At 37.4% G+C, this 57,671-nt stretch carries 52 protein-coding genes and 2 other annotated features (1 of these 54 running past the window's edge); of the genes, 48 read left to right on the top strand and 4 right to left on the bottom strand.

Annotated elements, in window-relative coordinates; all coding sequences use genetic code 11:
• The 33 genes from LJD61_RS16070 to LJD61_RS15910 all read left to right on the top strand — a co-directional run.
• Positions 1-384 carry the 3' portion of a DUF6873 family GME fold protein gene (locus LJD61_RS16070; protein ID WP_255228562.1) on the top strand. It extends 369 nt beyond the left edge of the window, so the window shows 384 of its 753 coding nt (coding positions 370-753); its start codon lies beyond the left edge, outside the window; the stop codon is at positions 382-384.
• Positions 385-466: 82 nt separating this feature from the next.
• The gene (gene ytxC, locus LJD61_RS16065; protein ID WP_255228561.1) at positions 467-1,375 is read left to right on the top strand and encodes a putative sporulation protein YtxC; all 909 of its coding nucleotides are present in this window, start codon (positions 467-469) and stop codon (positions 1,373-1,375) included.
• A gap of 67 nt (positions 1,376-1,442) precedes the next feature.
• The gene (locus LJD61_RS16060; protein ID WP_255228560.1) at positions 1,443-2,045 is read left to right on the top strand and encodes a DUF445 domain-containing protein; all 603 of its coding nucleotides are present in this window, start codon (positions 1,443-1,445) and stop codon (positions 2,043-2,045) included.
• A 42-nt stretch (positions 2,046-2,087) separates the two neighbouring features.
• Positions 2,088-2,285, top strand: a binding site (T-box leader).
• A 54-nt stretch (positions 2,286-2,339) separates the two neighbouring features.
• The gene (thrS, locus tag LJD61_RS16055) at positions 2,340-4,250 is read left to right on the top strand and encodes a threonine--tRNA ligase (RefSeq protein ID WP_255228559.1); all 1,911 of its coding nucleotides are present in this window, start codon (positions 2,340-2,342) and stop codon (positions 4,248-4,250) included.
• 205 nt (positions 4,251-4,455) lie between these two features.
• Entirely contained in the window at positions 4,456-6,093 is a 1,638-nt protein-coding gene (locus LJD61_RS16050; protein WP_255228558.1) for an ABC transporter substrate-binding protein, read from the top strand.
• Between the two features lie 22 nt (positions 6,094-6,115).
• Positions 6,116-6,709, top strand: coding sequence for a DUF6305 family protein (locus LJD61_RS16045; RefSeq protein ID WP_255228557.1), 594 nt, complete (start codon positions 6,116-6,118; stop codon positions 6,707-6,709).
• A gap of 44 nt (positions 6,710-6,753) precedes the next feature.
• A complete protein-coding gene (locus tag LJD61_RS16040; RefSeq protein WP_255228556.1) occupies positions 6,754-8,163 on the top strand; it encodes a sensor histidine kinase in 1,410 nt (469 codons plus the stop codon).
• Between the two features lie 16 nt (positions 8,164-8,179).
• A complete protein-coding gene (locus LJD61_RS16035; RefSeq protein ID WP_255228555.1) occupies positions 8,180-8,815 on the top strand; it encodes a response regulator in 636 nt (211 codons plus the stop codon).
• Between the two features lie 345 nt (positions 8,816-9,160).
• Positions 9,161-10,342 carry a DUF3798 domain-containing protein gene (locus LJD61_RS16030; RefSeq protein WP_255228554.1) on the top strand — a complete coding sequence of 394 codons (1,182 nt, stop codon included), beginning with the start codon at positions 9,161-9,163 and terminating at the stop codon, positions 10,340-10,342.
• Positions 10,343-10,484: 142 nt separating this feature from the next.
• The gene (locus LJD61_RS16025; RefSeq protein ID WP_255228553.1) at positions 10,485-12,107 is read left to right on the top strand and encodes a sugar ABC transporter ATP-binding protein; all 1,623 of its coding nucleotides are present in this window, start codon (positions 10,485-10,487) and stop codon (positions 12,105-12,107) included.
• Positions 12,108-13,151, top strand: coding sequence for an ABC transporter permease subunit (locus LJD61_RS16020; RefSeq protein WP_255228552.1), 1,044 nt, complete (start codon positions 12,108-12,110; stop codon positions 13,149-13,151).
• A gap of 1 nt (position 13,152) precedes the next feature.
• Positions 13,153-14,262, top strand: a complete 1,110-nt coding sequence (locus tag LJD61_RS16015) for an ABC transporter permease subunit (RefSeq protein ID WP_255228551.1) — start codon at positions 13,153-13,155, stop codon at positions 14,260-14,262.
• Positions 14,263-14,498: 236 nt separating this feature from the next.
• A complete protein-coding gene (gene infC, locus LJD61_RS16010; RefSeq protein ID WP_255228606.1) occupies positions 14,499-15,014 on the top strand; it encodes a translation initiation factor IF-3 in 516 nt (171 codons plus the stop codon).
• Positions 15,015-15,035: 21 nt separating this feature from the next.
• Positions 15,036-15,233: a 50S ribosomal protein L35 gene (rpmI, locus tag LJD61_RS16005; RefSeq protein ID WP_255228550.1), complete on the top strand. Its 198-nt coding sequence runs from the start codon at positions 15,036-15,038 to the stop codon at positions 15,231-15,233.
• A gap of 23 nt (positions 15,234-15,256) precedes the next feature.
• Positions 15,257-15,616, top strand: a complete 360-nt coding sequence (gene rplT, locus LJD61_RS16000; RefSeq protein WP_255228549.1) for a 50S ribosomal protein L20 — start codon at positions 15,257-15,259, stop codon at positions 15,614-15,616.
• A 203-nt stretch (positions 15,617-15,819) separates the two neighbouring features.
• Entirely contained in the window at positions 15,820-17,166 is a 1,347-nt protein-coding gene (locus LJD61_RS15995; protein WP_303740800.1) for a TrkH family potassium uptake protein, read from the top strand.
• Positions 17,167-17,177: 11 nt separating this feature from the next.
• The gene (locus LJD61_RS15990) at positions 17,178-17,840 is read left to right on the top strand and encodes a potassium channel family protein (protein ID WP_303740799.1); all 663 of its coding nucleotides are present in this window, start codon (positions 17,178-17,180) and stop codon (positions 17,838-17,840) included.
• A 13-nt stretch (positions 17,841-17,853) separates the two neighbouring features.
• The gene (locus LJD61_RS15985; protein WP_255228548.1) at positions 17,854-18,657 is read left to right on the top strand and encodes a TrmH family RNA methyltransferase; all 804 of its coding nucleotides are present in this window, start codon (positions 17,854-17,856) and stop codon (positions 18,655-18,657) included.
• Between the two features lie 78 nt (positions 18,658-18,735).
• Positions 18,736-18,944, top strand: a binding site (T-box leader).
• A 54-nt stretch (positions 18,945-18,998) separates the two neighbouring features.
• Complete coding sequence (gene pheS / locus LJD61_RS15980; protein WP_255228547.1) at positions 18,999-20,018, top strand: phenylalanine--tRNA ligase subunit alpha; 1,020 nt, start codon at positions 18,999-19,001, stop codon at positions 20,016-20,018.
• Positions 20,019-20,033: 15 nt separating this feature from the next.
• Positions 20,034-22,427 carry a phenylalanine--tRNA ligase subunit beta gene (gene pheT / locus LJD61_RS15975; protein ID WP_255228546.1) on the top strand — a complete coding sequence of 798 codons (2,394 nt, stop codon included), beginning with the start codon at positions 20,034-20,036 and terminating at the stop codon, positions 22,425-22,427.
• Between the two features lie 65 nt (positions 22,428-22,492).
• The gene (locus tag LJD61_RS15970) at positions 22,493-23,458 is read left to right on the top strand and encodes an ABC transporter ATP-binding protein (protein ID WP_255228545.1); all 966 of its coding nucleotides are present in this window, start codon (positions 22,493-22,495) and stop codon (positions 23,456-23,458) included.
• Between the two features lie 22 nt (positions 23,459-23,480).
• Entirely contained in the window at positions 23,481-24,383 is a 903-nt protein-coding gene (locus tag LJD61_RS15965; protein WP_255228603.1) for an ABC transporter permease subunit, read from the top strand.
• A complete protein-coding gene (locus LJD61_RS15960) occupies positions 24,380-26,731 on the top strand; it encodes an ABC transporter permease subunit (protein WP_255228544.1) in 2,352 nt (783 codons plus the stop codon). The genes LJD61_RS15965 and LJD61_RS15960 overlap by 4 nt, the downstream gene beginning before the upstream one ends.
• On the top strand, positions 26,728-27,690 hold the full coding sequence (locus LJD61_RS15955) for an ABC transporter ATP-binding protein (RefSeq protein ID WP_255228543.1): 963 nt from the start codon (positions 26,728-26,730) through the stop codon (positions 27,688-27,690). Before LJD61_RS15960 ends, LJD61_RS15955 begins: the two co-directional genes overlap by 4 nt.
• A 30-nt stretch (positions 27,691-27,720) precedes the next feature.
• On the top strand, positions 27,721-29,025 hold the full coding sequence (locus LJD61_RS15950; protein ID WP_255228542.1) for an efflux RND transporter periplasmic adaptor subunit: 1,305 nt from the start codon (positions 27,721-27,723) through the stop codon (positions 29,023-29,025).
• Positions 29,022-29,660, top strand: coding sequence for an ATP-binding cassette domain-containing protein (locus LJD61_RS15945; protein ID WP_255228541.1), 639 nt, complete (start codon positions 29,022-29,024; stop codon positions 29,658-29,660). The genes LJD61_RS15950 and LJD61_RS15945 overlap by 4 nt, the downstream gene beginning before the upstream one ends.
• A 71-nt stretch (positions 29,661-29,731) precedes the next feature.
• Positions 29,732-30,868: an ABC transporter permease gene (locus LJD61_RS15940; RefSeq protein WP_255228540.1), complete on the top strand. Its 1,137-nt coding sequence runs from the start codon at positions 29,732-29,734 to the stop codon at positions 30,866-30,868.
• A gap of 86 nt (positions 30,869-30,954) precedes the next feature.
• The gene (gene zapA, locus LJD61_RS15935; RefSeq protein ID WP_255228539.1) at positions 30,955-31,527 is read left to right on the top strand and encodes a cell division protein ZapA; all 573 of its coding nucleotides are present in this window, start codon (positions 30,955-30,957) and stop codon (positions 31,525-31,527) included.
• A gap of 32 nt (positions 31,528-31,559) precedes the next feature.
• Positions 31,560-33,953, top strand: a complete 2,394-nt coding sequence (locus tag LJD61_RS15930; RefSeq protein WP_255228538.1) for a DUF3656 domain-containing U32 family peptidase — start codon at positions 31,560-31,562, stop codon at positions 33,951-33,953.
• 15 nt (positions 33,954-33,968) lie between these two features.
• Positions 33,969-34,655, top strand: a complete 687-nt coding sequence (locus LJD61_RS15925; protein WP_255228537.1) for a response regulator transcription factor — start codon at positions 33,969-33,971, stop codon at positions 34,653-34,655.
• The gene (locus LJD61_RS15920; RefSeq protein ID WP_255228536.1) at positions 34,652-36,118 is read left to right on the top strand and encodes a sensor histidine kinase; all 1,467 of its coding nucleotides are present in this window, start codon (positions 34,652-34,654) and stop codon (positions 36,116-36,118) included. The genes LJD61_RS15925 and LJD61_RS15920 overlap by 4 nt, the downstream gene beginning before the upstream one ends.
• Before the next feature lie 22 nt (positions 36,119-36,140).
• On the top strand, positions 36,141-38,513 hold the full coding sequence (locus LJD61_RS15915; RefSeq protein WP_255228535.1) for an endonuclease MutS2: 2,373 nt from the start codon (positions 36,141-36,143) through the stop codon (positions 38,511-38,513).
• The gene (locus tag LJD61_RS15910) at positions 38,510-38,944 is read left to right on the top strand and encodes a DUF523 domain-containing protein (protein WP_255228534.1); all 435 of its coding nucleotides are present in this window, start codon (positions 38,510-38,512) and stop codon (positions 38,942-38,944) included. The genes LJD61_RS15915 and LJD61_RS15910 overlap by 4 nt, the downstream gene beginning before the upstream one ends.
• 40 nt (positions 38,945-38,984) lie before the next feature.
• On the opposite strand, the gene LJD61_RS15905 is transcribed toward LJD61_RS15910, so the two are convergent.
• Positions 38,985-39,890 carry a selenium metabolism-associated LysR family transcriptional regulator gene (locus LJD61_RS15905; protein WP_255228533.1) on the bottom strand — a complete coding sequence of 302 codons (906 nt, stop codon included), beginning with the start codon at positions 39,888-39,890 and terminating at the stop codon, positions 38,985-38,987.
• A 174-nt stretch (positions 39,891-40,064) separates the two neighbouring features.
• Here LJD61_RS15905 and LJD61_RS15900 point away from each other — a divergent pair, with 174 nt between their 5' ends.
• The 10 genes from LJD61_RS15900 to tmk all read left to right on the top strand — a co-directional run bounded on the left by LJD61_RS15900 (position 40,065) and on the right by tmk (position 49,176).
• Positions 40,065-40,331 (top strand): DUF3343 domain-containing protein, encoded by a 267-nt coding sequence (locus tag LJD61_RS15900; RefSeq protein ID WP_255228532.1) that lies wholly within the window; start codon positions 40,065-40,067, stop codon positions 40,329-40,331.
• 38 nt (positions 40,332-40,369) lie between these two features.
• Positions 40,370-41,257: an LCP family protein gene (locus tag LJD61_RS15895; protein ID WP_255228531.1), complete on the top strand. Its 888-nt coding sequence runs from the start codon at positions 40,370-40,372 to the stop codon at positions 41,255-41,257.
• Between the two features lie 115 nt (positions 41,258-41,372).
• Complete coding sequence (locus LJD61_RS15890) at positions 41,373-41,984, top strand: lactate utilization protein (RefSeq protein ID WP_255228530.1); 612 nt, start codon at positions 41,373-41,375, stop codon at positions 41,982-41,984.
• Between the two features lie 25 nt (positions 41,985-42,009).
• A complete protein-coding gene (locus LJD61_RS15885) occupies positions 42,010-42,915 on the top strand; it encodes a bifunctional enoyl-CoA hydratase/phosphate acetyltransferase (protein ID WP_255228529.1) in 906 nt (301 codons plus the stop codon).
• Positions 42,916-42,932: 17 nt separating this feature from the next.
• The gene (gene iorA / locus LJD61_RS15880; RefSeq protein WP_255228528.1) at positions 42,933-44,681 is read left to right on the top strand and encodes an indolepyruvate ferredoxin oxidoreductase subunit alpha; all 1,749 of its coding nucleotides are present in this window, start codon (positions 42,933-42,935) and stop codon (positions 44,679-44,681) included.
• 1 nt (position 44,682) lies between these two features.
• Entirely contained in the window at positions 44,683-45,255 is a 573-nt protein-coding gene (locus LJD61_RS15875) for an indolepyruvate oxidoreductase subunit beta (RefSeq protein WP_255228602.1), read from the top strand.
• 50 nt (positions 45,256-45,305) lie between these two features.
• Entirely contained in the window at positions 45,306-47,354 is a 2,049-nt protein-coding gene (locus LJD61_RS15870) for an ATP-dependent helicase (RefSeq protein WP_255228527.1), read from the top strand.
• 30 nt (positions 47,355-47,384) lie between these two features.
• Positions 47,385-47,639 carry a hypothetical protein gene (locus tag LJD61_RS15865; RefSeq protein ID WP_255228526.1) on the top strand — a complete coding sequence of 85 codons (255 nt, stop codon included), beginning with the start codon at positions 47,385-47,387 and terminating at the stop codon, positions 47,637-47,639.
• Positions 47,640-47,783: 144 nt separating this feature from the next.
• Positions 47,784-48,539 carry an S-methyl-5'-thioadenosine phosphorylase gene (locus LJD61_RS15860; protein WP_255228525.1) on the top strand — a complete coding sequence of 252 codons (756 nt, stop codon included), beginning with the start codon at positions 47,784-47,786 and terminating at the stop codon, positions 48,537-48,539.
• Positions 48,540-48,561: 22 nt separating this feature from the next.
• A complete protein-coding gene (gene tmk, locus LJD61_RS15855) occupies positions 48,562-49,176 on the top strand; it encodes a dTMP kinase (RefSeq protein WP_255228524.1) in 615 nt (204 codons plus the stop codon).
• A gap of 21 nt (positions 49,177-49,197) precedes the next feature.
• Here the strand turns inward: tmk and LJD61_RS15850 are convergent, their stop codons facing one another.
• On the bottom strand, positions 49,198-50,685 hold the full coding sequence (locus LJD61_RS15850) for an aminotransferase class I/II-fold pyridoxal phosphate-dependent enzyme (protein ID WP_255228523.1): 1,488 nt from the start codon (positions 50,683-50,685) through the stop codon (positions 49,198-49,200).
• Between the two features lie 194 nt (positions 50,686-50,879).
• A complete protein-coding gene (locus LJD61_RS20595; protein ID WP_255228522.1) occupies positions 50,880-51,986 on the bottom strand; it encodes an MGDG synthase family glycosyltransferase in 1,107 nt (368 codons plus the stop codon).
• A gap of 225 nt (positions 51,987-52,211) precedes the next feature.
• Between LJD61_RS20595 and spoIIAA the strand changes: the two genes are divergently transcribed.
• The 4 genes from spoIIAA (at position 52,212) to LJD61_RS15825 (ending at position 54,248) form a co-directional block, all read left to right on the top strand.
• Entirely contained in the window at positions 52,212-52,547 is a 336-nt protein-coding gene (gene spoIIAA, locus LJD61_RS15840; RefSeq protein WP_255228521.1) for an anti-sigma F factor antagonist, read from the top strand.
• A gap of 14 nt (positions 52,548-52,561) precedes the next feature.
• Positions 52,562-52,990, top strand: coding sequence for an anti-sigma F factor (gene spoIIAB / locus LJD61_RS15835; protein WP_255228520.1), 429 nt, complete (start codon positions 52,562-52,564; stop codon positions 52,988-52,990).
• Positions 52,991-53,001: 11 nt separating this feature from the next.
• Complete coding sequence (gene sigF, locus LJD61_RS15830; RefSeq protein ID WP_255228519.1) at positions 53,002-53,739, top strand: RNA polymerase sporulation sigma factor SigF; 738 nt, start codon at positions 53,002-53,004, stop codon at positions 53,737-53,739.
• Positions 53,740-54,122: 383 nt separating this feature from the next.
• Positions 54,123-54,248: a hypothetical protein gene (locus LJD61_RS15825; protein WP_255228518.1), complete on the top strand. Its 126-nt coding sequence runs from the start codon at positions 54,123-54,125 to the stop codon at positions 54,246-54,248.
• Positions 54,249-54,319: 71 nt separating this feature from the next.
• Here the strand turns inward: LJD61_RS15825 and LJD61_RS15820 are convergent, their stop codons facing one another.
• The gene (locus LJD61_RS15820) at positions 54,320-56,665 is read right to left on the bottom strand and encodes a transglycosylase domain-containing protein (RefSeq protein WP_255228517.1); all 2,346 of its coding nucleotides are present in this window, start codon (positions 56,663-56,665) and stop codon (positions 54,320-54,322) included.
• A 224-nt stretch (positions 56,666-56,889) separates the two neighbouring features.
• Between LJD61_RS15820 and yunB the strand changes: the two genes are divergently transcribed.
• Entirely contained in the window at positions 56,890-57,585 is a 696-nt protein-coding gene (gene yunB / locus LJD61_RS15815) for a sporulation protein YunB (RefSeq protein WP_255228516.1), read from the top strand.
• The last annotated feature ends 86 nt before the right edge of the window (positions 57,586-57,671 follow it).

Raw genomic sequence — 57,671 nt, 5'->3', positions numbered from 1 at the left:
GTGCAAATAAGAAATCTTTATGAAAAATTGGATATAAAGTTAGTTCATGTGAAGCAAGGATATACAAAATGCTCGGTGTGTGTTATCGATGAATTTTCTGCAATTACACATGATCTTGGAGTTGCACGAGTTATGGAGAACTACGGGATCGATGTTTTGGTTATAAATCCCGGAGATATTGATATTATCGGGCTTGACTATGGATTTATAGGCGGTGCGTCAGGCCTCATATCAAAAAAATGCATTGCGGTTTCCGGAACGATAAAAGAATTAAAAGACTTTGATAAAATTATGGAGTTTATAGCTTTAAAAGGCATTGATATCAAAATACTCAGCAGCAAGAAAATCATGGACATTGGCTCTATAATGCCTATAAGCTATTGATTTTTAAGGGTTTTAAGCCTATATGATAATTGAATAATTGTTACTGTAACACAAATAATACTTACAGGAAGGAGTTGAGCAGATGTACTTAACAACAATTGCCGTTAAAAATAATGATGAAAAGATAAAAAATCATATATATTCAGAGCTGGAATCCATTAGGAAAGAAGATATGAATATAACGCATGAAGAATATATAGCCGGAGATACGGTCTTCATAAGATGCGGATTGAAAGAAGGATTTATGGCAAAGCTTAAAGAGCCCAGGTCCTGTGAAGACCTTAAGTATTCGCTGGCTGAAATTTTATGTGATGTTATTATAAATAATTACGAATCAAAGATATTAAAAAAGATTATAAAGGAATATTATCTATATCTGAGTGAATATGAAAGAAATCAAATATATGAATCTTCCATCAAGATTCTTGAGGCCGAAGACAGGTATAAAGAAGGATTTTATGGACAAACGAGGCGAACAAGAATTATAAGAAAGATATTAAATTATCTTAATGCAGAGAATATAATAATAATTGATGGATTTGTCAATTTCAGATTAAATGATTATATTAAAGATTTAAGCAGTATTGTGGAGAAAGCGGTAGAGAGTTATATTACTGAGAGAGAGTATAATGAATTTATAAAGCTGCTCAGATATTTTGTAGAAATACAAGAATGCAAGATCAGCACGGTTCATGTAATGCCTTCAGAAAACAGAGGTTATATTCTTATGGATAGCGAAAAAAAACTCATTGATTATGACTGCTTTGAAGAACTGAGCTTAGAGCTCAGCGACAGCGACATAAGTGTTGATGATCTGCTCATCAGCACCCTTATAACAATTGCACCCAACAGAGTAGTTATTCATAATTGCGAGGGCTTTAAAAACAAGGAGCTGTTCAGGACAATAAGCAATGTATTTTATGATAGAATAGACAGCTGTAAAGGATGCGACTTGTGCAGTATGTTTAAAACAAACAAAGAATTAAATTAATGCATTATGTAACCTGTTTATGTTATAATCAATAGTATTAAACTATTGATGTAAACGGGTGAAGAAAATGATCTATAAAATCTTATTTTCTGTGTTTATTGGCGGCGCTATCGGTTGGGTAACCAATGTATTAGCAATAAAGATGTTGTTCAGACCTTTAAACCCTATAAATATACCGATATTAGGCATAGAAATACAAGGCTTGCTGCCTAAGCGCAGGTCTGAGATGGCGGCTAGCATAGGGCAGACGGTGGAACTGGAACTGATAAACTTTAAGGAAATATTTGAGAAGCTTGTAAATGATAATAATACCGATAGGATTATTACAATAGTAAAGGATAAAATTTCTAGAAACATTTATGAAAAGATGCCTTCTTTAGTTCCTCAAATAATAAAAAATGCAGTTCTTCAATATATAGAAGAACAGATAGATCGAGAAGCTCCAAATATTATGGCGGGTTTAATCAATGAAATATATGAAAAGACTTCTAATGAAATTAAAATTGGCGAAATGATCGAGGAAAAAATAAATGCATTCGATCTGATAAAGATTGAAGAGATTACATTAAAAATTGCTCAAAGAGAGTTGAAGCATATTGAAGTATTAGGAGGAGTTTTAGGAGCAATAATAGGTTTATTGCAGGGAATATTATTATTTATATTTATTTAGTATTGACATATTAAAACAATGGCATTAAAATTATATCAATAATTAAATGCATTGAAGAGGACAAGTAAAACAATTGCTGCCATTAGAGAAGAAATGTCATAGGCTGAAAGCATTTCTTGGCAAGAATGTTTGAATACCACCTTGGAGCAGAGAGCTGAAATCAGTAAGCTTATCCGATGATCACGTTATAATCTGTGAGTTACAATTAGGGTGGAACCGCGGTTTTCTCTCGCCCCTTAGGGGACGGGAGTTTTTGTTTTTTTGTAAATCAATAGTAAAACAGGAGGGAAAATTATGATAAAAATTACTTTAAAGGATGGTTCTGTAAAAGAATATGAAAAGGGAGTAAGGATTGAGGAGATCATAGCCTCAATAGGAAGCGGATTGTTAAAAGCTGCTTTAGCAGCTAAGGTTAATGGCAGGATTTATGAGCTAGACAAGGCCATTGAAGAGGATTGCAAGCTTGAAGTATTGACTTTCGATGATGAAGATGGAAAGCTGCCTTTCAGACATACTTCTTCTCACATATTGGCTCAAGCAGTAAAAAGATTATATCCCGAGATAAAGCTCGCGATAGGACCTGCTATAGATAATGGCTTCTATTATGATTTTGATTCTGAAAAAACCTTTACTGAAGCCGATCTGGAACTCATAGAGAAAGAAATGGCAAATATAGTCAAGGAGGATTATAAGCTTGAGAGATTTGAACTTCCGAGAGAAGAAGCCATAAGATTAATGGAAGAAAAAGGTGAAAGCTACAAGGTAGAGCTGATCAGGGATTTGCCGAAAGATGAAGTTATTTCGTTCTATAAGCAAGGTGAATTTGTAGATTTATGCGCCGGACCCCATGTGCCATCTACAGGCAAAATTAAAGCCTTTAAGCTTTTGAGTGTTGCGGGAGCATATTGGCGTGGGAATGAAAAGAATAAAATGCTGCAAAGAATTTATGGTACCTCATTTGCTAAGAAGAGTCAATTGGATGAACATTTAAATATGCTTGAAGAAGCTAAAAAGAGGGACCACAGAAAGCTGGGAAAAGAATTAGAGCTATTTGAACTGATGGATGAAGGACCGGGCTTTCCGTTTTTCTTGCCCAAAGGTATGGAATTAAAGAACCAGCTTCTTAAATACTGGAGAGAAATACACAAAAAAGCAGGATATGTGGAAGTGGAAACTCCTATAATATTGAACAGGCAACTGTGGGAGACTTCAGGGCATTGGTTCAACTATAAAGAAAACATGTATACAGTACAAATTGATGAAGAAGATTATGCCATAAAACCAATGAATTGCCCGGGGGGAATGCTTGTATACAGCACTAAGCTGCATTCGTACAGAGATTTTCCCATGAGAGTTGCAGAATTGGGAAGGGTCCATAGACACGAGCTGTCAGGGGCACTGCATGGTTTGATGAGGGTCAGGGCTTTCACACAAGATGATGCACATATATTCATGCTGCCTGAGCAAATCAAAGATGAGATCAAAGGGGTAGCCACACTTATAGACGAAGTATACAAAACATTTGGATTCAGCTATCATGTAGAACTATCAACGAGGCCTGAAAAGTTTATAGGAGAGATAGAGGTATGGGATCAAGCTGAAGAAGCTCTTAAAGGAGCATTGGAAGAATTGGGGCTGCCCTATAAGTTAAATGAAGGGGATGGGGCATTTTATGGACCTAAGATAGACTTCCATCTAAGAGATTGCATAGGAAGGACATGGCAGTGCGGTACAATACAGCTTGACTACCAGATGCCGCTCAGATTTGATTTGACTTATATAGCTAAGGACGGTCAAAAACATAGACCTGTTATGATTCACAGGGTACTATTCGGCAGCATAGAAAGATTCATTGCCATATTGACTGAGAATTTTGCAGGAGCATTCCCCGTCTGGATAGCACCTACTCAAGTGACCGTGATACCTGTATCTGAAAGGCAGTATGATTATGCAAAGGAAATTGCAGGAAGATTAAATGAACTGGATATAAGGGTTGAATCAGACCTTAGGAGTGAGAAGGTGGGATATAAGATCAGAGAAGCTCAGCTTAAAAAGGTGCCTTATATGCTGATTGTAGGAGATAAGGAAGTAGAAGGCGGCAGTGTTTCCGTGAGGGATAGGAAAGAAGGAGACAAAGGTGCGATGAAGCTTCAAGATTTCATATCTCATATACAAAATGAAATAGCTGATAAGATAAACAAATAGATATTAGTTAAAATTTTTAGCTGCATTTATAAGCAAGTAGGACATGAAAATGTTTTACTTGCTTATTTTATGTCGAAGCAGTAATAATATAAAGAATATTTTGATTTTTACATACTTTTAGGCTAAAATCATATTACAGACATTTCTAAGGAGCTAATAATTTATTGAAGGATAACAGGTAAGATTTTTTACGGGGGGTGAAGATTTGGATAGAGATAACAACTCATCTCTAATGCTTCCTGCATCTATTGCTATTATTATAGCTGTCATATTTGCATTATTTAATTATGCACCCGTAAAAAAAGCTCCGATTGTGAATACAGCAGGCAGTACAAATAATACAAATCAAAGGTTGATCATTGGACGTGCCAATGATTCAGTGACCTTGGATCCTGCAAGCACAACAGAAATGAATTCCTTTAAGGTAACAGTAAATATATTTGAGACTTTGGTAAAATATGAAAAGAATGAAGGCAGGATCATACCATGTCTCGCTGAGAGCTGGAATTCCAGTGAAGATGGATTGACCTGGGTATTTAAGCTGCGCGAGGGGATCCGTTTTCACGATGGAACTGATTTCAATGCCAGTGCTGTTTGCTTTAACTTTCATAGATGGATGGATAAAGATAATCCCTATCATAACGGTAAATTCAGTTATTGGAATACAGTTTTTGGGGGTTTCCCCGGATTTGTAGATAGTGTAAAAGCACTTTCAAATCATTCGTTAGAAATAAAGCTTAACAAACCATATGCACCATTTTTAAATGCATTGGCCATGCCGGCATTTGGAATAGCCAGCCCTGAAGCTATAAAGGAGCATAATGAGGATTTATTCAAACATCCGGTTGGTACAGGCCCCTTCCTTTTAAAAAGCTGGGAGCACAATAAGAGTATCATTCTTGAAAGAAATGATAAGTACTGGAACGGAAGGGCTAAAGTTAAAGAAATAGAGTTCAGGGTTATTCCGGGAAACAAAGACAGATTGGAGGAATTGAAGCAGGGTTCAATCCACATTGCGGATTATCTGAGCCCGGTTGATATCGCAGAAGTCAAATATGATCCAAATTTGCATTTGTATTTGAGGCCCAGCTTCAATGTAGGCTATATAGCGATGAACAATGAAAGATTTCCTTTTAATAAGCGAGATGTAAGAGTTGCCATCAATCATGCAATAGACAAGGAAAAGCTTGTTAACGATGTATTTGATAATTTTGCTAAACCGGCAGCAACCTATATTCCACCGTCTCTTTGGGGCTACAATAACAATTTGAAGACTTACGAATATGACCCGGATAAATCCCGAAAGCTTATGCAGGAGGCAGGGTTTCCTAACGGTTTCAAAACCACATTATGGGTGATGGATGCGGCCCGTGACTACTTCCCAAAGCCTTTGCAAGTGGCAGAGTTTGTAAAGGAGAGTTTGAAGCAAGTCGGTATCTACGCAGAAATAAAGGTGTTTAACTGGGATGAATACTTGACAAGGATACGCAACGGAGAACATGAAATTGCACTTATCGGTTGGACAGGCGATTATGCTGATCCGGATAATTTCTTATATACTATGTTTGCATCGGAGAATGCAAAGCCGGGATTTGCCGCTAATTACTCTTTATATAAAAGCAAAGAAGCTGATCAATTGTTAATACAGGCAAGAGAAACCACAAATATGGTTTTTCGAAGGAGCCTATATAGAAGCTTACAGGAAATAGTGAATTATGAAGCTCCTTCAGTTCCTTTGGTACACACTATGCCGGTGATGGCATCACGATTGTCGGTTAGGGGATATGTACCCAGCATGACAGGTATAGAGTCATTAGAGAATGTCGAGCTTGCTTCAGAATAGTGAAAAGGTTGGAGTTTAGGAAATGAAAAGAAAGTTTCTTCGGGTTGTGTTATTCGCAGCACTTTTTGCATCAATAATCATAAATATGCCATTCAAAGATAAAAATAATACAAAAATATTCACACTTCCAGGTCTGCCTCGTCCGATAGCAAAGACTCCCATTGCTATTATTTCTGCAGGACAAAGCACGGACTCATACATAATTCACGACATATCAAATCAATTAATGCTTCGAAGCTTTTTTATGCCTCAGGCTAGAGACACAGATTTAAAAGAGGTTAATACGATAGTATTTGTTATAGGATATAGCTCGTTAGGCATGAAGCTTCAGAATATAAGCTATGAAGAAGAAATAGAGCGTATTGATAAACTTTTGGAGAAGGCCAAAAATGATGATTTAAAGGTTCTTACCATAGTAATGGGCGGAGAGCAGCTCGACAACAGAACTGAACAGATGATAAGGCTTATAGGTCCCGGAACAGATTATTTCATAGGCTTGCGCAAGTCAAGCAAGGAGAGCATTTTGATTGAGCTTACAAAAGATGAAGATATCCCGTTGACTCTGGTTGACAAGGTAAATGATATCATCGAACCCTTTGCTTCTGCTTTCCGGTAATCAACAATTATTCCCTATAAAAAGCGAATGGAAGTGGTAGTATTATGATAAATAGCGGAATAAAGGTCAGTGAGATTAAGCATGCCAGGCTATTTCTGACTGCGGGTTTTTTACTTATTTGCCTCGGCTTACTTTTCCCTGTCTATACAGAGCAAATCTGGTTTAATATAATCATAAAGATACGGGATGCCATCAATACAGGAGACAGCGGTCATCTCATTCTTGGATCGGCTAAAGCTAATTTTCTGAATGCAATCCAAAGCACATTTATTTTTATGGGAATCATGCTGGTAATATTTCATTCAAAACTCAGGTACTGCTTAACCGCTTTTGATAAATTTCTTGTATCTTCGATTGCCGTTATTGTTTTACATTGGATGGATTCTCTAATATTCAAAATATCCTGGGAACCTGTGTCAACAATAATGGCGCTTTTTATAATATTAATGCTTTTTGAGAAATTATTTGGAGAAACAAATAGTTTCATTCAGGTTTTTATAGTTTCTATACAGTTTTTTTTTGCTTTCAACTGGTTAAATATTATGCCTTTTTTTTCAATATATCTTTTTGGGCAAAGCGATATTCCTTATAGCATCAAGATAACAGGCATATACCTAAATGCTGCTGCAGTTTTGAATTTTTCCGGATTTGCATTTTTTCTGCCCTTTATCATATCCGCTTTTATAACTGCTACTCTCTTTATGATCAGCTCAAAGAATATACGCATTATGAGAGAAAATTACGAAAAAGAAAGCGAAATTAGAAATATGAGAGCAAAGGCTTTGGAAAACCGGGTATATAAAGAGGTGAAGTCTTTAGTGCATGATTTAAAGACGCCATTGGTAACGATCAGAGGCTTGAACTCTCTAATACTCTCGAAAAGCAGTAACGTAAAGCTGAAAGAGTACAGCGAGCGCATTGAAAGTTCGGTAACAAAGATGAGTGAAATGATATCAAGTTTTCTTTATGAGGATTCCCGCCAGAGATTGAAGACTGAAGAACTGATAAGCTATATAAGGGCACAGCTGCCTCTAGAGGATGAAGAAATAAGATTTAAAATCAGTGTTGACGATGAGCTTTCAGATGTATATATAAATAAGATTTTGATTGCCAGAGCAGTTATTAATATACTGGAGAATGCAATTTTCGTACCATGCAAGCATCCCTATAAAATAATAAACATGGACGTAAAGCAAGCAGAGGAAGGAATTAATATAATGATTCAAGACAACGGTATAGGCATAAAGGAGTCAGAGCTTGATCGGGTATGGGAGATAGGCTACTCGACAAACGATACTTCAGGCTTGGGCCTCCCGTTTGCCAAAAGTATCTTTGAGGACAATGGGGGAAGAATAGAAATTCATAGTCAGGTGGACATAGGAACAACAGTTGCTATCTTCCTGCCTTCCTTTGAATTTTACGAAAAGTCGCTATACAAGCCTATGAATATTTAGAATTGAGGTGATTCTGTTGAAAAGAGAAAATGTGCCTAGAATCTTAATAATAGACGATGAAGCTGATATTCTTTATACTCTAAAAGAAATATGTATATATGGGGGGTGGGACGCTGTCACGGCATCAGGCGGCAGGAAAGGATATAAACTGTATAAGATATATAAGCCTAATCTGGTTATAGTGGATTATCATATGGCAGACTGGGATGGATTGACTACGGTAAAGAAAATCCGTGAAACGGACAATGCAGTATCAATCCTGGTGCTGACTGTTGATGAAAATCAGGAGACATCAGAAAGATTAATTGCTGCAGGTGCAACTGATTTTGCCATAAAACCGATTAAATCTCCAGATTTGATTTCACGGATAAAAGTAAACCTTAGAATTAATGAAATACAAAAACAACTTACTAAAGAAGTGCATCAAATATATGTTGATAAAGGAATAAGCCCTGCTACCTTAAATATTATATATGATTACTTCAGGGAGCAAGATAAAGGGCTTACAATTGATGATATAACCAGCGGCCTTAATCTGGCATATCAGACTGTACACAGATATATATCATATATGATTGAGGAAAAAAAGATTGAGATTGTTCCTATCTATGGACAAATAGGCAGACCTAAGAATAAATACAAGTTACTATAAATTCAATTATGGAGCTGCTGCAAGATATGTGTTAAGAATGCGTCTTCCAGCAGTTCTATTCTGACTTTTTGCATCTATCAATAAGATACTCTTCTTCAAATTTCCATTTTGTTGAAAGCATATATTTTTTATTTCCAAAAACTTCAGAGAAATATGTTATAAAAATAGGAATAGTCTGATAATTAACGAAATTACAAATATATATTAATAAACAATTTTTCTTCCATATTTTTGTTCAGAGGAGATAGCGTTTTATATGATTCATGAGCATATATTTATAATGATTAGCATCTGAAAAGCAGTGTTTTTCAGACTAATAAAAATGTTTAAATGGAGGGGAATCTATTGAAAAAGGTATTAGCTTTAGTACTGACCATTGTAATGGTACTCAGTATTGTCGGATGCGCCAAGCCGGCAGAACCGGCAAACGGTGGAGCAGAACAACCAGCGAGCTCAGGGGAAACTGCTGCAGCACCGAAATACAAAATTGCTATTTACACAGGAACAGTGTCTCAAAACGAAGAAGAGTTCAGATCCATGGAAGCTGCAGCTAAAAAATACCCGGGTATGATTGTTTCACAGACTTATCCAGATTCATTTACAACAGAGCAGGAGACACTTATTTCTAATGCAGTTGGTTTAGTATCAGATCCCGATGTCAAGGTCCTGATCATGAATCAAGCGGTTCAAGGCGCAGCGGCGGCATTTGAAAAGGTTAGAGAGGCCAGGCCGGATGTTTTGATTTTAGCTTATCAGCCCGGTGAAACGGATATCATTGCCGCTAAAGCCGATGTCATTATTAATGGAGATGAAGTAGCACAGGGGTATAAAATTGTTGAACAAGCAAAGAAGCTTGGAGCAAAGACATTTATACATTACTCTTTTCCAAGACATATGTCTTATCCGCTTATCGTACAGAGGAGAGAGATAATAGTATCCGAGTGCGAAAGACTGGGAATAAAGTTTGTTGACGCCACAGCTCCAGACCCGGCAGGTGATGCTAGCATTACAGGAGCACAGCAATTTATACTGGAAGATGTTCCGAGAAAGGTTGCCGAATACGGTAAGGATACCAATTTCTTCAGCACAAACTGCGGCATGCAGGAGCCTTTAATAAAGTCATGTGTTGAACAAGGAGCCATAAATGCTCAGCAATGCTGCCCCAGCCCATTCCACGGCTATCCTGGTGCGTTAGGCATATCAGTTGAAGGGCATAGCGGAGACTCCGAATACATGGTTGAACAGATTAAAGCAAAGCTGGCTGAAGCCGGTGTTTCGGGAAGGTTCTCATCATATGCTTTCCCGCTTGCAATGGTTTCTACCGCAGCTTTTGTTGAATATGGCAGAATGTATTGTGAAGGACAATTGAAAGATAGAAATGATCCGGAGGCATTGCATAAATGCTTTGATGAGGTATCAGAGGGCTATAAGATTTACTTTGATAACTACAAAACAGCAGATAAAGATAATAAAACAGTAGTTCAAGAAAATTTCTATCTAGTGCTTGCTGATTATATAACATTCTAAAAAATTCTAAATCCTATAGGTAGTATGAATTCAGCTTAATATCATATAAGGTTGCCGTTTAAACGGCAGCCTTATATGATATCCATTTATACATATTTATTAAGATATTGATCATTGCTGATTTGAAGGGAGGAGGAAATAAATGGAGGATACAAATAAATCACAGTATGTTCTTGAACTAAGAAATATAGAAAAAGAGTATTTTGGGAACAGTGTTCTAAAAGGTATAAATTTGAAAGTAAAAGCTGGGGAGATACATGCCATTGTAGGTGAAAACGGTGCCGGGAAGTCTACTCTTATGAATATTATTTTCGGTATGCCTGTAATAAAGAATACAGGCGGCTATAAGGGCAAGGTCTTACTGGATGGAAAAGAAATTGACATTAAATCACCTAATGATGCTATAGAATTAGGTATAGGCATGGTGCACCAAGAGTTCATGCTGATGCCGGGCTTCACGATCACGGAGAATATTAAGCTAAACCGTGAGATACTTAAGGCGAATCCTGTAAGCAAACTTATCAGCCCTATGTTGAAAACATTGGATGTAGAAGCTATGAGAAAAGATGCACGGAAAGCATTGAAAGAGTTAGGAATGACTGTAGATGATTGGCTGCCCATTGCAGGACTGCCGGTAGGCTATATGCAGTTTGTAGAAATTGCAAGGGAGATTGACAAAGAGAATATTAAGCTGCTGGTATTTGACGAACCTACGGCTGTACTGGCGGAAAGCGAAGCGGAGAAGCTTCTGGAAGCTATGAAAAGGCTTGCGGCAAAAGGCATTGGCATATTATTTATTACTCATAGGCTTGACGAGGTCATTGCGGTTTCAGACACTATTTCAATCCTTCGCGATGGTGAGCAGGTAGCTTCAATGGCCAAGAAAGATACGACTATGGAAAAGATTGCTCAGCTAATGGTTGGCCGAAAGATAGAAAGAATTGAGAGAACAAATAACAGAGCCTCAAGTGACAGTGAAGATGCTATCATGTCCATAAAGGATCTTTATGTATATATGCCCGGAGAAAGCGTAAGAGGAGTAAGCCTTGATATAAGAAGAGGTGAGATACTGGGAATCGGCGGATTGGCAGGGCAGGGGAAAATAGGCCTGGCCAACGGAATTATGGGATTATACAGGTCAACAGGAGAAGTTTATAAAAATGGACAGCTTATTGAACTTAACAATCCCAGAAAATCTATAGAAAATAAGCTTGCTTTTGTTTCGGAGGATAGAAGGGGTGTTGGATTGCTTCTGGATACTTCTATAGAAATGAATATTGTAATGACAAGCATGCAGATAAAGGATGGCTTTTTGAAGCCATTATTAGGAATAAAAGCATTCAAGATGATGGATGAAAAGAAGATAAGAAAACACGCAAACAAGTATATTAAGGAGCTTGATATAAGATGTACAGGACCTACGCAATATACAAGACGCTTGAGCGGTGGGAACCAGCAAAAGGTCTGCATTGCAAGGGCTTTGACGTTAGAACCTGAGATATTGTTTGTATCGGAGCCTACAAGAGGTATAGATATCGGTGCAAAGAAGCTGGTTTTGGATTTATTGATTAAGTTGAATGAAGAGCAGGGGATGACAATAGTAATGACTTCAAGTGAATTGGGCGAATTAAGATCGATATGCGATAGGATAGCATTGATATATGATGGAAAACTGCAAGGTATATTAGATCCTCAGGACTCAGATGTGGATTTCGGCCTCATGATGGCAGGCAAGCCTGGCGCACATGCAAAGGAGGTAATCTAGATGAAGAATTTATGGAAGAATTCTATCGAAAGATTTGGACATCCTAAAGTCTATTGTACGCTTTTTTTAATGCTTCTTTTGATAACAGCGTTTTTTTTGAAGCAAGATATATTTGGGTTGATTTGTACTGCATTGATAAGGATTGGGCAGAATAGCATATTGGTGTTGGCAATGGTGCCGTGTATTGTGTCCGGAACCGGACCGAATTTTGCATTGTCCATAGGAATGATTTGCGGTGCATTAGCGGGCTGTATATCAATAGAATTAAATATGACAGGTATGTCCGCTTTTATGACTGCAATACTCATTGCGATTCCAATCTCAGTTATTGCTGGATTGATTTATTCAATAATCCTAAATAGGGTAAAGGGTGACGAAATGACTGTAGGCACTTATATGGGATACTCTGTTGTATCTCTTATGTGTATAGGCTGGTTGATCATACCTTTTAAAAACCCTGAAATGATATGGGCCATAGGAGGAAAAGGCCTCAGATCTACTATTTCTCTTACAAACAGATATGGTAAAGTATTGGATGAGCTTGGCAACATAAAAATAATGGGCCAAGTTATACCGTTAGGAACCTTTGTGTTCTTTGGACTATGTTGCTGTCTCATGTGGTTATTCTTAAGATCTAAGACAGGAGCAGCCATGGTGGCGGCAGGAGATAATCCGAAATTTGCCGAAGCTTCCGGTATTAATGTGGATAGACAGAGAACTATCGGTACAGTATTATCTATGGTTTTAGGAGCCGTAGGCATACTGGTATACGGTCAGAGCTATGGATTTATCCAATTATATACTGCTCCGTTGAATATGCCGTTTTTGGCTATTTCTGCTATACTAATAGGCGGTGCAAGCATTAAAAAGGCAAGCATAGGAAATGTTATATCAGGAGTCATCATTTTTCAGTCATTATTGGCCATATCGCTGCCGGTTATTAACGGTTTACTGCCTGTAGGCAGCTTGTCTGAGGTAGTAAGAATTATTGTTCAAAATGGAGTTATACTATATGCTCTAACGAAAGCAGGAGGTGGCGAATAGAATGAATACTGAATTAAAAATTGACAGCAAAAAAGCAAATAAGTTCAGTATACTGGCAGCTATGTCCAAGTACTCAGTTCCGCTATTATTTGCAGTAGTATGCATTGCGGGTGCTGTTTTGTCTAAACTGTCTTTGAAATATATTATTTCGGATGTAATTCTAAGATTAAATAGAAATCTATTCCTGGTTATTGCACTGATAATTCCCGTGCTGGCCGGGATGGGCCTTAACTTTGCTATAGTGGTTGGTGCAATCGCCGGACAGATAGGGCTTATTTTTATTATAATAATGAACATTGGTGGTGTACCGGGGCTTCTTGCCGCGGTTGCGTTTGCCACTCCTTTTGCCGTTCTTTTCGGTTACGGAGTAGGTAAGATCTTGAACAAAACCAAAGGCCGTGAAATGATCACAGGAATAATTATGGGATTTTTCTCTAACGGTTTATATCAATTGGTATTCTTACTATTTATGGGTACTATCATACCGGTAAAAAATCCTCAAATAATACTTCCGGGGGGTATTGGATTAAAGAATGCTTTGGAGCTAGATCTTATTCAGAATTCTTTGGATAACATAATCAATATTCCTATCATGGGTGTCAAGATACCGGTCTTTACATTTATACTTATTGCATTGTTATGTGTTTTTAATCAGTTTATTCTTAAAACAAAGCTGGGTCAGAACTTTAGAGCATTGGGTCAAGACATCCATATCGCAGATGTGGCAGGAATCAATGTTGATAAAACAAGAATTGTTGCCATGGTTATGTCTACAGTGCTGGCTGCATGGGGACAGATTATCTTCCTTCAAAATATAGGAACATTGCAAACCTACACAGCTCATGAGCAGGTCGGAAGGTTTGCCGTGGCTGCTTTGGTTATCGGAGGTGCTACTGTTACAAAAGCCACAATAGGTCAAGCTATATTAGGTACAATATTGTTCCATACTTTGTTTTCCGTGTCGCCGGCAGCAGGCAAGAACTTGTTCGGAGATGCACAAATGGGTGAATACTTCAGGTCATTTATAGCCTATGGAGTAATTGCATTATCACTGGTACTTCATGCCTGGCAGAAGTATATGAATGCCCGGGACAAAGAAAAAAAGCTCTAGTAAAAACTTTAAATTATATATTGACAATCTTAATGCATAATGCTATCCTATATTAGTCAATATATAAAAAGATTTAATAAATTATTATAAGCTTTTGCATTTGATTTGCATTTAAGTAGAAGGTCCGCTTCTCACCTTACGGCGATGCTGATAAGGTAAAATAGTCCATGTGTATTGATTATTATGGGCAGGTGGATTTTTCTACCTGCCCAATTATATTATGGAGGTGATCAACTATAAGTAACAATAAGGATGTTCAAATCAACGAAGATATAAGAGATAAAGAGGTAAGAGTAGTTGATGTTAATGGAGAACAGCTTGGGATAATGTCTTCCAGGCAAGCTCTTGAAATTGCCGCGGAAAGAGAATTAGACCTTGTTAAGATAGCTCCGCAGGCTAAGCCGCCGGTATGCAAGATAATGGACTATGGCAAATTTACTTTTGAACAGAGCAAGAGAGAAAAAGAAGCTCGCAAAAACCAAAAAGTTGTTAACATCAAAGAAATCAGATTTTCTCCAAAGATAGAGGAACATGATCTTAATGTAAAAGCAAAAAATGCTCAAAAGTTTTTACATGATGGTGACAAGGTTAAAGTGACCATAAGATTCAGAGGCAGAGAAATAGACCATGTGGCATACGGTGAAAAAGCCCTGGAACGTTTTTATGAAATTTTGAAGGATTATTGTGTTATTGAAAAACCGGCGAAACTGGAAGGTAAAAATCTTTCTTTAACTTTAGCGCCTAAACAATAGTAGAAAAGGGAGGACTTTGTAATGCCAAAAATGAAAACCCACAGAGCTTCGGCAAAAAGATTCAGCTTTACTAAATCAGGAAAAGTAAAAAGAGCTAAGGCTTTTAAACAGCATATTTTGACTAAGAAAACTTCAAAAAGAAGAAGGAATCTTAGAAAAACAGGTTATGCCAGCGCAGCTGAGGCAAAAATTATTAGAAAATTAGTACCATATAAATAATTCCATAAGGAGGCAGCATTAACATGGCAAGAGTAAAAAGAGCGGTAAATGCCCATAAAAAACGTAGAAAAACATTGAAGCTGGCTAAGGGTTATGTAGGCGCCAGAAGTAAAAAATATAGAATAGCCAATGAAACAGTGATCAGGGCATTAAGATTTGCTTATATAGGAAGAAAGCTCAGAAAGAGAGATTTCAGAAAGCTATGGATAGCAAGAATAAATGCAGCAGCTAGAAACAATGGATTATCCTACAGTAAATTCATAAATGGACTTAAGCTTTCAGGCATTGAGATAAACAGAAAGATGCTTGCTGAAATGGCTATTAATGATGAAGCAGGCTTTGCCAAATTGATCGATATAGCTAAAGAAAAAATAAATGCATAAAAGACCGAAAGGTCTTTTTCATTTTTAAGATTTTTATCCGATTTTGGCATATCGGATCAAGATTGAAATGTTTAGTGGAAAAGTTTAGAATATATATAATTATTAACAAACTGAGGACATAGGAATATTTATTACGATTATTATGAATTATATTATTACAGAGCATAAAAGATCATCTGTAAGAGGTGAAAGATATTATAAAATTGAGCTTTCTTAAAAAGTCAATTAATGCATCACCGTCACAAATTTTAGTCATAGGTTTTGCTGCTATAATATTGTCCGGGGCTATCCTTTTAAATCTGCCGATAGCTTCGAAAGACGGAAATAGTGCTGGCTTCATAAATGCTCTTTTTACAGCCACATCTGCTGTTTGCGTAACGGGTCTGGTTGTCGTAGATACTGCTACACATTGGACCCCTTTTGGTCAGGTGATTATAATTGCATTAATACAAATTGGCGGGCTGGGCTTCATGACCATGTCAACTTTATTATCGCTGCTTGTTGGGAGGAGAATAACACTAAGGGAAAGAATTATGATGCAGGAAGCATTAAACCTAGATGAGCTTGAAGGCTTGGTCAGGCTGACTAAAAGCATTATTATAGCTACCTTTACAATTGAAGCTGCAGGAGCCGTGATATATTCTACAGTTTTTGTTCCTGAGTTCGGAATGAAGAAGGGTATAGCCATGGGGCTGTTTCATTCTATTTCAGCTTTCTGCAATGCCGGCTTTGATTTGATAGGCGGATTTAGGAGTTTCAGCCCATATGTAAATAATGTTGTCATCAACTTTACCACAATGCTGTTGATCATAATCGGCGGATTAGGATTTACCGTTTGGATGGACATATATAACAACAGGAGCTTTGGAAGATTATCTCTTCACAGCAAGGTGGTTTTGAGCGTAACCGGATTTTTAATCACTATCGGAGCATTATTCTTGTTTATGATTGAATATAATAACCCTGCCACGATGGGGGGCTTACCTTTGTCAGGAAAGATTCTTTCTTCTCTGTTTCACTCTGTGTCTCCAAGAACTGCAGGCTTTAATACAATTGATAATGCGGCCTTTACTTCATCATCTAAATTTTTAACCATAATATTGATGTTTATCGGAGGTTCTCCATGCTCAACGGCCGGAGGTATTAAAACTACTACGGCGGGAATCCTCTTCCTCACTGTAGTATCTGTCATCACAGGGCGCGAAGATGCGGAGGTTTTTGAAAAAAGGATTTCCAAAACCATTGTGTATAGGGCTCTTGCTGTTACTGCTGCAGGCTTGCTTATTGTCACAGGCGTAACTATGATTCTATCCATCAGTGAGAATGCAGATTTTCTTACTCTTATGTATGAATCTGCCTCTGCTTTTGGAACCGTTGGATTAAGCTTAAATTATAGCCCGAATCTTTCCTTTATTGGCAAGCTAATAGTATCTGCAACGATGTTCTCAGGAAGAGTAGGTCCTCTGACTCTAGTAGTGGCACTGGCTCAAAGAGCATCCAGGCATAAAAGCAATCTGAAGTACCCTGAAGATAAAATATTGGTGGGCTAAGGAGGTTAATAATGAAACAATTTGTTGTTATTGGAATAGGACGTTTTGGCGGTGCTCTTGCAAAACGATTATATGATATAGGACATGAGGTGTTAGCTGTTGATATAGATGAAGAATTGATCCAAAGGATATCGGATAAGGTCACTCACGCTATTGCTGCCGATGCCACAGACGAAAATGTACTGCGCTCCCTGGGAGTCAGAAATTTTGATGTTGGCGTTGTTGCAATTGGCGATGATATTCAATCAAGCATAATAACTACCTTGATGCTTAAAGAAATGGGCTTGAAATACATTGTGGCAAAAGCTCAAAATGAGGTACATGCCAAGGTGTTGAAAAAGCTTGGCGCCGATAGGGTCGTCTTTCCTGAAAGAGATATGGGCATAAGGGTAGCTCACAATCTTATTGCAACAAATATACTCGATATAATCGAGTTGTCGCCGGATTATAGCCTTCTTGAATTCGAAGTATTTCCCTCATGGATTGGAGAAAATCTGAAAGACCTGAACCTGAGAGCAAAGTATGGCATTAACGTTTTAGCGATTAAAAATAATAATGACAACGGGAGCATAAATGTTTCTCCAAAAGCCCAGGAAACTATCAAGGCAGGGGATATACTCGTTGTTGTAGGAAGCAACGAAGATTTGCTGAAATTAGAGAAAAAAATTGATTAAAGGTGAAATCGCAGTGAAAATTATAACCAGCAGTCAGAATAAAGTGATTAAGCATGCTAAATCTTTACAATTTAAAAAATATAGGGATGCAGCCGGAGAGTATTTACTGGAAGGTATTAAGCTCTTGCAGGAAGCTATAAAATATGACGCGGATATTAGCCACATCTTTTATCATGATGAAGTTTTGGGCAATCCGGATATACAAGATATTATTGATACTTGTATCGAAAGAAAAATTCCGGTTTATGAGATGGAAGAAAAGTTATTTTTAGATATAAGTGAAACAAAAACCTCTCAAGGGGTAATAGCCATAGGAAAAAAGAGAGATTATGACATGACCTCACTCATCAAGCAGAAATGTTTCAATATTGTAATGCTGGAAGAAGTGCAAGACCCGGGCAATGTAGGCACTATAATCAGGACTGCAGATGCCTGCGGCTTTGATATGGCTATTTTGTCAAAAGGCTGCGCGGACATATATTCTGGTAAAACTATAAGGTCAACTATGGGCTCTTTATTTCATATGCCCATCATTCCTGATATGGATTTTGAACATATGCTGGGAATCTTAGAAAGCGTGGGAGCCCTGACGTTAGCTGCAGCTCCTCATGACGGTATGCCTTGCTATGATATCAGATATAAAGACAAAAACGCGATAATTGTAGGAAATGAATCCAAGGGGCTGACTGGTGCTGTTATGGATAAAGCAAGCTTAAAGGTAAACATACCTATGATAGGCAGGGCGGAATCTTTAAATGCAGGTGTGGCTGCATCCATATTGATGTATGAAATTATGAGGCACAGGCTTGCAAGGTGATTAAAAAAAATTTACCATTATTGTAATAAAGAATATCATATGTTATAATTCTGAATAAGCTGAATACAAAACTAGATACGAAAGTCAATGAAGGGAAAAGTAGGTTATATCAAGGTACAAGAGATATGGTACCATGGCTGGGAGTACCGTTTACCATATATATCTGAAGTTCGTTCCGGAGATTCAGAGCTGAAATTCAGTAGGCTCTGACGGTGTTAACCGTTAATTTGTGAGTGGCCTGTACGTAAGGCAATTAGGGTGGTACCGCGGAAACCTCCGTCCCTTTGGGGTTGAGGTTTTTTTTGTTTTTGTTGAATGATCTATTGAAAGGAGTTTTATATATGAAAGATAAGCTGGAGAAGATTAAAAGTGAATCCATTGTCGAAATTGATAATGTGGAAAATGCGCAGCAGCTTGAAGAAATCAGAATCAAATATCTTGGGAAAAAAGGAGAATTGACCCAACTGCTTCGCGGCATGGGGCAATTGAGCCCTGAGGAAAGGCCCCTCATAGGCCAGCTGGCAAATGAGGTCAGAGATCAGATCAATGACAAGATTGAGGAAACAGCATATTGTTTAAAGCGAAAAGATCTGGAAAAGAGGTTGCGCAGCGAATTTATAGATGTTACTATGCCCGGCAAAAAGAAGCAGCTGGGGAACAGGCATCCGATGACCAAGGTATTAAATGAAATTGAGGATATTTTTATTGGAATGGGCTTTACCGTGGTTGAAGGGCCGGAAATTGAGAAGGCTTACTATAATTTTGATGCTCTTAATCACAGCAAATATCACCCTGCCAGAGATATGCAGGATACATTTTATATAACTGAAGAATTATTATTGAGGACTCAAACTTCTCCCAACCAAGTTAGGACTATGGAGAAGCAAAAACCGCCTATTAGAGTTATTGTACCCGGCAGGGTATACAGAGCAGATGAGATCGATGCTACACACTCACCGATGTTTCATCAAATAGAAGGTCTGGTCGTTGACAAAGGAATAACTATGGCGAATCTTAAAGGTACTTTAGATATATTTGCTAAGAAATTATACGGTGAAAAGACTCAAACCAAATTTAGGCCCCACCATTTTCCTTTTACTGAGCCCAGTGCTGAGATGGATTGCACTTGCTCTGCCTGCGGAGGAACCGGCTGCCGCATATGCAAATACACCGGTTGGATTGAAATATTGGGCGCAGGCATGGTTCACCCCAATGTGCTTGCAAATTGCGGCATAGACACTGAAGTATATTCCGGATTTGCGTTTGGTATGGGATTGGATAGGATCACAATGTTGAAATATGATATTTCCGATTTAAGACTTATGTTTGAAAACGATAAGAGATTCTTAGATCAGTTTTAGGAGGGAGGAATATAGATGCTTGTACCAATAAAATGGCTTAAAGATTATGTTGATATAGATATGGATATAAAAGAATTTGCAGACGGAATGACCATGTCTGGCTCCATGGTTGAAGGTGTGGAAGATATAGGTCAGAATATAGAAAAGGTTGTTGTCGGCAAGATACTTGAAATCAGCACCCATCCTGATGCAGATAAACTATTGGTGACAAAGGTCGATGTAGGCGGCGAAATTGTTCAAATAATCACCGGCGCAACAAATATAAGGGAAAATGACTATGTGCCTGTTGCACTTCATGGCTCCAGCTTGCCTAACGGTACAAAAATTAAGAGAGGCAAATTAAGGGGCCTTGAATCAAACGGCATGCTATGCTCGCCGGATGAGCTTGGACTGGACGCAGAAAGCCTTCCAAGCGGTGTTGATATGGTTGACGGCATATATATACTGGACCGGGCATACCCTCTTGGCAAAGATATTAAAGAAGTGCTGGGCCTGGATGATAAAATAATCGAATTTGAGATTACCAATAATAGACCGGATTGCCTTAGTATATTGGGCATAGCCAGGGAAGCTGCCGCAACCTTTGGGCTGAAAATGAAATACCCCAGCGAGGAAGTATCTGGAAAGGATGGAGAAGCATCCGATTATATATCTGCCAGCGTGAAGGATGCTGATTTATGCCTTAGATTTGCAATACGGGTGATAAAAGATGTAAAGATAAAAAACTCTCCTTCATGGATGCAGGAAAGACTTTTAAAGGCTGGAGTAAGGCCAATAAATAACATAGTCGATATAACCAATTACGTAATGCTGGAAACAGGGCAGCCGATGCATGCCTATGATCTTGATATGCTTGAAAACAAAGAAATAGTTGTAAGAAGAGCGGAAAAGGATGAGAAGGTCACCACTCTTGATGAAAATGAAAGAAATTTGGATGATTCAATCCTGGTTATAGCAGACGGGAAAAAGGCAATAGGCATTGCAGGAATTATGGGCGGCTATAACAGCGAGATTAAAGAGGATACTAGAACTATCGCTTTCGAATGTGCTAATTTTGATGCGGTTAATATAAGATTATCATCGAAAAAATTGGGCTTGAGGACAGAGGCTTCTTCAAGGTTTGAAAAGGGCTTGGATATGGAGATCGTATCCCTTGCAATGAACAGAGCCTGCCATCTTGTTGAAATGCTGGATGTCGGAGAGGTTGTAGGCGGTACAATAGATATTTACCCTGCTAAAAAAGAAAAAAGGATGGTCACATTAAGGAGCGACAGGGTAAAGTGGCTTTTAGGCGTAGACATACCTATTGCCAGGGTCAAACGAATGTTGGAGTCTTTGGAATTTGAGGTTGCTGGTGAAGAAGTATTAGAAATAAAAGTTCCGACTTTTAGAGATGATGTGACTATGGAAGCTGATTTGATTGAAGAGATAGCCAGATTATATGGATATAATAATATCCCATCTAAGCTTATGGATACAACTTTTACCCAAGGCGGAAGGGATGCTAAGCAGCAAATCAGAAATATTGTCAGAGATAATATGGAAGCTCAGGGCTTATATGAAGCTTACACATATTCCTTTGTGAGTCCGGCCGTATTCAACCAGATAAACCTGAAGGCAGAGAATCCCTTGAGAAAGGCGATAAAAATATTAAATCCTCTTGGAGAAGAACAAAGCATAATGAGAACTACAATGATTCCGAACATCCTTGAGGTTATAAGCAGGAACTATAATAGAAAGATAGTAGAAGGAATGTTTTATGAATTATCCAAGGTATATCTGTCAGAAGATTTGCCCTTGAAGGATTTAGCTTATGAGCGAGATACTTTGACCATAGGAATTTATGGCAATGTAGATTTTTATGATTTGAAGGGTATTATTGAGAACATGTTGTCCATTTTAAATATCAGCAAGTACAGAGTGCTTCCCTCCAATCATGAAAGCTTTCATCCGGGCAGGACTGCTGAGCTGCTGATAAATAATAAGAGGATAGGATATTTGGGAGAAATACATCCGGATGTGCTGGATAACTATGATATTCCATCCAGGGTATATATCGCTGAACTGGATTTTGAGGAAATTTTCCGTCAGATTGACCTGACCATAAAATATAAACCCCTTCCCAAATATCCCTCCATTGAGAGAGATATAGCAGTAGTAGTTGCAGAGGAAGTTACTGCAGGCCAAATTGAAGAAATAATAAGAAATAAGGGCGGAAGGCTTGTTGATGAGGTAAAGCTGTTTGACATATATAGAGGCTCACAGATAGAAGAGGGCTATAAGAGCATGGCCTATAGCATAGTTTACCGCTCTGATGAAAAAACACTTACCGAAGAAGATATTACAAAGGTTCATAATAAAATATTGAATTCTCTGACCAATCAGGTTGGAGCAGTGCTAAGGAGCTAGTATTATTAAGGTGGCATGGATGAGCAGCATCTATGTCACCTGCTTATGGTGAGAGGTGAAGTGCTTTGCAGGAAATAGTGAGAGTAGTTGATCTAAAAAAATATTATGAGATTTATGATGCCAAGGCTCGGCAAAGCAAGTTTGTGAAAGCCGTAGATGGCATATCATTTTCCATCCATCAGGGTGAAACCTTGGGCTTGGTAGGCGAAAGCGGTTCCGGCAAAACGACCACGGGAAAGCTCATATTAAACCTTATAAAACCCACCTCAGGCGAAATTTTTCTGGAAGGTAAAAGCTTGAGCAGCCTAAATCATAAAGAGATGAGAGAATTAAGAAAAAGCATTCAAGTCGTATTTCAAAATCCATATGCAGCATTAGATCCGAAAATGACAATAAGAGATATTTTGACTGAGCCGCTGAGCATACATAAGATCGTATCCAAATATGATTACAATAATGAAGTCAAGAGGCTTCTTAATATGGTGGGGCTGAGCGAAAGCGATATGGACAAGTTCCCTCACGAATTCAGCGGCGGTCAAAGGCAGAGGATTGGCATAGCAAAAGCCATAGCCGTAAAACCCAAATTTATTATTTGTGATGAGCCGGTTTCTGCTTTGGACGTATCAGTTCAATCCCAAATACTAAATTTGCTTTGTGAGCTCCAAAGAGAAATAAAGGTATCCTATTTATTTATTGCTCACGGCTTAAACGTAATAAGGCACGTTTCTGATAAGGTTGCCGTGATGTACTTAGGCAATATTGTCGAATACGGAGATGTAAAGACGGTGTTTGATGAATGCAAACATCCCTACACAAAGGCATTAATTTCTTCGGCTCCCATTCCTGATCCTAACAGAAGAAATAATACCATTGCGCTAAAGGATGAGATACCGAGCCCGATCAATGTACCCGATGGATGCCCTTTTCACCCAAGATGCTACGAAGCTTCAGATATATGTAAAAACAAAAAACCTTTTTTGATGAATGTTTCATCAAGCCATGCAGTGGCATGTCATCTTACTTACAGTTAAAGGTGGTTTTACATTGAATAGAGTGAGACATATTATTAAAAAAATGTTTTATGGGATGATTATCCTAATAGCTTTCACTTACATAAGTATTTTTATCTTTTCTATTCCGACCAGCTATAAATGGGAAATTAAAAGCGGCAGGATTGTTTCTAATTATCCTGTCAGTATGATTCTCAAAAGGAGCAATTCTATATTTGTTTCTCTTTTGGAATTTAATATTGGAGAGAATATTAAGGGGAAGTCATTAGTGGAGCTGCTGTATAGAGCTTCCGGGAAAACTGCTTTACTTCTTTCTGCCTCTATAACCATAGCATTGATTTTTGGAATATTAAAAGGAATAATAGACAGCAATAAAGGCAAAAAAAGCAGTTCTTCATTAAAAATCCTTACCTCCATATTGCCCATATCTCTTCCCGATGTTTTGATAGCTGCAATCATGCAGGGCTTTGCGATTTGGTTAAATCAAAAAGGCATACATATATTCAAGGTTGCTGGATCAAAAACAATAAGCCATTCTTTTCTGCCCATAATTGTATTGTCAATACTACCTGCTTTTTATATTGCAAGAATCACTGCGCTGGCAGTGGAGGAATGCTTTAAAAAACATTATATACTTGCTGCAAGAGGCAAAGGGTGCTCTTCGCACAGAATTCTATGGAACCATGTCATGAGAAATGCAATAAGAACTATTGTCGAGGGATTGCCGAACACATCATCATTAATAATAAGCAACACTTTGATTGTAGAATATGTTTTTTCTTACCCCGGATTAACTACTGCTCTTATGAATCATATCACCATGCGCGATGCCAGAAGCTCTGCAATTATTATTATTTTAATCGGTTTTATTTACTTTGCCTTAAACGGATTATTCGGTTTAATAAATATGATTATAAAGAGATCCTATAGGGGGGAAGCGGTATGAGAAGAATAAATGTATCCCTTTTTATTGGTGCAGCAATTTTGTTATTCTTTCTTTCAATGTGTTTTTACCCGGAGTATTTCTCCGATGCAGATCCCTATGGGAGAGAAAGGCTTCAGTATTCAAATGAAAACGGCAAGGGCACAATAACCGTGCCTCCTATTCCGCCCAACGAAGAATATCCTTTTGGAACGGATCACAGAGGCAGAGATGTGAAAAGCTTAATAGTATATGGGAGCAGATTGACTATATTCTCGGCATTGAGCATAGCCGCAATAAGGCTGATGATAGCTTTGCCCTTATCAATAGCAGCAGCATATAAGGTAAGATTCGCCAATAACTTTATAAGCTTCTTCAACACCATGTTCAGCGCCTTTCCGCTGATAATTGTAATCATTGTTTTATCGCGGATCAGTTTATTTCAAGAGATATTCAAAAGCACCAGCTATACAAATATGGTTTTGCTTTCGGTGCTGGGCTGGAGCAAGTTAGCTCATATGCTCAGGGCGAGGATTGATGAAATACTCCATCAGGACTTTATCGAAGGAGAAATTGCCATTGGAAAGAATAAATTAGAGATTGCATTGCAAAATATTTTGCCTCATTTAATACCCTCAATGCTTGTATTATTTTTCCTTGAAACTGCTTTAGTATTGCTGACTCTATGCCAATTAGGCGTTTTTGGATTGGCATTCAGCGGGGGCTATGAAAATTCAGAAGGGGAATTAAGAGTTCCTTTAGAGTTTGATTGGACTTCTATGCTGGCTTTTTCAAAATATTTCTACAGGGGAGAAAACAGCTACCTTGTATTATTTCCGTCTATAGCCTTTGCATTGAGTATAATTGGCTTTAATATGACAGGAGAAGGTTTAAAAATAGAGTTTGAAAAAGAAAACTCAAAAGTGATCACATTTATCAGAGCAATTCCTTCTTTTTTATCACCTATAAGGCTGGTCCATGAAATAAGAAATTTCGATAAATATAGAAAAAGTGTTATACGAAAGCTCGCTTTTTACTGTTTTGTTTTTTTAATAGTGTTTTTTCCCCAGTTTAAGAGCCCGTATAAATTTGATGATAACAATGTGATGAGGATTATGTCTGAGCTTACTTCAGAGAAGTACGAAGGCCGCTTGACAGGCTTCAGCAATAAAGACAGCCATGTTTCCGGTTATATTACCGGTAAGCTTCAAGAATATGGCTTAGAAGCTTTTGACGGGGAATATGTACATGAGAATGCGGTTGAAGAAGTATTTAATATAAAGAATGCAGAGTTCAGATTGATAGATGATGATAGGCCTGAAGAATTATTATTTAAATTCAGAGAGGATTATATGGTGACTTCCAGTAATTCCTATGATGGCATATTAGATATTGAATTGTTTGAAATGAGGAGGTTTGAGGTCAGAGAAATAGAACTTAATGCTGAGCGTTACAAGGGAAAGGCTCTTATTATAGATGCAAGATATATGGATCCAAGAATGTTTACTTCCTTAAATGATGCCCTATCCTTTTATGCAAAGCCCGGTGCTATAATATATATTGATGACTGGACAAGCAGGGATACAAAATATAAAAGCGATATCATCAACAAAACCTTTAATGATGTATTAACATTGTCTTTGTCTTCGGAGGCGGGAGATCGATTGATGAGGATGGGTAAATGCAAGGTGCGAATTACTGTTAATATTGAGAAAAAACAAAATGTAGCCGCAAGAAGCGTCATTGGATATATTCCCGGTGCAGATAAAAGCAAGAATAATGAGTTTGTTGTTATCGGGAGCAATCTGGATGGAGTGGGCTACGACCAGGATGTTAAATATCCTGCCGCCGGAAGAGCAGCAGGAGCTGCAGTATCTCTGGAGATAGCCAGAGCAATTTCAGAGAGCGGGGTTAAGCCGGATCGGAGCATAGTTTTTGCTTTTTGGGATGGCAATATGACCCATGATAGAGGATCTAAACACTTTTTTTATAAATATATAATCAATAAAAATAAAAGGATACTTTATATAGATTTAATGAATTTGGGCTACAAAGGTACAAACAAATTGCTTGTGGATAACTCGAAAATTTTTCCCAATAACAAGCAAGAGCAAAAATTTGTTAAGATGTTGAAAGAAAACGCCAAAAAAAATGAGGTGAAGCTTTTATTCGGAGGGTTATATAGCCCTGCAGCGATTGATTTCACCAGCAGAGAAAGCCAGCCAATGATATTGGACAGTTATATATCAGATGAGATTGCAATGACACAGCAAGACAGCATTGATGAAATAGATTCTGTAAAGCTCAGGCAGACGGGTCAGATGCTGTTGGATACCATCATATATTCTTTCACGGGAGGAAATAAACAATGAAGCCTCTATTAGAAATAAAAGATCTGCAGGTTTCTTTCTTAATGAAGGATAAATTAATAAATGCTGTTGACGGTGTCAGCTTTGATATACCAAGGAAGAAAATAGTCGCCTTAGTTGGTGAATCCGGAAGCGGAAAGAGTGTGACAGCATTGTCGGTAATGGGCTTGATTGGCTATGAAAGCGGAAGGGTGATGAACGGGGAGATCATATTTGATGGACAGGATATTTTGAATATGAAGGAAAAAAAACTATCTAAAATAAGAGGCAAGGATATCTCAATGATCTATCAAGATCCGATGAGCACTCTAAATCCTGCCATTTCAGTAGGAGAGCAGATCAGAGAGAGTTTGTTGATACATAAGATGGCTTCACGCAAGGATAGTAAAGAAATTTCTATTAAGCTTATGGAGGAAGTAGGCATTCCTGATTCGCCTCAAAGGTATAGAGATTTGCCGGGATCTTTCAGTGGGGGTATGCGCCAAAGAATAATGATTGCGATGGCTTTAAGCTGCAAACCCAAGCTCCTTATTGCGGATGAGCCGACTACTGCATTGGATGTGTCCATACAAGCTGAAATCATGAATACGCTGCAAGATATGAAAAATAGAATTGGAATGTCTGTTTTGCTCATAACCCATGATTTGGGATTGGTTGCCCAATATGCCGAGAGGGCCATCGTGATGTATTGCGGCAAGGTTATGGAAGAATCATCAGTGCAATCCTTATTTGAAGAGCCTCTTCATCCTTATACGATTGGGCTGATGAATTGCATTCCAAGAATTGATATATCGAGGGATGAGCTTTCTTCCATACCCGGCTATGTGCCAAGCATTGCTAACTATCCTTCAGGCTGCAGATTCCATGACAGATGCTCTGAAGCAAAGCCCGTTTGCAGAGACAAAATGCCGGATTTGATACAGATAAATGAAGACAGAAGAGTAAGATGCTGGTTGTATTGATTTAAATAAATGCTGTAGGGGGTAAATCATATGAAGTTTAAAAGTTATATTAAATTTGTACTGGCAGTGGCCCTGATTTTGTTTATCACTTCGGTAGTATATATAATTGAACCTGCTATGAGATTAGAAAAGACCAGTGTTTCCTATGCAGCGAAAAGAGATCTGGTGCAATCCATAGTGGTAAGCGGGACTGTTGAGGCCAAAGCCAGAGAAGATATAACCGTGGCCGGAGGTCAACTCATAAAAAAGCTATACATAGAAAAAAACAGCATTGTTAATAAAGGAGAAACCCTATTCGAAATAGATGACAACAGCCTTGAAATGAATATAAAAAGCAAAGAAATTGAGTTGAAAAAGGCCGAATTGGAACTCCAGACTGCCAGAACTGCAAGCCTGCAAAAAGATAATGCCCAAAATATGTTAGCTTTAGAAGAATCAGAGTTAAACATTATGAAGCTCAGGGCCAATATAGAGGAGATAAAAGAGAATTTGGATGTAAGCCGGTCGATGTATGAAAAAGGCTATCTTTCAAAAAAAGATTTGGAAGCTGAGGAGTATAACTATAAAAAAGCTTCTGCTGAGCTTGAGCTTATGGAGAAAGAATTCGAGCTGGACAAAGAAAAAAATGAAGAATTTGTATTGAATTATGATAAGAATAAAAGGAACGATGAAGAAAGCCTGTCAAATAATATGGAACTGATAAAGCTGCAGCTTCGCGAATTATATAATAAAGCAAAGGAGACAAATACTGCATCCATCGATGGTAAAGTCATTAATCTGGAATTAAAAGAAGGTGAAAAGGTCAATTCAAATGGACCACATATATCAATCTATGATTTGTCAGAGCTTTATATAGATATCATGGTAAATCAAAGATATGCATCATATATTAAGCTGGGCGACATTGCTGAAATTACAATGCCGGGCGTAGAAAAGAACAAGCTATACGGCAGTGTTTACAGCATTGATGAGGTTGCAAGCACAGACCCTTCTTCAGGAAGAGAGACAGGCTTGAAAGTGAAGGTGCAGATTAATAATCCTGACCCTGTTGCCAAAGTAGGTTATAAGGCTAGTGTTAAGCTGATATTCAACAGTAAAGAAAATGCTGTAACGGTTGATTATAGGGCTATAGTTAAAGATAGAGATGATAATGAGTTCATATATATTTTAAAAGACGGCATAGCTAACAAAACTTATGTAGAAACTGGGATTAAGACCGATTTTGATGTTGAGATCACTAAAGGCGTCATAAGCGGAGATCAATATATTGTAAATCCTTCTGAAAGGATGAGAGAAAAGAATTCCTTCAGATTGTGGAGGTATGAGATTAGATGATTACTCAAATAAAAGACATGGTTATTTGGGCTGATAATCTTACAATAAATGACAGCTTAAAGGATATCAATCTGATTGTAGAAAAGGGAGATTTGATCTGCATAACAGGACTTAGCACGGAAGATAAAAGAGATTTTATAAGAGTGCTTGGCTGCTTTGAAAGGCCAAGCAAGGGTAAATATGTATATGATTATGAAAATGTAAATTTAGCGGAATATGGCAGGCTGGATGCTATCAGAGCCGGCAAAATAGGCTATGTGTTTAGCAAGCCCATACTTTTTGAAGATTTGAATGTGATCCAAAACGTGACATTCTGGATGAAGAATATTTGCTCTCATGAGAAAGTCCAAGAATTAGGGCATAACATATTGAAAGAATTGGAAATGGAAGAAAAATGTATGCTTAGCATAGAGAAATTAAACAAATTTGAGAAGGTGATTGTATCTTTTGCAAGAGCTGCTATAAATAATCCGCTATTGCTGATTGTCGACAATATTTTTTCTTGGTTGGGTCCTGTTGATTACGGCAAAGCAGCAGAATTGATATCGAAATTCACTGAAAAGGGCATAACCGTTATAGTTTTTACAGATTTTACGGAGTATTTGCCTGAGGTTAAAAAAGTTATTCATTATTAATTTTACTGCAATAACTTTAATTTAACTTGTTTTGCTGACTGCTGAAAGAATCATTATTAAGGGGTATGTATATGAGAAGAGCTTTATTTAAGTTTATTCATGACAATACTATATTCATGTTTTTCCCCGCAATAGGAATAATTGCGGCACTGGTCTTGCTTACTGCAAGTTTTTCCATATACCGGGGAGGAACTGAAAATGCAACAGCCTGCTATAAGAAATATGATAAAAGCATTTTATCGGCAGGGCTTAAGGATAAAGATAACTTGGCATTATCAAAGAATGTACTGAACTGGGAAGATGGAGATAAGTTCAAAGAAAAGCTCAATAACGTTGAGGAATTGATATTTGCTTGTGAAGGCTCCGGCTCTCTGTCTTCTGATGTTAAGGATATTCAAATAAAAGCTGTGGGGATAAATCATTCTTATTGGAATATTGAGAACAAAAAAATATTATATGGGCGCTTGATAAATGATGAGGATGCGTCTTCGCTCAAATCTGTTGTTGTAATCAATGAAAAGGCCTCATTAGACTTATTTGATACCAAAAACACTGTAGGCAATAATGTAGATATAAATATCGGAGGAAACACAAAAAGCCTGTCGGTGATAGGCATTCTGAAAGATCCGTATTTTTATGATGAATCTGTATGCTATATACCCTACGATTTATTTTCTTCAGACAGTTATGATAATAATTGGATATCGGTAGTGGTTCCAAAAGCTGAAAAAGATCATAGTGGGGACAAACTCTCTAAAATATTGTATGATAGATATGGATCAGACATATATGAAGCCCGTGAATATAAACAGCTGTTGTTTATAGAGGCTTGGCTGAAAGATAACCTGAACTCAGCATGCTTATTGATCATAATGTGTACGTTGATCGGTATAACCACATATGCTTTTGGCATAGGCAATTATTTGAAAACTGAAAAAGAAAAAATATACATGCTGAAAACCTTCGGCGTAAGCGATGATAAAATAAGAATCAAGCTGTTTAATAAGCTTTCGCTGCATGGATTTTTGATATTGCTGGTCAGCATAGCCTTGGGCTACATTGTAGCTTTTATCATAGGGAGCTTGATTTTTATAAAGCCTGGATTTTCTATAATACATATATTCATCATCCTAAGCTACGGTTATTTTTGTTTAGCATTGGCAATATTGATTCCTGTGATCAGGTTTAAAATCAATGATATTTTTTAATTCTATTTATTTTGAAGGAAATACATGATTTATAAAGAATATATATTAAAATTGCAATAACTCTTAAAAGATAGGAGTTGTATTATATGAATACCAGAAAAAAGGTTGTAGTAAATATTTTTGGCAGCGAATACACAATAATTGGAGAAAGCTCTGAAGATCATATAAACTATATAGCGGCAAAGGTCGATGAAACAATGAGAGATATTGGCAGCAGAAACAGCAAATACAGCACTACGATGATAGCTGTTCTTGCTGCTTTGAATATGGCGGATTTTCTTTATAAGGCTCAGGAAGAAGCCAGTGTATTATCTGATGAAAATAAAACGTTAAAAGATGAAATAGCTGTTCCACTTGAAGAACTGGAAAATATCCGTAAAGAGATGGACGCTCTTAAACAGCAATACCTGATCACTCAGGAGGAACTTACCAAAAACCAGATTGAATTAGGCGTAATAAGTAAGGAGCATAAGAATTTATTAAAAGAGAACAAAGACTTGAAGGTTGAACTTGATGTTTCCAGATCTGCTTTGAAGGAAATGCAGAGCAAACTGTTTGAGAGCCAGATTGACCTGCTGAAGGCCAAGAAGGAGCTGGATGAACTTAAATCTTTTAGACATAATAAAAGCAACAGAAATCAGAATAATATCAGCTCATAGTTATATTAATTTTTATAGGATGTGTTCTTTGCATGAATATAGAACTACTTGCTCCTGCAGGTAATTTTGAATCACTTATTGCAGCAGTTGAGAGCGGTGCAGACGCTGTATACCTTGGTGGAACAAAGTATAATGCAAGGGCTTCTGCAAATAATTTTGATGAGGAGACGCTTAAAAAAGCTGTAAAATATGCTCATATCAGAAATGTTAAGATATATATAACGGTGAATATATTGATATCTGATGGTGAATTAGAGGATGCGTTGAAATATATAGAATTCTTATATAACAACGACATTGACGGAATAATTGTACAGGATATAGGCCTCCTCTATTTGGCAAATAAATTTTTCCCGGAAATGCCTTTGCACTGCAGCACTCAGATGACCATACATAATAGAGATGGCGTGAATATACTGAGAGATCTAGGAGCTGATAGATTTGTATTGGCAAGGGAAATGAATATCAAAGAAATTAGCGGCTTGGTTAAAGATACATCTGCAGAGATAGAAATATTTATTCATGGGGCACTATGTGTATCCTATTCGGGCCAATGCCTTATGAGCAGCCTCATCGGAGGAAGAAGCGGAAATAGAGGGAGATGCGCCCAACCTTGCAGGAAAGCATACACTTTAATTGACATGGATGGTAACATTCAGCCGGATTCATACAAAAAAGCTTATTTATTGAGCACCAAAGATTTAAACACAATAAAGCATTTGGATGAAATAATAAGAGCCGGTGTTAAATCCTTAAAGATTGAAGGGCGAATGAAACGGCCTGAGTATGTAGCCATAGTTGTGAAGCATTATAAAGAGGCTTTAAATGATATAGCAGAAAAAGGAAAAGCAGAAATTAGTAATGATGCTTATATGGAGTTGGAAAGCGCATTTAACAGAGGGTTTACACATGGCTTCCTATTCAATGAAAAAAAATCCGAAATAGTGAATACAACGAAGCCAAGCAATAGAGGAATATTATTAGGCAAGGTATTGTGGCAAAAAGGCGGCAAAGCCGGAATATCTGTTAGGGGTACCATAAGCAAGGGGGATGGTATTGAAATTGTGCTGGGAAATGGAGCCAGCACAGGTTTTAATATAAATTCAACGGAAAGAGATGCTGCCGGAGCCTTGATCATTAATGCGGATAAAAAATTAACTCCGGGCTTGCCGGCATATAAGACTTTTGATAAAGCTCTTAACGATAAAGCGATCAAAGAATACTTTTATGAAAACAGGAGAAAAGTATTTCTTAGCGCGGAGCTGTTTATCAGGTCAGGAAATAATCCAAGCATTAAAATATGGGATCATGAGGGCCACAACGTTGAACTGGAAAGTGCGCATGTAGTTGAGATAGCGGAAAAAGCGTCTATAACAGAGGAAAAAGCCATCGCACAACTGAAAAAAACCGGTGACACTCCATATATATTTGAGAATATAAAAGTTCATATGGACAGCAATGTTTATGTACCCATGAGCGTATTGAACGAATTAAGAAGAGATGCATTAAAAGCGATGGATGAAGCTTTATCCTGCAGAAATAAGCGCAAAGATATTCATATAAGCAAAGCAGATCTTATACTTGATACTATTCCCGAAAAGCTTGATGATAATAAAATTCTATTTGGTGCTTCTTTGTGGAAGTATGAAAATATTAAATCTGCAGTAGAGGCCGGCATTGATTATATTTATTACGGAACACAAGACAAGATACACGAAGCTGTGAAATTTTGTCATGAAAATAATACGGATATATTTTTTCTTCTTCCTAATATTATGAAGGATGGAGAGATGGAAAAATACCGCAAAATAATAAGAGAGAACAATTTTGACGGAATAGTCGTATCAAACATCAGCCAGCTAAGCTTTGCGAGTATAAAGCCTGGATTGAAGGTAACAGGCAACTATAGCCTAAACGTTTTTAATAGAAGAAGCTTAAAGGTATACCTGAGCATGGGGGCTCATGTAATATGCCCTTCTGTAGAGCTTGCACTAAAACAGCTTAAGCCTATGGCCGGATATTATGGAAGCAAAATGGAGCTTGTGGTTTACGGCCAATTGCCATTGATGACCATGGAGTACTGTCCGCTTTCATCATCTGACCGATGCAAATGCTGCAGCAAGCAGAGAAGATACGGTCTAAAGGATGAAAGAGGAGCTGTATTCCCTATATATTGCAATGATCATAAAACACAGCTGCTGAACAGTCATATTTTATTTATGGCGGAGGATATGAATAAAATCATTGAAATAGGTGTCAAAAGGATAAGAATGGACTTCTACAGGGAGAAGACAAGAGAAATCAAGGAGATTATAGAGATTTATAAGGATTTCAGAAATCAAAATAGTGGGAAATATGTTGATGTGATACAACGAATAAAAAATATCGGACATACAAAAGGTCATTACTTCAGGGGAGTTGATTAAAGGAGGCAGTTTCTCTTGGAAAAGGTTATTAGAATTTTGCTCGTGGAAGATGAAGCCAAGATGAGAGAACTTATTAGGATTGCTTTTAAAAAAGAAAATTTTGAAACATATGAAGCCATGGATGGTAAACAAGCCCTAAATATTTTCAAGAATTTTCACTTTGATATCATTATTTTAGATATCATGCTGCCGGAGATAGATGGGTGGACCGTATGCAGGGAAATAAGGAAAAATTCCGATATACCGATAATACTGCTGACGGCAAGAGGAGAAGAATTCGATAAGCTTTTTGGCTTTGAGCTTGGTGCAGATGATTACATAGTGAAGCCTTTTAGTCCCAGAGAATTAGTTGCAAGAGTAAAAGCTCTATTGAGAAGAGCTGAGAGCAAAAATAAAGAGATATCAAGTGAGTTTGATATCGGAGGTATTAGTATTAATACCTTGTCAAGAGAAGTTAAAATTAATGGCAATGCTATAAATCTTACAAATAAAGAATATGAGCTTTTGCTTTTTCTGTCGACAAATCAGAATATTGTTTTCACCAGGGAGCAATTGCTTTTAAAAGTATGGGGATACGACCAATACGGAGACCCGAGAACAGTTGATACTCATATTAAGAGGATCAGGGAAAAATTAGGAGGCAAGAGCAGCTGCATTGCTACAATTTGGGGAGTAGGATATAAATTTGAGGTACCAAAATGAAGCATAACAGTATTATGATAAAGCTTTGGAGCGGAATTATCATTACAATACTTTGCATACTTTTTATGAGCATGTTTTTTCAAACAAGATTTCTTTATTCATTTTATTTTAATGAAAAAGTAAAAGAGGTCGAGAAGATTGGTCAGGACATCGCAAGAGCCTTGGGAAGAAATGAATATAATTTTAATATACCCTATGTAGATGCTATTAAAAATGTGAATGATATGATCATTGTTACCGACATAAGCGGGAGAATAACATATATTACAGGAAGTGTCGATTATAAACAAGGGTGGGTTTTTGGGCTAAAGTATTTGGATGACATATTAGATGGTGAAAAGATTCAAGATGGGAATAAGATGCTTAAGGGGCTTGATTCCCTTATAATCGGCGTGCCGATAAAGAGGAGTCAGGAGCCTCTGTGGGATGTTAAGCAGAAGCAGCTGTATGAGAATGAGATTGAAAGCAGAGCGCTTCAAGAAATTATTGGAGCAGTATATATAGTAACCCCGCTGGAGCCCCTGGAAACGACTATTCAAGCCATAAAGATTCAATTCTTATATATATTTATAGGAGCTATTATAATATCTTCACTTATTGCCCTTCTACTGTCGCATAGCTTTTCCGACCCATTGATTAAAATTAATGATGCTGCCAAAGAGATAGCCCGGGGTAATTATAATACGAAAATACATCTTAAGTCCAGCAGGGAGATAATTACACTGGGAGAAACCATCAATAATTTAGCCAGACAGCTTTCGAGGGTAGAACAAATACGCAGAGAGTTTATTGCAAATGTGTCCCATGAGCTGCGAACACCTCTCAGCTATCTCAAGGGCTATACAGAAATTTTAATCGATGGCTTGGCTGAAACAGATAGTGATAGAGAAAAATATTTGAATATAATTCTGGAGGAATCAGAAAGGCTGAGAAAGATGGTGGATGAAATACTGCATCTTTCTCAGATTGAAGCAGGGTCCATACAGTTGAAGCTGTCTTCCTTCAGTATAGATGCTCTTATAAAGCGGACTATTGACAAGATACTGCCTTTGGCAGTCAAAAGAGATATCTCCATAAAGTATAACAAGGTTGATGATGACTTGTTGTTATGCCTGGCAGATGAAAACAGAATAAAACAAGTGTTGATCAATCTTCTGACCAATGCAACCAAACACTCCTACGATCATAGCAATATACTGATAAGCTCATATAGATTGAATGACAGAATATATATCTGTGTTAGAGATTTCGGTGAAGGTATCTCTGAAGAAGACCTGCCATTTATCTGGGATAGATTTTATACGGCAGGAAAATCTAAGGATAAAAGTATAGAAGGGATTGGTCTGGGGCTGTCAATAATAAAGAGCATAATAAATGCACATGGCTGCGATATCACAGTAAATAGCGTAAAGGAAGAGGGAACTGAATTTTGCTTCTGGCTGCCTTCTTATGCAGAGAATTAATAGCAATTGACGAGGTGATAGCATGAATGAAAAAACATTGAGGGTTTTAGAATATCAAAAAATAATAAAGCTTGTTGCAGATGAGACGGTATCGGGCCTCGGACGGGAAATCGCCTCATCTTTAAAACCCAGCAATAATATATACGAGATAAAGGAATGGCTGCAAGAAACAACCGAAGCTGTTGAAATAATATTGAAAAGAGGAAATTTCCCTTTAGAAGGCATGCATGACATAAGAGTAGCCTTAAAAAAGGCTGAGATAGGTTCAATGTTGGGAATGGATGAATTGCTGCTGACATCCTATACTCTGGCTTCTGCAAGAAAGATCAAGGCTTTCATGAAAGAGGATAGAGGTGAAGGGGCATATCCTATAATTGAAGACCTTGTAAATTTGCTGAGTGAATATAAGAATATAGAGAATAGTATAAACAGCTCAATATTGAATGATGAAGAAATATCAGACAATGCGAGCCCGGAATTAAATACTATCAGAAGAAAGATACGAGATAAGCATAGCCAGGTAAAGGATAAATTAAATAGTATGGTGACCTCCTCCACCTACCAGAAATATCTTCAGGAACAAATTGTTACGATGAGAGGGGACAGATATGTACTGCCTGTTAAGCAAGAATACAGGGGCAATGTGCCTGGTATAGTTCATGACCAATCTTCAAGCGGCGCTACTTTATTTATAGAGCCCATGACAGTGGTTGAATTGAATAATGATCTGACGCAGCTGAAGCTGAGGGAAAAAGAAGAGATTGAGAGGATCTTGATAGCCCTTTCAGCAATGATAACAGAGAATTATGAAGGCATCAAAACTAACATGGAGATATTGTCAACACTTGACTTTATTTTTGCCAAAGCCAAGTTTTCCCTTAAATATAGATGTTCTGAACCCATCATTAATATAGAGGGCAGAATAAATATTAAAAAGGCAAGGCATCCTCTGCTGGATCCTAAGATTGTGGTCCCGATAGATATCAGGGCGGGAGAAAGCTTTAATATTTTAGTTATAACAGGACCAAATACAGGAGGGAAAACTGTTACGCTAAAGACAACAGGCCTGCTTAACCTGATGGCTCAATCAGGCTTGCATATTCCTGCAGCAGATTATAGTGAAATTCCTGTATTTGATCAGATATATGCAGATATAGGAGATGAACAAAGCATAGAACAAAGCTTGAGCACCTTCTCCTCACACATGAAAAATATAGTAACAATATTAGCTAATATATCAGAGAATTCTTTGGTTTTACTGGATGAACTTGGCGCAGGAACAGACCCTACAGAGGGTGCTGCACTTGCAATGGCAATTTTGGATCTTCTCCATGAAAAAAATGTAAGGACGGTAGCAACTACCCATTACAGCGAGTTGAAGATTTATGCCTTGACCACACCCGGAGTATGTAATGCAAGTGTGGAATTTGATATTGAGACATTACAGCCTACTTATAAGCTATCCATTGGAGTTCCAGGAAAATCTAACGCCTTTGAAATATCCAAAAAGCTTGGCCTTGACGACTTAATAGTTGAGAAGGCAAAAGAATTCATCACAAAGGATAAAATAAAGTTTGAAGATGTCATTGCCGCTTTGGAGGAAAGCCGTAAAAAGGCAGATGAAGAGAAATATATTGCTCAAAGGCTGAGAAATGAAATCGAAAAGGCGAAAGAAGAAGCCGATAAGCGTTTGGAAAAGATTATGGCACAAAAGGATAGGATCATTGAAGAGGCTAATAGATCGGCAAGGCTTATGGTAGAAAAGCATAAGGAAGAAGTTGATTCTTTAATAAAACAGCTTAGGGATGCAATAGATAAGGATAATGAAGAAAAGGCAAGAGCCATAGAAAAGGTCAGAAAGGATTTTAAATCTATAGAAGATGAAACAGAAAAAACCTATGGGGTTGCGCATACTACGAGAATCAGCCATAAGCCTCCGGAAAAATTGAAGCTGGGTGACACGGTAAAAATACTGAATTTAAACCAAAAGGGAAATATAATTACCCTGCCGGATGATAATGGGAATCTCACTGTTCAAGCAGGGATAATGAAAATAAATGTAAACATTAAAGATATACAAATGGATAAAGACATTAAAGAGGAGGTTATAACACAAAGATATGCCAGGATTGAAAAAGCAAAGGCTTCACAGGTTCCACATCAGCTGGACCTCAGAGGGAAAACTCTGGATGAGACCCTGATGGATATAGATAAGTATCTTGACGATGTTTATCTCGCCGGCATTCCAACTGTAACAATAATTCATGGCAAAGGTACAGGGGTGCTTAGAAACGGTGTAAAAGATTTTTTGAAAAACCATGCCCATGTAAAATCATTTAGGACAGGAGGTTATAACGAGGGTGGACTCGGGGCTACCATCGTAGAGATAAAATGAATATAATAGTGAGCGCATGCCTTTTAGGCATAAATAGCAGATATGATGGAGACAGCTGCAATAGTGAAGGTGTAAAGGCATTGCTGAAACGTCATAATTTGATACCCGTATGTCCTGAACAGCTTGGAGGCATGTCTACTCCAAGATATCCCTCAGAAATTTCTGCAGGGAGTGGAACAGTTAAAAATCGTCATGGTGAAGATGTGACCTTATTTTTCATGAAAGGAGCAGAAGAGGCACTGAGAATAGCTCATTTATACGGGTGCAAATATGCAATATTGAAATCTAAAAGTCCGTCCTGCGGTCATGGATTGATTTACGATGGAACTTTTTCCGGAAAGCTTATAGAAGGAAATGGCCTTTGCACTCAAATGTTCATAAATGACGGTATAAAAGTGTATACGGAAAATGATGAATTTTTATTAAAATGATTGATGCGGCTTAGCGCCGCATCAATCATTTTAATCTTGGCTAATGGTTTTCATAATAGGATATTGCATATTCTTTAAACATATTGGTTATTGGAGACATCGGTCTGTTCTTATGGTAAACCATATAAAACTCTCTATTTAAGCCGAATTCCTTTAATTCATAGGCATTTATCAACCCAAATTTAACATAGTCTTCCGCGCTTATTGAAGACACGATAGAAACTCCAAGCCCAAGGCTCACAGCTTGCTTTATCGCTTCGGTGCTGTTCATTTGAGCGACTACATTTATTGATTTTGGATCTATGTCAGCCTTGATGAGCTTCTTTTCAAATTCCTTTCTGGTACCTGAGCCGGTTTCTCTAAAAATGAAATTCTCACTTTTCAGGTCTTCCATTGATACCTTGTTGTCGTCTATTTCTGCAAACCTTTTATTTTTGGGGGTTATAAGAACCATTTTATCTTCAAGCAATTTTTCGTATTTTAGCTTTTCATTATTGATTATTGAGCCTACTACACCTATCTCAAAGCTGTTATCCAGCAACTCCTCAATCACTTGTTTCGTGTCCAATTGTATCAAATTAAAAACAATATTTTTATATTTTTTCTGGAATCCGAGAATCAGTTCGGGGATTATATATTGACCCGGAACAGTAGATGCCGCAATTTCAAGCTTTCCTGAAGAACCCATTGTGAAGCCGTTCAGAGAAAATACCGCTGCATCTCTTGTGTTCATAAGATTAAGAGCATATTCAAAAAATATTTTACCTGCTTCTGTAGGTAAAACCTCCTTTGCAGATCTGTCAATCAGCTTGGTGCCGATTTCATTTTCTAAAGAATTTATATGAGCGCTTACGGTTGGCTGGGTTAAATATATAGCATCAGCAGCTTTTGAAAAACTTTTGTGTCGAACTACATAAACAAAGGCTTCTATTTGCTTAAAATCCATTTCTGCTACCCCCATAATAAATATTGAAAAATTAATATCATCTAAATGATACAACTCTATACGGATTAAGTCAAAAGTAATTGATCAAAAATAGCAATCCGGGGTTAAGAAAACATTAATTTGATTATGAGGAAAAAGGATAGTATAATATATAATCGTCAAGAGGTGATAAAAATGGCTGAAAAACAATATATTTTTACATTTAATTCAACACATCATGCATTAATGTTTGAAAAAGCAGCAAATGAAAATAATTCTAATATTATAATAATGCCTGTTCCCAGAAGTATAGCATCAAGCTGTGGCTTGGCGGTCAAATTCAGTCAGGAGAATTACGAAGAAATAGTAGAGATGGTGAAAAATAAAGGATTAAGCTATGCTGATCTATATAGAATAGAAGACTCTGGCGGAGAAAAAAAATATATTAAGCAGAATATATAGGATACTCTAAATTTTTTTGATAACTTGGAGGTAAGATTTTGAGCAAAAAGAAAAAATTTCTTAAAATATTTTTGATCAGCTTTGCGGTAGCTTTAGCTTCGTTATATGGTGTACTATATTTATTTTTGAACAGTATAAGCATTAAACCCACTGATGGAGTATCGCAAATGCCTGATAAAAGAGTGAATGTACTGGTCATAGGAGTTGCCAAGAATTTGTCGGATACAATAATGATGGCAAGCTATGATATGGAAAAAGATAAAGTAGACATTTTTTCGATTCCCAGGGATACCTATTACCCGAGGAAAGGTTATAACCATGCAGCCCAAAAGAAGGTTAATGCAGCTTATGGGAGCAGCGGCGCTGAAGGCCTTATAAAAGCAGTAGAAGATATTACAAAAGTGGATATTGATTATTATGTGCAATTTGACTATGAAGCTGTAAAGGCTGTTGTAGACGGGCTGGGCGGCTTAAAAGTAGAAGTGCCTAATGACATGAATTATGATGACCCTGCTGATGATCTTCATATTCATTTTAAAAAGGGACAAGTAGTAAAAAATGGCGAAGATATCGTAAAGCTGTTACGCTGGAGAAAAAACAACAAAGGCGGAGGCTATAAAGAAGGAGATTTAGGCAGAATAAAAATGCAGCAGCAAATTGTGAAGCTGGGTATGGAAAAGGTTATAAACGGAAACATTGTTGCAAACTTTCTCAAGCTTCAGAGCCCGATAACAAAATATGTAAAAACCAGCATGACGCCTAAGGAGATGATGTATTTTGCTAATAAGGCGAAAGATATAAACTCTGAGAATATATTTTTCCATACTGTACCTGGAAATCCTAAGACTATGGAGGGCCTTTCATTTTTCGTAATAAATAAGGACAAGCTAAAAGAAGAGATAGGCTTGGTCATGGCAGAAGAGTAATTATTCTTCAAGCCTCTTTTAAACTATAGCAATAGGAAAAAAAGTTCTTTTCACGCTTGGACAGCATATGTATGTTATGATAAGATAAAAATGAGAGAAGGAAGGAGGTGTTTTCATGGATAAAAGAATTGAGGATACAATCAAAGCTCTTAATAAGAATAACTTTAAGGCCCGTTTTTTTGAAGATTCGGATACAGCAGTTAAAACTCTGTTGGAAGATATCAAGGAAACGGATTCTATCGGGATTGGAGGAAGTATGACGATCACAGAGTTAGGACTTCCAAAGCTCTTGATAGAGAGAGGCAATAAGGTATTCTTTCATTGGCTTGAGACTACTCCTGAAAGCATGGATAATGCCAGAGTAAACGCTTCCAGGGCAGATGTCTATCTTACAAGCACCAATGCATTTACAGAAAGAGGGCATCTGGTAAATATTGACGGAGTTGGGAATAGAGTGACTTCTATGATATTCGGCCCTAAAAAAGTCTATATAATATGTGGTATTAATAAACTGACAGAGAATTTGGATAAAGCGATTGAGAGAATTAAAGAAAATGCATATAAAAATGCGAGGAGGCTCAATCTTAAGACACCTTGTGCAATAACCGGAAAATGCAATGATTGTGACAGTCCTCAGCGGATGTGCAGTGTGACTACTATATTAGAAAAAAAACCATCAAAAATTGATATTGAGATTATCATAATAAATAAGTCATTAGGATATTAAAAACGGGATTTACGGAGGTGAAGAGATGATAAAAAACTTTGATGAACTGCTGTTAGCTGTAAAAAACAATAAGACAATGAAGCTTGCTGTAGCAGCTGCCCAGGATAAGGAGGTGCTTGAAGCTGTAAATTCAGCTGCAAAGATGAAGCTGGTAGAGCCTGTCTTAGTAGGGGACGAAGCTGCTATAAGAAATATCATGGATGATATCAATATGGCAGACAAATACAGGATTATACACGAACCGGATGTAATACAATCGGCTAAAATCGCTGTATCTCTGGTAAGAGAAGGGAAAGCAGATTTTTTGATGAAGGGAATTTTACAGACTGCTGATATTATGAGAGCCGTTTTGGATAAGGAAGCTGGGCTGAGGACAGACAGCTTGATAAGCCATGTCATGGTATATCAGGTTCCAAGCTATCATAAATTGTTGTTTTTAACAGACGGAGGCATCAATGTTGCCCCTGATCTGGAGCAAAAGGTAAAAATACTTGAAAACGCTATTTCAGTATGCAAGGCTATGGGATTGAGCAAAATATATGCTTCTGTTCTCGCCGGAGCAGAAACCGTTAATGTTAAGATCCCAGCGACTGTCGATGCTGATGCATTATCCAATATGCATGATAAATGGAGCAAATTGGACACTGTTGTAGAAGGCCCGGTGGCTTTGGATCTGGCTATCAGCAAGGAAGCATGCGAACATAAAAAATATAAAGGCGAGGGCGGAGGAAATGCAGACATTTTATTAGTGCCTTATTACGAAGTAGGAAATGCCCTTGGCAAATCATTGACCTATTTCGCGGATTCAAAATCTGCAGGCATCATAATGGGAGCTAAGGCACCCATTGTTTTGGTGTCCAGAGCGGATACTTCTGAAACAAAATTACTTTCCATTGCTATGGGAAGCATTATAGCAAAAAACATAAAATAATCTAAGGGGGAATTCTTGTGAGACATTTAATGTCCGGCAATGAAGCAATTGCCAGAGGAGCTTATGAGGCTGGGGTTACAGTAGCGGCTGCTTACCCGGGAACTCCCAGTACAGAAATTCTGGAGAATATGGTGGAGTATAAGGATAAGATTTACTCTGAATGGGCACCGAATGAGAAGGTAGCAACCGAAGTAGCAATAGGTGCATCTATTGGCGGAGCAAGGAGCTTGACAGCTATGAAGCATGTTGGTTTAAACGTAGCAGCTGACCCCATTTTTACCTATGCATACCTTGGAGTGAATGCAGGCTTTGTATTGATTACTGCTGATGATCCGAGCATGCACAGCTCTCAGAATGAACAAGACAACAGATACTATGCAAAGTTTGCAAAGATGGCGATGATAGAGCCTTCCGACAGCCAGGAATGCAAGGAATTTATAAAGGAAGCCTATAGAATCAGCGAGGATTTTGATACACCGGTTTTGTTCAGAGTAACTACGAGAGTTTGCCACAGCAAGAGCATTGTTGAGTTTGGTGAAAGAGAAGAGGTCCCTTTCAAACCTTATAGCCGAAATATACCCAAATATGTTGCAACTCCGGCTAATGCAAAGCTTGCACATGTAAGAGTAGAAAAAAGGCTTAAGGATTTAGAGGAGTATTCAAATAAATCTCCCCTTAATAAAGCTGAGTATAATAACAAGAATATCGGAATTATTACCTCTGGAATAGCATATCAGTATGTAAAGGAAGTATTCGGAGATAATGCTTCCTATCTGAAACTGGGTTTTACTTATCCCCTGCCGATGGCGCTCATAAGGGAGTTTTCTGAAAATGTTGAAACTCTCTATGTAGTTGAAGAGCTTGAGCCATTTATGGAGGAGCAAATCAAGGCAGCAGGAATTAAATGTATAGGCAAAGAGCTTATACCGCTTATATACGAATTAAATCCTGAAATAATTGCTAAGGTCATGTTGGACAAGACATATGAATCCAAACCATTGGATGTAAATGTGGTGCCGCGTCCTCCTGTTCTTTGCCCGGGCTGCCCTCATAGAGGATTTTTCTACACAATGTCAAAAAAGAAAAATACGGTAGTAACCGGCGATATAGGATGCTATACTCTTGGGGGAGCTCAGCCTCTCGAAGCTTTGGATACATGCATTTGCATGGGGGCCGGCTTTACTGCAGGAATGGGCATGTCAAAAGCCTTTGAGGCGTCAGGCAGGCAAGGGAAGGTATTTGGAGTTGTAGGAGATTCTACCTTCTTCCATTCAGGAATAACGGGTGCCATAGACATATTGTATAATAAAGGCAAAATGGTTCCGATTGTGCTGGACAACAGGATTACAGGTATGACCGGACACCAGCAAAACCCAGGCACCGGAAAAACTTTGATGGGGGACCCTGCTACCGCGATAGATGTTGTAGAAATATTAAAGGCTATAGGATATAAAACAGTTAAAGTTGTTGACCCGTGCGACTTGAAGGCGATGGACGAAGTCATAAAGGAAGCTGAAGAAGCAGATGAATCTTATGCAATAGTGACAAAACGGCCTTGTGTCTTGATAAAAGGCTTGCCAGCTCCAAAGACAAAGTGCGTGGTTGATAGAGATAAATGCAAGAAATGCAAAATGTGCTTAAACGTGGGATGCCCGGCAATATTCTTCAAAGACGGGAAATCTTATATAGAGCAATCCATGTGCGTAGGCTGCGAGGTATGTATGCAGGTATGCAAGTTTGATGCTATAGGAAGGGTTGGTGAATAGGATGAAAGCAGTAAAGAACATTCTTCTTGTAGGAGTCGGGGGTCAAGGAACAATTCTGGTGAGCAAGATTCTAACTTCGGGCCTTGTGAAAGCAGGATATGATGTAAAGATGTCAGAGGTCCACGGCATGGCTCAGAGGGGAGGAAGCGTTACTACTCAAGTCAGGTACGGAGAAAAAGTATATTCACCAATAATAGGCAGAGGTATGGCTGATATCCTGGTAGCTTTTGAAAAAATGGAAGCAGCAAGATGGATAGAATATCTGAAGCCTGATGGCATAGTAGTAGTAAATAATTATGAGATACCGTCTCTGCCCATAGCTATCGGTAAGGCTGAATATCCTCAAGGCATAATGGAAGCTTTGGCGAAGAATTTTAAAACTATAGAAATCGATGCTGCCAAAACTGCTATGGAGTTGGGAAATATCAAGACCCAGAATATTGTCCTGCTGGGAGCGCTGATTAAAGCTTTTGAGCTTAATGAGATCGATTGGATAGAGATTCTAAAGGAAATTATACCTGAGAAAATGCTTGAAATTAATATTAAAGCGTTTGAAAAAGGAATGGGATTATAATATAAAGCTTGAGGGGGGACTTAGTTCTCCCCTTTTTTAAGGTGTTGTGTATGAAAACAAATTTAGAAAAATTAAATGATGAGCAGCTGGAAGCTGTCAAGCACTATAAAGGTCCTTGCCTGGTAATAGCAGGCCCCGGAACGGGTAAAACCACTGTTATAACTCATAGGGTGATGTATTTGGTCAAACATAATAGAGTTGAGGCTGGGAAAATCCTTGTAGTGACATTTACAAAGGCGGCTGCTAAAGAGATGGAAGAAAGATTTTGTAAACTCCCTGGCTATTCGAAAGAATATAATGGTGTAACATTCGGTACGTTTCACTCCATATTTTTTAGAATATTGAGGAGATATAAAAATTATAGGCTGGAAGATCTGCTGGACGAAAAAGAGAAATATATGATAATAAAATCGATAATTAAAAGCTCAGGTTATAGCTTTTTCGAGGACGAGCAGGTTATAGAAGCCATAATAAGCGAAATGTCATATATTCAGAATACCCTTATGGATATTGATGATTACAAGCCTGATTCAATAGATAGAAATGAATTTAAAAGCATTGCAAGACAGTATGAAAGCTATAAGCATAATAACGGGAAATATGATTATGATGATATGCTTACACATTGTTACCATATGCTTGTCAATAGTACGCAAGTATTAAAAAGCGTTAGGGAAAAATTCGGTTATATACTTATTGATGAGTTTCAAGATATAAATAAAGTGCAATTTGAGACTATGAAAATTATGGCATCACCACTAAATAATATCTTTATTGTAGGTGATGATGATCAATCTATATATAGGTTTAGAGGGGCAGATCCAGGGATAATGTTTGAATTTTCCCGTGCATATAGAGCTTCTGCCCAAATAACGTTGAAGTATAATTACAGAAGCAGCAAGGCCATAATAAATTCTGCCATGTCCTTAATAAATAATAATAAAAAGAGATATCAGAAAAGCTTTCAGACTACAAAAGATATGGGCATATACCCTTCGGTGGTGAGGGTTGAAGATTTTGAAGAAGAAGCTAAAATAATTAGAGAAAAGATAGCAAGCCGAGTAAAGCAGGGTGGAAATTATTCGGAATTTGCGGTCATATACAGGACTAACCTCCAGTCAAGGGCTATCATTGACGCCTTTATTGCAGGGAATATCCCCTTTATCTCTTATGATGGATTAGTCTCAGTATATAATCACTGGATATTTACGGACATATTGTGTTATTTTAAAGCTGCATTAGGTATAGAAAAAAATAACAGCATATTAAGGATAATGAATAAACCAAATCGTTACATAGCCAGAGCAGTTATAGAGAATGCTTTAAATAAAGATGGAGATCTTATAGATAATATTATCAAATCAGACACTTTAAACGATCTTCAGATAAGAAACCTATATGAATTGAAAGACAGCTTATTAAGAATTAAAGATATGCCTCCGGGTAAAGCGGTTAGATATATAAGAAATTTTGCAGGATATGAAGAATATATAAGGGATTACGCATACGTGAAATCTATAGAATTAAAATTGTTCAAAGAAATATTAGAAGAAATAACCAGCTCAGCAGAAGGCTTTACCAATATATTGGATTATATCGAGCATATAAGAAAAATTGCAGAATCTGTCCGAAGTAAATATAGGGATAATAAAAAAAGTAATAGCGTAGCTTTAATGACTATGCATAAGGCTAAGGGATTAGAATTTGATCGAGTTTTCATATCAGGAGCAGTAGACGGTATAGTGCCGTATTATAGAGAAGCCGCTATATCATCAGCTGACCTGGAGGATGAGAGAAGACTGTTTTATGTCGCTATGACAAGAGCAAGAAACGAACTATCGATATTTGTTCCCAAGCACAGATTTTCTCAAAAAACTTCGACCTCCAGATTTATAGAAGAAATAGATGCATGGTTAAAAGACTATAAATGCAATATTAAATCCGGTGATATAATACATCATAAACATTTTGGTGATGGTACGGTGAGGGAAATTAATAAGACATCAGAAGGATGCAGAATTATAGTGGATTTCAAAGGCACGATCAAGAAATTAAGCCTTGATGTTCTGGTAAAAAACCAGATAATCAGATTGAATTAAAATTTCAAACGCTATTTTGAGGTGAAAAATATGAGATACATTAAAGTAATAAGAATATCCGGCAGTTATTTTGCCAGGGAGTTTGAGAAAAGTGAAAAATCCAGAAAGGCTGTAAAAAAAAGAGAAGTGGATGAGAAAACAGTTGCAGAACAATTTCTAAAGGGTGATGCAACTGTGAGAGTGATCTTTGAGGACAATGACAGGGAGCCTATTGACTTGTCTTGTGAAAGCGATGAAGATAAAATTAAGCGTTATTTAGGGCCTAAGTTTTTGGAGAATTATTAATAGGGAACGGAGAACACGGATTATCACGAAGGGTATTTATATCTGGATAAATGTTGCTATGTATAGTAATATTTATGTAGATATAAATCTGTTTTCATAACTGATAAAAGAGTGCAATAAAGTTGATAAAGGGGAGGAATTTTTGTGGAATATAAAGCCGATATAGGAGTGTTTGGGGGTTCCGGTTTCTATTCTTTTTTGCCTGAGATCGAAGAGATAGATACTGATACACCTTATGGCAAGCCAAGCGACAAGATATCAATTGCATCGATAGGGGATAAAAAGGTTGCATTTTTGCCCAGGCATGGCAAAAATCATTCTTATCCTCCTCATACAATTCCTTATAGGGCTAATCTATATGCGATGAAAATGCTTGGAGTAAAGTGCATCATTGCTCCAACGGCATCGGGAAGCTTGAAGCCGCACATAAAGCCGGGAGACTTCGTAATTTGCGATGACTTTGTAGACAGAACCTGGGGAAGAAAGGACACCTATTTCGAAGGCCCGGAGACAAAGCATATATCAGGTGCAGAGCCTTACGATGCTAAGCTGAGGGGATTGGCCATTGAGGCGTGCAAAGAGCTGGATATCAAAGCACACAATAGCGGAACTGTTGTAGTCATTCAAGGCCCCAGATTTTCCACTAAGTCAGAAAGCCGCTGGTTCAGCAAAATGGGCTGGGATGTAATAAATATGACTCAATATCCTGAGTGCATATTGGCAAAGGAGTTAGATATTCCCTACATAAACATTGCTCTGATAACAGACTATGATGCCGGACTTGAAGGCGATGAAGACATTAAGCCTGTTACTGAAGAAGAGGTCCTTAGGGTATTCAATGAGAATAACAGCAAGGTTAAAAAATTAATATTTCATATTATTAAAAAAATTCACTTATAATTGACATGCGATGGAGGATAAATTGAAGAATAAAGGGATATTAATCGTATTTGAAGGTATGGATCAATCAGGAAAAGGAACTCAGTCAAGATTATTTGTAAAAAAGCTCATAGAATTAGGCTATAAGGCTGAATATATGCACTTTCACGATGTTGATACTCCTTTGGGTAAAGAGATTCAGCTTTTTCTGGAAGGCCGGAGGAATTTCAGCCCTCAGGTCAGGCAGTTGCTCTATGCTGCAAATCGCTATGAAAAAGCCGAATACATTCTAAACATCTTGGAGCAAAGCGATTTTTTAGTTGTAGACAGATATATTCCATCAGGCCTTGCATATGGCTTGGCAAACGATCTGGATCTGAATTGGATGCTTGAACTGGAAAGCAGGCTGCCACAGCCGGACATAGTAGTATTGATAGATATATCTACAAAAACTTCAAGCACCAGAAAGCATGAAGAAAGAAGAGATATATATGAAAAAGACTATAGCTTTTTGGATAAAGTAAAGCAATCTTACCTATATTTAGCAGATAAATATGAATATATCGTAGTAAATGGAGAGAAAGAATCAAAGCTTGTACATAAAGAAATTTGGGAAAAGGTCTGGGATAAAATTAAACACAATGACATAAATGAGTAGAGGTTTTGCATCGCAAAACCTCTACTCATTTATGTTGAAAATATTTAAATCGCTGACTACTTTAATATGGTTTACTTCCGGATCTTCAGTTCCTTGAACGTAGAGGTTGGCTTCCTTCAGAGCTTTGACATAATCAATGATATCTTTTGTGATCATTTCTCCGGGGCATAGTATAGGTATGCCTGGAGGGTATGCCATCAAGAATTCCGCACTTATCTGCCCCATGCTGTCAGACAATGGAACTGAAACTGTCATGCTGTTGAAAGCGTCCCGGGGAGTCAGTATCTGTTCCGGTATATCAGGGACATCAATAATTTCAAGCTTTCTTCTTAAAGAGCAGCATTGAACATCGCTGATCTCTTTCAGAGCATTTATGAGTTTGTCAACGCTTTCTTTAGTGTCTCCAAGGGAAAATACACATAAGACGTTATATAAATCTGACATTTCAGGCTGAATGTAGTATTTCTCAGCTAATATCCGTTCAAGCTCATAACCGCTTAGCCCTAAATCCTTACAAGTAATTGTAACCTTTGTGGGATCAAAAGCATAAGCACCTTTTTTGCCTAATACCTCTTCACCAAAACAATAATAGCCTTCAATAGAATTAATGCTTTTCCTGGCATAATCAGCCAGGTCAATGGTTTTATCCAAAAGCTCCTTGCCGTCTATGACCATTTGCTTTCTTGCCGCATCAAGAGATGCCAGCAGAATATAGGAAGGGCTGGTGGTTTGAAGCAGGCTTAAAACTGTCTTCACCCTGTTTACATCTACAAAGCCTTTCCTTACGTGGAGCAAAGAACTTTGCGTCATGGAGCCAATTATTTTATGAGTGCTCTGAGAGCATATATCTGCTCCTGCATCCACAGCAGAAATGGGAAGCCTGCTATTAAAATGCAAATGCGGTCCATGAGCTTCGTCAACTATTAAAGGAATATTATATCTATGAACAATATTTACAATTTTTTCTATATCTGTAGACACTCCATAATATGTCGGGTTTACAATCAATACTGCCTTTGCATCGGGGTTGTCCTCTAAAGCATTTTCAACTGTTTCCGGCGTAACATTGAGTGCAACCCCAACGGTATGATCAATCTCAGGCTGCATATATACTGGAGATGCACCGCTTAATATTATACCTGCCGTTACAGATTTATGAACATTGCGAGGTATAATTATTTTTTCTCCCGGTCCGACAACGCTCATAACCATAGCTTGTATGGCTCCCGAAGTGCCATGAATCGAAAAGAATGTATAGTCCGTGTTGTAGGCGTCTGCAGCGAGCTCTTGAGCCGCTTTTATAACGCCCGTAGGCTTATGGAGGCTATCTACCTGTTTAAAAACCGTTACATCCATTGATAATACGTTTGTTCCAACGAAGTTTTTAAATTCATTCCACATGCCTTGACCTTTTTTGTGGCCAGGGACATGAAATGGAACTGTATTATTATTAACATATTCCATTAGTGCGTCTAATAAAGGTGTTTTTGTCTGATCTAATTTATACAACTTGATTAACACTTCCTTTCCAAGCTATTATTTAGAATTAAAAAAAAGCCTAAACTTCGATGCAATAAGTAGAGGCTTTTGCAGAGCGATTTATTCTAGACCTATTCAATTTCAATAACATTATAGGTTATAAAAATATAAAATGCAATAATATTTTACGCTCTTCCAAATTTTTTTAGATTATCTCAATCTCATTATTTTTTATAGGTTTTTGTTACGAAATTTACTATATCTGCAGCTGAATAGGGCTTTTTAAGGCATGCTGATAGTTTCTTCATGCTTTCAATCCTTACTTCATGATTCAATATCTGGTTGATCAACGGCGGTATCTTCATCACATCGGATGAAGTTGCGGCAACACCGCTATTTAAGAGAAATTCTGCATTATCGGATTCTTGTCCGGGTATGGGGGAGAATATTATTAAGGGCTTTTCCCTGGATAGAACCTCCGCCGTAGTAACTCCGCCCGGTTTAGTTATAACCAGATCAGATACTTCTATGAGCTCATGCATATTGCTCGCAAAGCCATAGACAACAAGATGGTTCTTTGTATCAAGGTTTTTAAGCTTGACTTCCAATCTTTCGTTACGCCCTGCAACGGCAATAATCTGTATATTGCTGAGCTTCTTATCCAGTTCTTTGACTATTCTATTTATTGAACCTAGTCCTAAGCCGCCTCCCATAACAAGAATTGTTTTTTTATCTGCGAGTTTTAAATCTTCAATAAGCTTTTTTCTATCTATGGTAAAAGAAAACTCTCTTCTTATAGGTATGCCGAAAGGCAATACTTTATTAGAAGGCACTCCGAAATCCTTCATTGCATACACAAGGCTTTCGTGAGGAACAACATAATAATCAGTATGGTCATTAATGTATGAGGAATGGATATTATAGTCTGTAATAATTGTGATAAGAGGACAGTTAATAATCTTCTTCTCTTTTAGATTAGAAATAATTGAAGCCGGAAAACTATGGGTACAAAAAATTACATCCGGTTCAAAATTCACGGTAGGCTTCTTAAACCATACCGTAACCAGCTTATTTGCTATTTCATTAATGTCTATTATTGGGTCCAGTTTATTGGTTTTCTCATAAATTTTACCCCAAGCCTTTGGGTAGAACTTTAATATATTAAGATAACTGTCCAATATTACTTTATCAAGCAGTGGACTGATCAAACTTATTGTATTAATAATTTTTACGCTGTTCTCGGGGTCAGCGGATATAAATTCGTTTCTGATGGTATGAGCCACCTGGTCGTGGCCGTTTCCAATAGAAACTGAAAATATAAGGATATTCACTTAAATCACTCCTCATCTAAATCAAGTATAACACATAGCATTCAAAATAATTCACAATGTTTCCATGTATTTATACGACAAAAATAGATTAAGGTTTCACTTTTTTAGAAAAAAATAAAAAAAGTAGCTAAAATTATAAATCATACAAAACATTACATTTTTCGCTGAAGGAAAAAAAAGTTGAATAAAGAATAATAATACTACTATGGTAATGGAGGGAAAATAATGCAAGTTAACTTTGAGACACTCAATAATATATTGATCATAAAGCTTAATGGTGAGTTGGACCATCATAGCTCAAGCTACGTCAGAGATGAAATCGATGATGAAATCTTGGCTAAAAATCCTAAAAATATTTTATTTGATATGAGCCATCTCAATTTTATGGACAGCTCCGGAATTGGTGTCATAATCGGAAGATATAAGTTCATAGCCTCTAATGGAGGAAAGGTAGGTATAGTGTCGATGAAGCCTCAGATAAAGAGAATCTATGAAATCTGCGGTCTCAAAAGAATCATACCCAGCTTTGACAATAAAAAAACTGCCATAGAAAAACTGTAAAGGAGCGTAATTTAATGAGAGTTGACAATGAAATGAAACTTGAGTTTCTAAGCAAATCGCAAAATGAAAGCTTTGCAAGATCAGTAGTAGCTGCCTTTGCAGCTCAACTGGATCCGACTATTGAAGAAATATCAGAGATTAAAACAGCCGTGTCTGAGGCTGTAACCAATTGTATAATACATGGTTACGAATATGAGCAGGGATACGTGACAATAATTTGCAGGATAATTGATAATACGGTAGAAATTGAAATAAGCGATAAAGGCAAGGGAATAGAGGACATTGAAATGGCAAGGCAGCCTTTATATACAAGCAAGCCAGAGTTAGAGAGATCAGGTATGGGCTTTACTGTTATGGAAACATTTATGGATCAGGTCAGCATATTCTCCGAGCCCGGGAAGGGTACAACCGTCATAATGAGAAAAAACTTTAAAAAAGACTGAAGGAGTATCTTATGGATTGGTCAGAGCTTTCTCAAGAAGCCATAATAGATATTATTTTAAAAGCCCAGAGCGGAGATACAAACGCTGAAAACTATATAGTATCGCAGAATTTAGGTCTGGTGCGCAGTGTCGTAAAGCGATTTTTAAACAGGGGCTGCGAATATGAAGATCTGGTGCAGATCGGCAGCATAGGCCTGCTAAAAGCGATAAAAAAATTTGACAGCTCATATAATGTGAGATTTTCTACATATGCTATACCTATGATAATAGGTGAAATTAAAAGATTTTTGCGGGATGATGGATTAATAAAAGTAAGCAGAAGCATCAAGGAGATTGCTATAAAAGCTAATGCCTGTAAAGAAAATATAGAAAAGAACTTTGGAAGAGAGCCGACGGTATCCGAATTAGCAGCTGAACTTGACATACCTGCAGAAGATTTGATCATCGCTATGGATTCCATTAATTCTACTCAATCCTTGCAAGAGGTTATTTATCAGGATGATGGCTCACCGGTTTTGCTTATCGATAAAATTCAAAATGAGAGCCTGGAGGATATAGATCTAATAGACAAGATAGCGCTGAGAGAAGTTCTCGCTACTTTGGAGCCTAGAGAGAGACAGATAATAATGCTTAGATATTTCAGCGAAAATACCCAATGCCAGGTCGCTAATATATTGGGAATATCTCAAGTTCAGGTATCACGAATAGAGAAAAAAATTCTTGACAAGCTAAGAAAAAGAATAACTTAGCATCTATAATAACCTAACATTTATAAGGGAAGTTTCTGAGATTCTTTAGAGACTTTTCTTTTTTTTAGATTAATGAATTATTATAAATAAATTATTAATACTAATATTAGAAGCAACTTGAGGTGGAATATGATAAGGTTACGATTTTTATTGATTATATTAATAATAATTTTAATTTCATATTTTTCATGGATAGTAACAAAAAGTAAACCTTTGGATCATATACCTGAAAAAGCAAAGCTTGTACGAGCTATATAGTTTGCTATACCAGCTTGATGGGGCGATTTGTATTGTCAGGAGTATTTATTGATATCGGCAAACAAAGTCAATTGCTGCAGCAACCAATTTAATAGAGTTACATGATTTTTTTTGAGGTGAATTGTATGAAACAGAACAATTATTATCGTATCAACAAAGCTTTTCTCAACATGGAGCAGGAAGGCGAAAATGAAATAAGGTCAGATATTGAAGAAAAGATAAGCGCAAATATTATGAAAAAGCACGATTGAACTACAAGAATGCTTCTGCATGAATAAGGAGAAGCCTTAATTGGCTTCTCCTTAAAACAATCTTTATTCAATTAATAATCATCATCGCCGCCGCTGCTATCAATTTCCCCTGTATCGCTGTCTGTTTCGTAGTCATCGCCTTCCTCCGGCTCCGGCATAAAAGTTTTGTGTATATCACATATTGAAGTTGGCGCTTCATATATATAGTCAGCCGGCATAGGCCTGTTAGGATCTAATGCTTCAGGTCTTTGTATAAAAACTTTTGACTGTATAGAAGCAGGGGGGCAATATTCTGATGCCAGCTTATTTGACTCAATGCACACATCTTTAATTACATGTATATCACATATGCTGTCTTCAGGCGGCTCTGTTCCTTTTATAAATAGTTCCGAACGTATTGTGGAGCCCCTTGGGTCCAGTGCGCACAGCTCGGACGGCCTTTTGCCCGACTCAGTGCATATCTCTACGGATACTAAGCCATCCGGTCTTTCAAAGTCCTTCCTAGGCAAGTCTTTGTGTATTGTCTGCATAATGGATTTCCATAGCTTAGCAGGGTAAGAGCCCCCTGTAAAGCTCATCTTCTTTGGCATATCATGACCTATCCAAACTGCAGCAGTATAATAAGGAGTGTAGCCAACAAACCATGCATCTTTTTGTTCGGAAGTCGTACCGGTTTTTCCGGCAACAGGCATATTTGCTAACGCCGCATTTCCTCCTGTGCCTCCTTTTACAACACCCTTCATTATATCTACCATGAGATATGCTACTTGTTCACTTATTACTCTGTGCTTCTCTGGAGTGTTGTCCAGCAAGACATTACCATACCTATCGTATACCTTGGTGAAGGAGATAGGTTTAATATATACACCTTTATTGGGAAAAACATTGTATGCGGCTGCTAATTCAAGGGGTTTAAGGCCTTTTGTCATACCACCCAAAGCTAAAGCAGGAAGGTTTTTATCATTTGTCTTGTCTAATGTTGTAATACCAAATTTCTGGAGGTATTCGTATGAACGTTCCACTCCAATATCTTGTACAATTTTTACAGCTACTACATTAAGAGAACGTTGAATTGCTTCTCTTACGGTAACTAAGCCGCTGAACTTTCTGTCATAGTTTCTGGGAGAATAAGTTCCAAATGTAACAGGAGCATCATCTATTACAGTTCCTGTAGTATAACCGTTATCCAACGCAGGTGCATACACAGCTAACGGCTTTATAGCCGACCCCGGCTGGCGTTGAGTCTGATCAGAATTTGCTCTGTTCAGCCCCCTTCTTACTTTTGGATCTCTTCCGCCCATAACCGCTTTAATTTCACCCGTCTTATTGTCTAAAATTACCATTGCAGCTTGAGGCTGCAAAATGTTATTTTCATCTTCACTTGATTTAGGGAACAAATCTGGATTGTTGAATGATTCTTCTAAGATATTTTGCAAATCAGTATCAATTGTTGCAACAATCTTTAATCCGCCGTTAAATACTTTTCTGTTGGCTTCCTCTTTTGTATAGCCCAATTTATCTTGTAAAGCTTGAGTAACATCTTTAATAACCATATCAGCAAAATAAGTAGTATCTACTTCTTTTTCAGCTTTGGCCAGCTTAATTTCTTCAGTGATAGCCTTGTCATATTCATCTTTTGAAATCATATTTTGTTTAAGCATTTCACCAAGAATTAAATTCTTACGCTTCATTGATTTATCATAATTCAAATATGGTGAATAAGCTGATGGCAAATTAGTAATTCCTGCTATTACAGCTGATTCCGCCAGGCTAAGGTCCTTTAGATCTTTAGCGAAATAATATAGAGCACCTTCCTTTACGCCTGCTATATTATTGCCGCCTAATCCAATAGTATTAAGGTATGCCTCCAGAATTTGGTCCTTTGTGAACTGGCGTTCCAATTGTATGGCATAATACATCTCTACTACCTTACGCTTCCATTCTTTATCTTGTGTAAGATAAACATTTTTTATGAGCTGTTGAGTAATAGTACTTGCACCATGCGCTAGTTTACCAAGCTTTATGTCTTCGATGAGCGATCCAACCATGCGCTGAGGATCAATGCCATTATGCTTGTAAAATCTTTTATCCTCAATAGCAATGAAAGCATTTTGAAGATTTTTGGGAATTTGGTCAAGAGTCACAATGCTTCTGTTTTCATTAGCGTGAAGTTTATCGATGACACGATCCTTTTCATCAACTATATAAGAGGTTTGATCAAGGTTAAACACCTCTTTTGTGTCCAGAGGTTCAGCACTTTTTATCCATGCATAAGCAGTGCCTAAAGCAGCTCCGGCGCCAATAAAAATAACCAACAGCAGAGCTATAACTATAACTTTCAATATTTTGTTTATAGACTTACTTTTATTTTTCTTTTTGCGTTTATTCGTATTTTGTTTATTATCATCGGTACTCATATTATACCTCCTCAGTAGATTAGCAGAGACCCTTGAGAATTATTTAATAGACCAATTATATCATATTGATACAATGTTATCAAATGAGGCTTCACCTATGGTATTTTGACGAATTCAAAGAAAAATAGTTCTAAAGCTGAAAAAATAAATGAAACATTGAACAAACTACATCCTTCATATATTAATTATGAAAATAATAAATTTTGAATTATGGTGGTGTAAAAATGAGATGGTATAACAACCATACACTTAGGAAGAAGAGAAGGCTGTTCTTCTTTTTTGCATTAATAGCGTTTATTTTGATGTTTTCTTTTTATATATATGTAGAAAATAATATCAGGCCCAAGATTATCGTAATGTCGGAGATAAAGGCAAGATTGTTTGCGACTCAAGCGATCAATGATGCAGTAAGCAAAAAGATAGAAGTGGATAGTTTTGGGAATCTGCTGATTATAAAAACTGACAATATGGGGAAAGTAACTATGGTACAGGCAAACGCTATTGAAATGAACAGATTGGCTGTAGAAACCTCCATATCTATACAAAATGAGCTCGAAAATATTACAGCAAGAGATCTTTCGATTTCAATCGGTAATATCGTGGGCAGCCAGCTTTTTGCTGATTTTGGACCAAAGTTTAATATTAAAATCCAGCCTGCCGGATCTGTAAATGTAAATTTCATAACGGAATTTTCCGAAGCCGGGATAAACCAGACAAGGTTAAAAATTTATTTAAAGGTAGATACAAAGGTTCAGATAATAGTTCCTTTTGCGGGGGATAAAATTGATGTTTCTACTAACGTACCTGTTTCAGAAACAATTATTGTCGGAGACGTTCCCCAAAGTTATATCAACTTGCCACAGGGAAGCGCTGATAAATTCATGGATTTAGTGCCGACAAAAAGTCCTTTTGAAGATTAAAAGAGAAAAGCCATAAAAAAGTCGAAAAGCATATTGACAAGGGAAAGAGAATGTAATAAAATAAAGAACGTTGGCGCGATAAGCCG

Origin of the sequence: Lutispora saccharofermentans (genome assembly GCF_024363565.1) — a bacterium.
Classification (GTDB): Bacteria; Bacillota; Clostridia; order Lutisporales; family Lutisporaceae; genus Lutispora; species Lutispora saccharofermentans.
The sequence above is the reverse complement of the archived record's forward strand: the minus strand, read 5'-3'. Positions and strand labels throughout refer to the sequence as shown.

Bases quoted from the DNA above. Each gene is read 5' to 3' on its own strand.
- ytxC (WP_255228561.1), top strand. From the start codon at position 467: ATGTACTTAACAACAATTGCCGTTAAAAATAATGATGAAAAGATAAAA.
- LJD61_RS16060 (WP_255228560.1), top strand. From the start codon at position 1,443: ATGATCTATAAAATCTTATTTTCTGTGTTTATTGGCGGCGCTATCGGT.
- thrS (WP_255228559.1), top strand. From the start codon at position 2,340: ATGATAAAAATTACTTTAAAGGATGGTTCTGTAAAAGAATATGAAAAG.
- LJD61_RS16045 (WP_255228557.1), top strand. From the start codon at position 6,116: ATGAAAAGAAAGTTTCTTCGGGTTGTGTTATTCGCAGCACTTTTTGCA.
- LJD61_RS16040 (WP_255228556.1), top strand. From the start codon at position 6,754: ATGATAAATAGCGGAATAAAGGTCAGTGAGATTAAGCATGCCAGGCTA.
- LJD61_RS16025 (WP_255228553.1), top strand. From the start codon at position 10,485: ATGGAGGATACAAATAAATCACAGTATGTTCTTGAACTAAGAAATATA.
- LJD61_RS16020 (WP_255228552.1), top strand. From the start codon at position 12,108: ATGAAGAATTTATGGAAGAATTCTATCGAAAGATTTGGACATCCTAAA.
- LJD61_RS16015 (WP_255228551.1), top strand. From the start codon at position 13,153: ATGAATACTGAATTAAAAATTGACAGCAAAAAAGCAAATAAGTTCAGT.
- rpmI (WP_255228550.1), top strand. From the start codon at position 15,036: ATGCCAAAAATGAAAACCCACAGAGCTTCGGCAAAAAGATTCAGCTTT.
- rplT (WP_255228549.1), top strand. From the start codon at position 15,257: ATGGCAAGAGTAAAAAGAGCGGTAAATGCCCATAAAAAACGTAGAAAA.
- LJD61_RS15990 (WP_303740799.1), top strand. From the start codon at position 17,178: ATGAAACAATTTGTTGTTATTGGAATAGGACGTTTTGGCGGTGCTCTT.
- pheS (WP_255228547.1), top strand. From the start codon at position 18,999: ATGAAAGATAAGCTGGAGAAGATTAAAAGTGAATCCATTGTCGAAATT.
- pheT (WP_255228546.1), top strand. From the start codon at position 20,034: ATGCTTGTACCAATAAAATGGCTTAAAGATTATGTTGATATAGATATG.
- LJD61_RS15960 (WP_255228544.1), top strand. From the start codon at position 24,380: ATGAGAAGAATAAATGTATCCCTTTTTATTGGTGCAGCAATTTTGTTA.
- LJD61_RS15955 (WP_255228543.1), top strand. From the start codon at position 26,728: ATGAAGCCTCTATTAGAAATAAAAGATCTGCAGGTTTCTTTCTTAATG.
- LJD61_RS15950 (WP_255228542.1), top strand. From the start codon at position 27,721: ATGAAGTTTAAAAGTTATATTAAATTTGTACTGGCAGTGGCCCTGATT.
- LJD61_RS15945 (WP_255228541.1), top strand. From the start codon at position 29,022: ATGATTACTCAAATAAAAGACATGGTTATTTGGGCTGATAATCTTACA.
- LJD61_RS15940 (WP_255228540.1), top strand. From the start codon at position 29,732: ATGAGAAGAGCTTTATTTAAGTTTATTCATGACAATACTATATTCATG.
- zapA (WP_255228539.1), top strand. From the start codon at position 30,955: ATGAATACCAGAAAAAAGGTTGTAGTAAATATTTTTGGCAGCGAATAC.
- LJD61_RS15930 (WP_255228538.1), top strand. From the start codon at position 31,560: ATGAATATAGAACTACTTGCTCCTGCAGGTAATTTTGAATCACTTATT.
- LJD61_RS15920 (WP_255228536.1), top strand. From the start codon at position 34,652: ATGAAGCATAACAGTATTATGATAAAGCTTTGGAGCGGAATTATCATT.
- LJD61_RS15915 (WP_255228535.1), top strand. From the start codon at position 36,141: ATGAATGAAAAAACATTGAGGGTTTTAGAATATCAAAAAATAATAAAG.
- LJD61_RS15910 (WP_255228534.1), top strand. From the start codon at position 38,510: ATGAATATAATAGTGAGCGCATGCCTTTTAGGCATAAATAGCAGATAT.
- LJD61_RS15905 (WP_255228533.1), bottom strand. From the start codon at position 39,890: ATGGATTTTAAGCAAATAGAAGCCTTTGTTTATGTAGTTCGACACAAA.
- LJD61_RS15900 (WP_255228532.1), top strand. From the start codon at position 40,065: ATGGCTGAAAAACAATATATTTTTACATTTAATTCAACACATCATGCA.
- LJD61_RS15890 (WP_255228530.1), top strand. From the start codon at position 41,373: ATGGATAAAAGAATTGAGGATACAATCAAAGCTCTTAATAAGAATAAC.
- LJD61_RS15885 (WP_255228529.1), top strand. From the start codon at position 42,010: ATGATAAAAAACTTTGATGAACTGCTGTTAGCTGTAAAAAACAATAAG.
- LJD61_RS15875 (WP_255228602.1), top strand. From the start codon at position 44,683: ATGAAAGCAGTAAAGAACATTCTTCTTGTAGGAGTCGGGGGTCAAGGA.
- LJD61_RS15870 (WP_255228527.1), top strand. From the start codon at position 45,306: ATGAAAACAAATTTAGAAAAATTAAATGATGAGCAGCTGGAAGCTGTC.
- LJD61_RS15865 (WP_255228526.1), top strand. From the start codon at position 47,385: ATGAGATACATTAAAGTAATAAGAATATCCGGCAGTTATTTTGCCAGG.
- spoIIAA (WP_255228521.1), top strand. From the start codon at position 52,212: ATGCAAGTTAACTTTGAGACACTCAATAATATATTGATCATAAAGCTT.
- spoIIAB (WP_255228520.1), top strand. From the start codon at position 52,562: ATGAGAGTTGACAATGAAATGAAACTTGAGTTTCTAAGCAAATCGCAA.
- sigF (WP_255228519.1), top strand. From the start codon at position 53,002: ATGGATTGGTCAGAGCTTTCTCAAGAAGCCATAATAGATATTATTTTA.
- LJD61_RS15825 (WP_255228518.1), top strand. From the start codon at position 54,123: ATGAAACAGAACAATTATTATCGTATCAACAAAGCTTTTCTCAACATG.
- LJD61_RS15820 (WP_255228517.1), bottom strand. From the start codon at position 56,665: ATGAGTACCGATGATAATAAACAAAATACGAATAAACGCAAAAAGAAA.
- yunB (WP_255228516.1), top strand. From the start codon at position 56,890: ATGAGATGGTATAACAACCATACACTTAGGAAGAAGAGAAGGCTGTTC.